This window comes from Moorena bouillonii PNG, assembly GCF_001942495.1.
GTDB classification, from domain to species: domain Bacteria; phylum Cyanobacteriota; class Cyanobacteriia; order Cyanobacteriales; family Coleofasciculaceae; genus Moorena; species Moorena bouillonii.
Genome location: NZ_MKZS01000001.1, coordinates 7,788,700 through 7,843,566 on the forward strand (window position 1 = coordinate 7,788,700; position 54,867 = coordinate 7,843,566).

The window sequence follows — 54,867 nt, forward strand, 5'->3', positions numbered from 1 at the left end:
GTTCTGTGGAGGTTTGTCGAATATTGTGTAAGATTTAACGACTAAACGTCAACTCTTACGAGCTTTCGACACTTGCCGGTGCAATTCCCAAAGATGGACCCTCTGCAGGGGTAACTATGGTAACAGCGATCGCATCCCTGTTGATGAATCAATCGGTACGCACGGATACTGCCATGACGGGAGAAATAAACCTCAGTGGTGAAGTACTCCCCATTGGTGGAGTGCGAGAAAAGGTGTTAGCAGCGCACCGGTCTGGCATCAAACGAGTGCTGTTACCGCAACAGAATCAGAAAGACCTAGTTGACGTGCCGGACGATGTGCGTAACCAAATGGAATTTATTTTATGCGATCGCATTGAACAAGTGTTGGAGAATGCCCTACTCCACCAACAGGAAGTCAAATCTCAGCAAGATTCAGAGGATGGTCATCACAAGATAACTAAACTGTTTCAGATGTTTAGTAATTGAATTAAAGCGATCGCTTACTCCAAGTATCGAACGATTCACGGCTCTACAAGAACAAGTAGCGCGCGCAACAGGTTTCGACTAATGCTGCTGTGGAAAGATTAGACCGAATCTTGGATGATCTGATTCGAGGCCATGGAAAACCAGAAAAGCGATCAGGTAAAAGGTAATTTTGTCAACCCCCTAGCAATTAGATATCTACTCCTATTTATTACCTACCTAGAAACAAATAGAGATTGCTGGTTGAGGTGGAGTCTAGGCTATGGGGTTTAGGGAAATTCAAGGGCGATTTCATATTTCTTTACAAACTGTTACGGATTAAGTCAATCGCCCCCAAAAAAATGTGGAGTATAGGCTGTGGGGTTTAGGGGAATTCAAGGGCTATTTCATATTTCTTTACAAACTCTACCGAATGTAAGTGAATCGTCCCCAAAAAATTTAGATAATATTAAATTTAATAGCTAGGGATTGGTAGATAAAGTAAACTACAGCTATTCAAAGACTATGGTGCCACTATCTTACTAGATGATTGACGAACATTACTCACTACAAGTTACCATTTACAATTCTAACCAATGCTTGGCTTTGAGTTGGTCAAAGATGCTCCGACAACTCTCAAAGCACTTAACTAATTAAATTATCAATTAAATTATCAAAAGTAAACCCTCAACAGTAATAAATCAACCATGGATAATCGTTGCATGATTCCCGTAGTTAGGTCTCCCAAAGACTACCAAGCTTATCGTATTAGTCCCCAGGATAAAAATCGCTTAGCCATTGTCTTCGATCCAGACAGTGCTAATGCTTCAATAACATTTTGTGTAGAGATTTTTGAGCCAGGAGGAAAGACTCCGCTCCATTATCATAAAATTGGAGTAGAAATGTTCTATATCCTCAAGGGTCAAGGATTAGCCAGCTGTGATGGCAAAATCGTTACGCTGAGGACTGGAGATACGTTATTAGTTCCGCCTACAGGAATTCATGAAATTAGAAATACTGGCACTGAGCGTTTGTATACCCTGTGCTGGATGGTGCCTAATGAGGACTTTGCTGAACTAGTTCGCAGTGGTACACCGGTTGAATTCGATGAAGAGGATATGAGAGTGCTTGGGCGTCAAGATGTGTTGGTAGCTTGTTGAAGAATTTATGTTGAATAACTAAATAGCTGGATATCTGGGACTGTTCATCACTTTCTATTTAATAAAATCCCAGAGTAAATCCCAAACCTGTTAAATCCAGCAATAACAGGACTTACGCAAAACTCGACTCTAAACTCACTTATAGTGTAGGCTTCGTTAATAAAGCACCTTACTACTACAAGTAGAGTTACTGCGTAAGTCCTGTTGATGAAAAAAAGCTTTTACCTAGGAGTTAGTATTTTTACCCTATGCTGGCTCCTTTCATGTTTTCCAGCATTACTCCCTGAAAATTTACCACCAACTGCTGTGATAATGCTAGGAGCAACGCTTCTCATGGCAGTTTTTTGGATTGCTGAAACTATCCCGATTGCCGCCACCTCGATAATTCCCTTGGGTTTATTTCCCTTTTTAGGAATTGTTTCTGCTGAAGAGGTTGCTTCCGCCTATGCTTCTGATGTAGTATTGTTATTGATGGCAGTTTTTTTTATTGCTAAAGCGGTTGAAAAATATAACCTACATCAGCGGATTGCTTTCCACATTATTAGCGTTGTTGGTACCCAACCAAGCAGATTAATTTTGGGGTTTATGCTAGCAACAGCAGTATTGTCGATGTGGATATCGAATACAGCTATCACCTTGATGATGCTGCCAATAGCTATCTCTATTATCGAACAAACGGCTCTTGCTAATCCCAATATTGATGTAGGTAAAAATCTGGGAACTTCCCTAATGCTTGGAATTGCCTACGCTGCTAATATTGGTGGGATTGGAACCCCGATCGGGACTCCACCTAACCTGATATTTCTGGCACAATTAAAAGAAAACTTTCCAGACAATACCGCCATTACGTTTTTTCAATGGATGATGGTGGGAGTGCCAGCTGTTTTGATATTTATATTGTTAACTTGGATCTATTTAACTAAAATAATAGTCAAGCTTGATAATAACAGTTTATCCTCAGACTATTTTAATATTTCAGACAAAGAAGTCCAGAAACTGGAGAAAATGTCTCAGGGAGAAAAATACGTTGCTATTTTATTTGGGTTAATGGCATTGTTGTGGATTTTTCGGGCAGATATCACCATCGGTTCCTTTACATTAACGGGTTGGGCAACCTATCTGGGCGTGGCTAACTTTGTTCATGATACCAGTGTGGCTGCCCTAATTGCTGTGATCATGTTTATAGTTCCTGTAAAAACAGAGACGGGGGATAAAATTAACCTCCTAGACTGGGAAACCGCTGTCAAAATTCCTTGGGGAATATTGCTGCTATTTGGTGGTGGAATTGCAATTTCTAAAGGGTTTGCTGCGTCAGGGTTGTCTCAATTCCTAGGGTATAATTTACAAATTGGATTGCAGGGACTTTCAACGGTTTTGATGGTGGTTTGCATCTGTGTATTTATGACCTTTTTGACAGAAGTGACCTCGAATACAGCAACCACAGCTCTGATTATGCCTATTTTAGCTACTGCTGCACCGATTATAAATGTATCACCTGCTTTGTTGATGTGGCCCGCAGCAATTTCTGCTTCCTTCTCGTTTATGCTGCCAGTCGCAACTGCTCCAAATGCAATTGTTTACTCTCAGGAATATTTCCCAATTTATACCATGGCTAAGGTAGGATTAGTGTTAAATATAGTAGGGGTAATTATAGTAAGTTTGTTGATGAATTTTGTAGCTATCCCCATGTTGGGATGACTATAAGTTACAGGTAGCAGGTTGGAAGGTTGAAGGTTAAACAAGAAACGGCATCAATGGTAACACGGGATGGAGTAAGGCTGGATGCGGATATCTACCGTCCCGATAGCGCCGGTGAGTGTCCGGTGTTGCTGATGCGGCAACCCTATGGCAGAGCGATCGCATCTACGGTAGTCTATGCTCATCCCACTTGGTATGCTGCCCAGGGTTACATTGTAGTGATTCAAGATGTCAGGGGGAGGGGCACTTCAGACGGTAAGTTTGATTTGTTTGCCCATGAAGTGGAAGATGGCTTTGATAGTGTTAACTGGGCAGCAAGTTTACCCGGTAGCACTGGGGATGTGGGCATGTACGGCTTTTCCTATCAGGGGATGACTCAACTGTACGCTGCTGCAAGCTATCCCAAGGCTCTGAAAACGATCTGTCCAGCCATGATTGGCTATGATTTATATAGCGATTGGGCCTATGAGGGAGGGGCATTTTGTTTACAAGCTAATCTGGGTTGGGCGATACAATTAGCAACAGAAACGGCACGATTGCGCTCAGATGAGCAAGCCTATCAACTGCTGTATGCAGCATCTCGGAATTTACCCCTGTATGACCCAATTCCTGCTCGCCCTCAAATCCTCCAAGACTTAGCACCAGACTCCTTTTATCACGACTGGTTAGACCATCCTCACCCAGATGAATACTGGGAAAAACTATCTCCCAAGGGAATGATGCAGGATGTAGACATGCCCATGTTACACATTGGGGGATGGTTTGACCCATTTTTGCGAGGGACACTTCATTTATATAAGGATATGGCATCTCATGGCAGTTCGCCTCAGCATCTGATCATTGGACCTTGGGCGCATCTGCCTTGGGGGCGTAAAGTGGGAGCAGTGGATTATGGTCTCCAGGCGAATAGTCCCGTTGATGCCTTGCAAGTGCGTTGGTTTGACCAGTTCCTCAAGGGAATTGATACCAAGGTGCTTGAGCAACCGCCTGTTTGTCTATTTGAGATGGGAACTAATCGGTGGCGTTATTTTGATAGTTGGCCTGATGGCAATCAGAAATCTTATTATCTGGTAACTTCCGGTTTAGCCAGTGTCAGGGAAGATTCTGGAAAATTAGTCCCAGAAGAGTCTCAAGAAATGCAACAGCCATCGGAGACAGAGGGAGTATCCCAAAGCCAGCATACCTGTGATGTATCCTGTGATCTATTAGTTCATGACCCTTGGCGTCCAGTTCCAGCAATGGGGGGTCATGCAGGGATGCCAGTCGGTTCATGCGATCGCACTGCCATAGATTGTCGCACAGATGTTTTAACCTACACCTCTGAACCCTTAGCAGAAGATTTACATATAGTAGGGGATGTGGTGTTTGAGGTGTTTTGCACCGCTGATACTCCCAGTTTTGATATCTGTGCAGTGTTGTCGGAAGTCCATCCTGATGGCAGGGTAACCCATGTCACTCAGGGATATAGACGGGTCAATCCTGGGGACAATACTACTAATCCGTTGCGGATTAGATTCCAGGCAACTTGTGTGCGTATTGCCCAAGGAAATCAATTGCGCTTGAGCTTAAGTGGGGCTTGTTTTCCCGCTTATCCAGTGAATTCCGGCACCGGGGCTTTCCCTAGTGAAAGTCGATTGATGGATGCTCAGATTATTACTTTGATGGTGAGTTGTGGAGGGGATGATCCAACTCGTGTTTTATTACCTATTTTTAGGTCTGACCAACAATGAGCGCCATTATAAATAAGCGCTATAGCTGACAAGTCTGCAAAGCAGCAACTAACTGCTGGAAATGATCCAGTGTATGAGTTGCCATAACTGAGATCCGAATTCGACTGGTAGGCACTGTCGGAGGACGAATAGCAGGGGCGAAGATACCAGCTGCTTTCAAGGTTTCGCCAACAGTAAGAGCCTCAGTAGCACTATTTATGGAAATGCACAGGATAGGCGACTCAGAAGGCAAACAGTTGAGATTAGGCAACTGCTGAGTAATTAACTGTTTGAGAGTCTCTACATTATTCCTCAGTTGAGCGCACCGTTCTGGTTCTTGTTGGACAATTTGGATTGCTGCCAATGCTGCTGCTGTATCTGCTGGAGATAAGGCAGTAGTGTAAATCCAGCTAGGAGAACGATTTCGGAGGAAATCAATTAAAACCGCTGAACCCGCAACATACCCTCCCAAACTCCCCAAAGCTTTACTGAGGGTGCCAACTTGAATAATCGTTTCTCCAGTACAGCCAAAATGTTCCACACATCCAGCCCCTGTAGCGCCCAAAACTCCCGTAGCATGGGCTTCATCCACCAGAAGCATACAATTAAATTGGTTTGCCAACCCTAATAGATCAGGCAAGGGGCATAAATCACCATCCATGCTAAAGACGCTATCAGTAACAATTAAGCAGCGGCGGTACTGTTGTCGGTATTCAATCAGTTGACCCTGCAAAGAAGCCATATTGCAGTGCTCATAATCGATTACCTGGGCACCGCTCAAAATTGCCCCATTTTTGAGGCTGGAGTGGTTGTACTGATCCCCTAGGATTAAATCCCGTTTCCCTACTAACGCCGCAATCGTGCCTATATTCGCTAAATACCCAGAGCTATAGACTATCGCATCTTCAGTTTGTTTGAGAGATGCGATCGCATTTTCCAATTGTCTATGCAGTTCCCGGTGTCCAGTGAGTAATCTCGAACCAGTGCTACCAGTACCATAGTCCTTAGTAGCACTAACTGCGGCTGCAATTAAGGGAGGTGAGCCCGCCAGTCCGAGATAGTCATTACTAGCAAAGTTAATCACCTCTCGCCCATCCAGTTGCACCACAGCACCAGGCATACTTTGTACAGTTTGTACAGAACGATACCAACTGGCTTTCTCAATCGTGGCCAGGGATGGCTTTAGCCAAGCATAAGGGTCAGTAGGCATTATTTGTGCTAATCATCTTTTTTCGCCTTCACCCCAACTAACTCTGGATTACCATCCAAAGAACCGTATAGGATATTTCCCCTCTTGTTGTCTTGTTTATAGAAAACTAGTCGTTGCTCCAGTCGTTGCAGCTGCCGTTGAGCTGCTTGTGGATTCTTCGAGTAATACTTCTTCAAGTCAATCTTGAAGTGGCGATTAATCTCTGACCATGGGATGTCCCAAAGTTGGTCACCACAAAGTACCTCTAATTCCCATCCTTCAATATCAGTATCTTTGATATCTAGCTCAACTTCCCTTGGTTCAACCTCAATCAGCTTGCACTTCTCCATTTTGTTAGGGGAGCAGCTACTGAGTAATGTTACTCCCACACTGAGCAACAAGACAATGATAAACAGTTTTTGATTAAAAAAAGATTTTTGGTAATTTTTCACGTCTGGTACTAAACTAATCACGATCCTAATGGTATTGACTCATTTATCCCCAATTAAATTATAGATTGCAGTTGGTGATGAATTGCCAGAACTGTTAACTATCCATCCCTATCAAAAGGTAGTTGACACAATAATATTTTTTTGCTACGAAATAGTCTAAATTCACCAGGTAGAGTAGCTACGTAAGTCCTGAAAATGAACCATGTTTGAATTCTGGATTCGTCAATTACCAGATTGTATATCAAACTAGATATAGAAAACTAGTCAGTATAAAAAATTAGATAGTTCATTCAATTGAGTGATAATGAGAGTAGCAACGAGATCCAAAAAACTAGGGATAGGAAGTAACAACTGACCAATCACCTGACCAATCACAAGGAAACATTCCTTCAAAATTACTCTTTATGAATCATGAGCAAGATAAAACTACCGTTAGCACCGCCAATCTTAGGAATTACATTAGCAATTGTCAGCTTTAGTAGCAGTATTGCCTTGCCACGTATTTCAACAGCTAATACTAACAATTCTCGGTTGGATTCAGCTCAACGTTCCCCAACAGCAGAAGTGGCTCACAACCACCGAGAGCAAGAGCTAAGGACTTCAAGAACTTCACAGCCATTACCCATCAGTCTAGCTTGGATGCCACCAGATGTACCGGAACGAGGCGTACCCGGTAAACGAAAAGCAGCGGCAAGCCGTGGGCCTCGATGTCCAAAAGTCAAGCAACCCTTGACTGCCTTGGTCCCTGCTAGCCCCAGCATGGCCAGTGAGGGTCAAATTCCATTGACCGTAGGTCACGCTACGCGAACAGAATCGGTTTTCGGCTTAACCGTTGTTTCTCATCCCACCTTCTGGTTTTATGTTCCCTATGCCCTGACACCGGACTTGCCTTTGGAGTTTGTGCTACAAGATGAAAACTATAACGAAATCTACTGGACTAAATTTGTTGCCTCATCGTCCTCACCAAATGTAGTAGGGATCGAACTTCCATCAACAGTCGCCTCCCTTGAGGTTGGTAAACAGTATCGTTGGTACTTTGTGGTGAAATGTGAGCCACTGGGGTCTCCTGTAGTGACAGGCTGGGTAAAACGGATGTCACTCAACCCATCCCTCAAAAATCAGTTAGACCAAGCGACATTAGAACAGAAAGCGATTATCTATGCCAGATCAGGGATGTGGTATGATAGCCTAAATGCTCTAGCTAAGCTACGTCAGCAAAATTCTAACAATGACCTGGTGATGAAGGATTGGGTGAAATTATTGCAGTCTGTTGACTTAGATGCGATCGCGCTTGCACCCCTTCTGGAATTTTAAGATCAAGTCCGTCTAATTCCATTACCAGCACTCGAGTGGGTCATTTACCGTTATTGGTCATTGGTCGAGCCTGCTGTGTATTTTAAGGATGCAAGCATCCAAGCCTTATTTCAGTTCCGGATGAGTTGTACTCTCTTGAGAAACACCCATGTGATTAATAGTAGCGAGTAGCTGGTAAAGACGGCTAACATCTCGTCGATTGAAGTAGAAAACCAGACGGGGAAGTTCAGCAGTTTCATCAGGTAGTTCTTCTGGTAAAACCTGACTTTTCTCAATCCGTCCCTGAACCAAGATATCGCTAAAATCCTGATTTAGCTGTTCAACCTCAGGATCTGACAACTCAGATTTGAGGCGAATGACGAATTGATCTCTGACATAGCGGCTAGAGTGATAAACCCGGTAAAACCGATTAATTGTTTCGTAAGCCACATCTAAGTTATCTGTGATGGTATAGAGACTGGAATCCTCTGGACTGATCAAACCCCGTTGCATGAGGTGCTTTTGAATATAAGCATCCCAATCTTTCCAGTAGGTGCCACCAGGTTTATCAATCAGTACTAAAGGAGTTGGTTCTAATCGTCCTGTTTGACAAAGGGTTAAAGACTCAAAGGCTTCATCCTGAGTACCAAAGCCACCAGGAAATAAGGTAAGCGCATCAGTTTCCTTGATAAAAAATAGCTTGCGAGTGAAAAAATACTTGAACTCAATCAGCTTGGGATCCCCTGCAATAAACGAATTTGCGTCGTTTTCAAACGGTAGTTGAATATTCAGACCAAACGAATGCTTAGAGCCAGCACCTTTGTTTCCTGCCTCCATAATGCCAGGACCAGCACCAGTCATTACCATAAATCCCTGCTGGGTTAAATGATGAGCAAATTCAGCTGCCAGCTGATATTCAGGAGTATTTGGAGCAAGGCGCGATGAACCGAAAATGGTAACTTTCCGGACATGACGATAGGGATAAAAAACTTGAAATGCCCGCTCCATATCTTCTAGAGAAGCGGTGATTATTTTCCAATCTAGACGGTCAATTTCTTCCCCAGTTAGTCGCACTAGCACTGCAAGAGACCGTTTGATCAATTTACGATTTTCCAGATTAGGTAGCTGGTCAATCAGTGTTGCTAAATCGTTTGACAGTGACTTGAAGCCATCCGCAGAAGGAGATAGAGTCATATCGTATCCAGTTGACTACTTATCATTAAAGGTTTTTCATCAATTGAAAATTGAAAATTAAAAATTGTCAATAGTCAAGGAGCCATTAACAATTAACAATTAACAATTAACGATTTCCCTGAATACGAAGTGATTAAGCGGACTCAATATTATTCCACAGACTTATCACGAACGCCTTTAAAAATCCGAGAGAGTTCGCTTTTTTCATCGACGGGAATACGAGTGGGAGAACCACTGATAATTCGTTCGTAATTGCGGAAGGAATCCTTAATTTCTGGTCCATCCTTACTAATAGTGTACTCTCTGATCCCTGTATCATGCCAAGAGCCACGCATCTTAAACACATTGATAGCACGGGACATTTCACCACGAATTTCCACATACTGTAACATTATAATTGTGTCAGTAATTGTGGAAATATGGGAATCGGTAATGGAGTCAGAGCCCAGAAATTTATCGGTGGTATTGGTAAAAAAGCCAGTTATTTCTTCTTGCTTGGCATAGCCCGTCACACCAATCACAAACTGCCGAAAGGCATTGTTGCTGACTCCCCGTGCTAAAGCAGAAAGAGAGTCGATGGCAATCCGAGAGGGCTTAAATTCAGCAATTTCTGTTTTAATCCGTTGTAAGTGGTCTTCTAAGCCCGCTGATTCTGGATAAGAACAAAGAATTTTTAATAAACCCTTTTGTTCCATTTCCTCAAAATTAATGCCCCAAGACGATGCATTACGAGATAGCTGAGCCCGAGATTCTTCATAAGCAAACAGGATGGCGCGATCACCTTGTATGCAAGCATTTTCGATAAACTTGCTCACTAACAAGGTTTTGCCAGTACCTGTGGCACCCGTTGCCAGGATAATGGAATCCTTGAAGAAACCACCACCACACATCACATCAAGAGTTTTGATTCCGGAAGACACTCTGGCCATGGAAGACCGTTGAGTCAGTCGCATTGCTCCTAAGGGGAAGATGTTGATCCCTTGATCGGTAATAGTAAAGGGGTATTCTCCTTTCATATGGGTGGTACCCCGCAGCTTGAGAATTTCTATAGTGCGGCGTCGGCGTTCCCCTTCCAGGACATTACGGACAATGACCACATTATCTGAGACAAACTCTTCCACCCCGAATCTAGCTACTGGTCCATACTCTTCAACTCGCTCTGTGGTCATAATGGTGGTTACACCAATGTTTTTCAGGCGTGCCACTAGGCGAAAAATTTCTCGCCGTACCACCGAAGCAGCATCGTACTGCTGAAAGATGGCAGTGATTGAGTCAATGGAAACTCGCTTGGCTTTGTATTTGTGAATGGCGTACTGAATACGCTCGATCAGAGCAGACAGGTCGAAGTTGCCGACAATGTCCTGTCCTTCTGGATCCGGGGAAGCATCCAGAATAAATAGCTTGCCTTCATTAACTAGTTTATTTAGCTCCCAACCAAAGCTCGATGCATTTTTGGTGATATCTGTGGGTGATTCTTCAAATGTAACAAACACACCAGCTTCATCAAAATTGCTAATGCCGTTGTAAAGAAATTGAACGGCTAATAGAGTTTTTCCCGTGCCAGACGTTCCACTGACCAGGGTGGTTCTACCAGATGGTAAACCGCCATGAGAGATCTCATCGAATCCTTCGATCATTGTCCGTATTTTCTGGACACCGACCGTTGTTACTGAGTTTTGATATTGTTCATTTTGATTCAATTGATTCATATTGGTCGTAAGTAAATGTTCTTAATCAAAAAAAAAAGTTTAGTTTAATGGTGTTGCTGACTTGCTAAATTTTCACGCTTTAATCTAAAATGGTATAATCTATTTAGAAATCCAAATCTCCTTCACGGAGTTCTTCATAGAGCAAATCTAAGCCGATCAAGACTTTTTCCCGATCCGAGAGGTCCCCAATGATTTTTCGCACAGGAGGCGGTAAAACTTTTGCCAAGGTTGGTGTTGCCAAAATTTTATCTTCCTCAGCTAGTTGGGGGCTCTTAAGAACATCAATTACTTTGAGAGCGTAAACCCCTTGGAATTCCTGTTCGAGAATAGTTTTCAGTGTTCTCAAAGCCCTGACGGAGTTGGGGGTGTTCCCAGCTACATAAAGCTTGAGAACATAGGTTTTTTTATAGGAACTCATAGGCTCGTAAGTTTAGGAGAAGATGGGTTAAAGGTCAATACAAGGGATCAAGGAACTCAAGGAAACGGTTTTTTAGGAGAGCCTCCCATCAAGCTTACTACTCAATGTTGATCCGATTCTGCTGATCTTACAGTTCTCTGGGGATGGAACGGCGATACATTTCACCTAAGTGAGCAATCACGTCGATTAACGTCAGGCGATAGTCAAGCAGTATATCCTCTCTACGGCCTTCCAGCTGCAACTGTTTGGAAAATTCATCCATCAGTTCCATATGAATTTCTACAATCTTAGATATAGAAATATCCGCAAAAAACACTTGTTCTACAAAATGATCAATGTCTTGGTTTAGGGTATCTCCCGGTGCAAAGTACTGTAGAACAATTTGACGATACTCTGATCTTAAGTGTTCTAACAGCTCATCCCTGTCGTTGAGAGATAGATTACGAAAAAAAAGCCGAGGATTTCTCTTGTAGTACACACCAAGGTATCCAAGTCTTTCCCTGAGCTTTTCAGCTAACCGATGCTGCTGCTTACTCAAGAAACTGTAATTAGCTACTGCGAGGGTAGGATAAACCGGGTCAGATGACCTGGGTAAGTTACAGGCGGGAGCCAGGGACAAAAACCCGGTGATCGCCTTTTGGATGAAATCGCCAATTTCAGGTAATTGGTGAATACTAAGTTCGACTTCTGCCGGATGGAACAGATAAGCCCTGGATCTGGTGGTGAATTTATGGGTCGTCTGGTTAGAGCCGAGCTGTTGATTTCTGTCAACCCTAGGGGGAATTTCTGGGGAGTCCGACCGCAAAAATACTGCAGGTAAGGTGGTTCCTTGCAGGTACAAGTACTGGATCACCTGGGGAAGTGTGTCGGTATCCTGCAATACCAAACAATCAAGATCCTGTTTATGTTGCTCAACCACCTCGAAAAACTCAGATTCTGAGCTAGTAGAGTGTACAATATATTGCTCGCTACCCAAAACCTGAGAAAGGGATTGAGCTAGGGCATCAGAACTGATCAGCGTACATATGGTTAGTTGGGAAAGCAACACAACAGGTCCCGAATATCAAACTGGTTACTCTTACTATATAAGAGTGCTTAAACCAGTAAGATTTTAACATTTTTTTTAACAATGGGCTTAATATAAATTAAATTAAATTGAAACAGTCTGATAATTGAAATTAATTTTGATTTCGCGCCTCACTATATCCCCAGTGTTGAGCAGTATATTGAAAAGTACTTGCTCTTCAAGCATTAGGGGATCGTCTAGTCCTGTTGGGCTTGAGTTAATTCCTTTGTTGCTACTTTAGGAGGATGTGTTGCTACTGTAGCGCTCAACCGCTGTTGAAGCTAGATTGGTTATGCCCATGCCTACTCCCAGTATCCAAAAATTTGCCCAGCTAGTTCCTGTTTGTCAAAGGACCTCTGAGTTGGCTACTCTGCTAGATATTTTTAATGGTTCAAGGCATGACTCGATTGTGGTAGTCAGCGAACACCAATATCCTGTGGGAGTAGTGAAGCTAAGGCAGATCATGCCTCACCTGCTCTCCTTAGCTAAGGTATGTAGCTCAGGAACAACAATGACAACTGGTTTTCTTCACAAACCACTATCTTGGGTAGAGCCAAACATCATTGAACCCATAACCATCCTACCAGGTAAGCTGAGTCTAAACCAATTCTGGTACTACCTACAAGACAATGGAAGTAGGGAGGGGGGGTTAGGGGAGTTGGGCAGCAACTGGGATAGAGAATTTAACCAATTCCCGATCCGAGATCAGGAACAGTGGGCATTAGTAGATGGGGACCAGAAATTTATCGGACTCCTTAACAGTTGGCTGCTGTTAAAATCATTAGCATCCACATTCACCCAACAACGTTCTGAATCGATAGTAAAGCGTACTCAACCCAAGGGACTGAACCCTAATCCCCTCAGGACTCACCACCCAGACTATCGATTAACAGCCAAGAGTTCTTGGGTCAATTCCCTAGGATTATCATCTCGAATCAACTCAGGACTGAAAACTCAGGAGGAAGCCGTCACTAAAACTCCCCACTTCAAGGGCATTAAGCCATTAGTCCAACTGTTAGAACAACTGCCATTACCCCTAAGCATACAAACCTCGACGGGAAAAGTTTTAGCCGAGAATCTGACCTGGCGTGAGCAGATTGAGAAATCCTCCGAAGGGAATCTGGCACATGCTAGCACCACAGGAAATAAAAATACTACCTCTGCCCAGAAAAACCCTGGAGCTAGGGAAAAGATACCCTACCGTTCTTCTTACAATCGTCTGTTATCTAATGATGTACCGAGGGCAGTCAGTAAGGAAGGTTTGAACCAATCGATGGAACAGTCAATGGACTCGATAGACTTCAACTCGGGTCAGCCTGATACCCAGAAGTCCCCAACCTTCCATCACAAATCTGCTCCGACCTCTCCAGGACAATGGCCATTATCTGTGGGGAATGTTTGTGACCAGGGAGACAAAACCTCTCAACAAGCTGCTGTTGGGCAATACTGTGCTCTTGATACTCCCTATCAAGCAGCAACAACTATTCATGAGCGCGTGCTACTGTTTTCACAACCAGTGAAGAAAACCGGGGCAAACCATACCCGGTGCCGGGAAACCGCTGCACCAACTGACTTAACTCTTTCAAACAGCCAGGAGCAGGTATTCTCGTTTGTTAAAATTCCTCTGTCACCTTCTGTCGCTGCCCTTTGGGAGGGAGGACTAGAAACTGGCAGTGAGCCTAAGGTCGCTTTTGACTATTCGAGATCTCCAATCTCTAGGTCTGAGTCACCCAACTCTCAAGTATACCTAGTCTTGGCTCAAGATACCACAGAGCAACGACTTTTTGCCCAAGAACTGGCAGCAAAAAATGCTGATTTAGTGCAACTCAACCGACTCAAAGATGAGTTTTTAGCTTGTATTAGCCATGAACTGAAAACACCGATAACTGCGATTTTGGGTTTGTCAACTTTGTTGAAAGACCAAGCCCTAGGGGAACTCAATCAACGTCAATCCCGTTATGCGCAGTTAATTTATCAGAGTGGCCGTAAGCTAATGACCGTGGTCAACGATATTCTCGATTTGACCCGTATGGAGACTGGTCAACTGAAACTTACCCTCGAACCGGTGCCAATTCGGACTGTATGCGATCGCGCTTATGACCAAGCTCGCTCTGAGATAGACTCAAAACACTCGGAGGACAACAATCGAGATTATCCGACAAAATTCACCCTAGAGATTGAAGCAAGTTTAGAGATGCTGATTGCTGACGAGTTGCGTTTACGGCAAATGTTGGCCCATCTGTTTTCTAATGCCCTTAAGTTTACCGATGGCAGTGGTGAAATTGGTCTGAAGGTCAATTGGTGGCAAGGTTGGATTGCTTTCACGGTCTGGGACACTGGCATTGGTATTCCTGCCGATAAACAGCACTTGATCTTTCAGAAATTTCAACAGCTGGAAAAGCCTCTGACTCGTAGCTTTGAGGGGACTGGTCTGGGATTAGTTTTAACACAACATCTAGCTCACTTGCATGGTGGAGATGTCTCGTTTATTTCCAAGGCAGGGGTCGGTAGTCAGTTTACCCTACTCTTCCCCCCCTGTCCTCCCCACGCTTCATCTGATCAATTGGACAATTGGGATGAGCAACTATCAGAGATTGCCCCTACGGCAACGTCTCACCCCCCATCTTCGACGCCCAACCGTTTAGTGTTAATTGTGGAAGCTGTACCTCTTTACCTGGAAGGATTGACGGAACAGCTCAAGAGTTTAGGCTATTGGGTAGTGGTTGCCCGCTCTGGTACAGAAGCCATCGAAAAAGCCCGCCGTTTACAACCCTATGCTATCTTACTCAATCCCCTACTACCAAAACTTTCTGGTTGGGATGTCCTAACACTGCTAAAGTCGGATGCCCAAACTAATCACATCCCGGTTTTGGTCACAGCCACCCAGGCTGAAAAACAGCAGGCAACCCACAACAAAGCTGATGGTTTCTTAAGTTTGCCGGTACAAGAGGAAGCATTACGAGAAAACCTTTCTCGCCTGGCTAAAGACGAGAGTAATACCAGTAGTGTGCTAACGATTCTCTATCTCAATCCTGGTGATGGGCGAAAAGGCTATTATGTAGATTCCTACCAGAACTCTGACTCGTCTGCACTGACTGATGAGTTAACTTCACTATTGAGTCTAGAACACTTAGACCTGAATTATCGGGTACTCGAAGCCGATGATTTCGATCAAGCTGAGTTATTGAGTCGGGTTTGGAATCCAGATGTGATTGTATTAAATGGTGCTCGACTGATCAACCCTTTAATATACTTGAATCAGTTTTCATCATATCCTTCCTTGAGTACTTTACCACTAGTAACCCTGGATCACCAAACTACAGAAGCCGCTAATCAAGTAACTGGTCTTTCAGTCTATCCCTGTTTAGCACCAAATAATCAACAAAAGATGGCTGCCATACTGCAAGTCATTCAAGTGGCCGCTGGAATCAGTTGCAAGCCTACCATTTTAGTGATGGACACGGGGGAGCAGAGAACAAAGTTTAGGGGTAATCCGTTACAGGTTAACAGGTTGAAAGTTGAATCGTCTCACTTATCCTACGGATTTTCTCTAGGAGGAAAATCATCAACATCTTGGCTACAGGCACTGATTCAATACTTACAAACTGCTGGTTATTCCAGCTTACTCGCCTGTTCTTGGGCAGAAGTATACCGTCAAATTCAGGGAAAAAGTGTGGACTTGCTGCTGATTCGATTAACAGATCTCACTAATCCTTTAGAACATTCCCAAGGATTGATAACTCTTGCTCAATTACCAGAGCGACCACCAATTCTGGTTTTGGATCATCGATTAGACGCTAAGCAGCATGATCCAGTAATCAAGAGTAGTAACAGTAGTAACTCCAATTCTCAGTTGGAGTTGCTGGTTAAGAAAATTGCTACTCAGATTGTACACTGGCATTCTCAGTCAATGACCCAGTTATTAAAGCAGATTAAGCAGGTCATGAACCAAACCCTTTAAAGGGGTGCCATGCAAGTCGGTCATATTCTCTGACACCGTGATTATCCATCCAGTCTTCGAGACACTTGTTGCGAACAAAGCCAGCCGTGGGGATCATCTAGTCAATGATGGCAAACTGTTTTGTTAACCTCCCTCTTTTGCCTTCAAGTACAAACAAGAGCAATTCCTAACTATCTGATCAGGAGAGTTTACCATAAGGATGCCCTGGGCCCAATGTGTTGGTTGCTCGCAATTCATCCCACCGCAAATCAAGGATTATGGCGTGAGCCTTCTTTCGAAATTCAAGCTAATATGGAGAAGACAGCTCCTATCCACCCAAAGTTATTTTGATTTCTATCACGTTTTCCTTAGCATTTATAGTCAATAATAGTTAATATTTGTTGCTAATTAATAGCTTAAGGGTTAATTACTTTTAAGAAAACTAATTCAATTTTTGTAAAAGCAAATTAAAAATAATAAAAATCAAAATTGCAACGGCAAACCAAAAAACTATAAACGGTTGAAAAAAGGATGATTAAATAGTAATAATTTTTCCAAAAATAAGTGCCAACAATAGTATGGCTTATGGTTAATGAATGGAGCGAGCGCTTGATCATCTGAGTTGCTCGAAAGTATTTACTTTAATTTAAATAGTTTTAAAGAGTAAGTAAGAGTAAGTAAGTTTTTTAAAGGAGGTAGACCATGAAACGTCTTGTGGTATGTTGTGATGGCACATGGCAAGAGTTATCAAGTACTTACCCAAGCAATGTGGTTAAGATTTCTCAGGCAGTTAAACCATTGGGTAGTGACGGAGTTTCACAAATCGTATTCTACGATGAGGGAATTGGCACAGAAGACTCTCTCAAGAGCAAGCTTTTCGGTGGGGCTTTTGGCAAAGGGATTGATACCAATATCCAGGATGCTTATCGCTTTCTTTGCCTGAACTACGCCCCTGGTGACGAAATCTACCTGTTCGGTTTCAGTCGTGGGGCTTACACCGTGCGCAGTCTCGCTGGAATGATTTATAACTCAGGCTTGCTATCTCGGATTGAGATCGATAAAGCTCCGGAAGCCTACGAAATGTACCGCTCTCGGGATATCAAGCCTAATCACCAACAAATGGTAGCATTCCGCGAAAAATACGGAGAAAGTGTCCCCATTACCTTGCTTGGCTGCTGGGACACCGTTGGTTCCCTTGGTATCCCTAATTTATCTCCCTTTTTGCGGTTTGACAAAAGGGTTAACAAGAGGTATAGATTCCACGATACCTCTTTGAGTCCGATTATTGAGCATGGGTTGCACGCTGTATCCATTGATGAGCAGCGCAAAGTCTTTGACGTCACGCCAATGGACAAAAGCCACCTTTCCCAAACCCAGGTTGTTCGTGAAGTATGGTTTCCAGGGGTTCACGGCTCCGTCGGTGGTGGCTCCCAGGAGCAGAGCGGCTTGTCCGACGGCGCACTGCAGTGGATGATCGAGTCAATCGGCAAGATCGGTCTTGGTCTTGAGTTTGACCCAAGCGCAATTCCCACTGGTATCAACCTTGACTATGAAATTGATTTCAACAATGATCTGGGTCTATTCAAGTTCACAGGGCGCAAGCTACGGGAGATTTCTGATAACTTTGATGACCTTCATGAGAGTGTAATAGAACGCTGGATGAGGCGGCCCGATTATCGACCGAGCAATCTGGCTCAAAAGCACGGCTCCAGACTAAATCAACTATTAGAACAGAAGCAACAGAAGTAGAATAATGATGTCAATTTTGGTTGACTAGTCAACAGCTAATAATTAGTAATTTGTTATTTGAATAAAATTGTGAAGTATGAAGTATGAAGTATGAAAAATAAATTTTCAATTTTTAATTTTAGAGTTATCAACAAAAACTTGTTTTGAAACCCGAATCAGTTTATAGGGACCAAGACTAGCTAAGGTAGTATATTGCTCAGGTTTTAGCTTGGCTTTCTTTAGCCTTTTATTCCTAGCTAACATCAAAACTGAGGGAGGTGAAGGCTGAGTCACTGCTATTTCTTTCATGTAATTTCGTGCTTTTTTACCTTTGCTCATGTAGGTGACGGGTTGCTGGGTGTAAAAAACTACACTGGGTTTTTTGAAACCAATCATAATCAATTCTTCTGACGATTGCTTTTCTTGAACAGCAATGGCAGATAATTGCCGTAGGGGTAATTGACGCACTTGATCCACTAATAAGAAAGTCGGGGTCAACACGACAATAAGAAAGGCTAAAAATCCCACTAGGTTGACTATCCATAGCCCAAACAACCAACGTCGCCACAGCAACAGTGCTGCTAGAATAGCAGTTAAACTCCAAATAATACCTCCCCTCACCATTAAGCCGGATTCTTGCAACTGCTCCGGTAAGTTGGGTGCTGCTGGTCCACTACCGATATATTCCGGAGCCAAGAAAATAGCAGTGGCAAGGGCAATTAACAACAAGAGGTTAAATAGGCTACTGAGTAGCATGGATGGGGAAAGGGGCAGAGGGCTAGACCAGGAAAGGTTACTAGTATGGGTGAGTTGGTCACTCCACAATAAAGCCAAAAGAATGGCGGCAGCTGGAATTAGGGGTAGAACATAGCTGGGTAGTTTAGTGGCAGCAATGGTAAAAAAGCCGAAAATCCCTACAAACCAGAACAGAGCAAATAAACCCAAATGAGTAGAACGGGGTGAGTTACGCCACCGCACCCGCCGCCAAAATTTTAGTCGTGCGATCGCAAAGGGTAAGTAGCTCGACCAAGGGGCAAAAGCTACCAGTACTACTGGAAAATAAAAATACCAAGGCCCAGCGTGGCGGTTAACGGTGCGAGTAAAGCGTTGAATATTGTGATATCCAAAAAACGAGTCGATATAGGCTTGCCCATTGGCTAGGGTTACTAATAGATACCAAGGTAGTGTCAGAGCCAAAATAATCAAAATGCCTCTAAATAAGCACATTTCCTGCAATACTTCCCTGCCATTGCCCAGGTAAAGCAGAAAACCACCAATAATTAGTGTGGGTAGAACGATACCGACTGGTCCTTTGGTAAGGATAGCTAGAGCAATGAGCACATAACAGGCTAGGTACCAACGGCAAGGGTATTTGTGAGGGGGTGAGGGGCTTTTAGCAACAGTTGTTTCGCTGTTTCCGAGCTCCTGTGCTCCTGTGCTCCTCTGGTTTCGATGGGCATACCCTAGAAAAAAGGTTAGTAATGCACCCCCTACACAGCCGCTGAGTAGCATATCTGAGACACCAGTTCTTGCCCAGATAATGGTTTGAAGATTCACTGCCATCAGGGTGGAACCAATCCAGGCACAGATCCACAACTGCCGCTGGAGATAGGAAGGGTTGATTTGGCTATCCCTGTGCTGAGTAGAATCTAGATCAGGGGTAAAGCCAGCAGGACGGGAAATCCCATAATATCGTAGGGTGTAAAAGCCTAATCCAGTTAATGCGATCGCACTCAGGGCTGACGGCAGTCTTACTGCCCATTCATTCACCCCAATCAACCGGTAACCAATTGCCATCAACCAGTAGATTAGGGGTGGTTTATCAAAGCGAGTCTCACCATTGAAATAAGGGGTAATCCAGTCACCTGTAACCGTCATCTGGCGAGCGGCCTCAGCAAACAAGGGTTCAGTTTCATCTACTAAACCGATGTTGCCCAAATTCCACAAAAAAGCTAGCCAGCTGATCAGGAGTAACCACAGAATAGAAAGTGTCCATAGGGTGGTGGGATGCTGTTGCCAAGATTGCCACCAATTTTTAAACCTATTAGTTAATTTAAACTTCATCAATGGGCTAGGGGGTGATTGAGGTCTAGCAGGCTATCATGAGTCCAAAAGGGATAGCATGGTCTACAGGTGTGTTATTCTTGTTTAAATGAGTGTAGTAGATGCAGAATACCCGTCTTAATAATTTAGTTGATTTTTTATCGACGCGGCTGGGGCTATGGTTTGCTAATCCCTGGCGACGCCTGTCCATGATCCTGATTAGCTTTCTGTGTGGCTTCTTGGTAGGACAAGGCCTGTGTACTACAGCAGGAACTGGCCAGGAATTGATACTATCTGGGATGTTGATTATTTTTACAGAACCACTTAGCTGGTTGATTTATAGCGGTAAATTTCCAAAAGGTAAATCAAATCAAACCGTTGACCGGGTTTCATGGTTGGCCGATCTAGTCAATTGTTTTAAAATTGGTGTGGTATACAGTATGTATTTAGAAGCGTTCAAGCTTGGCTCTTGAAATAGTAATCAGTTATTAATCAGTTAGTAATCAGTTTGTAATCACTATCACTGCTGAATCCTTAGAAGGGAGATGTCCCATGCAACTACTGACTGAGAAACGATAAATGAGAAGAGATACCAAGAGCGTTGGTCCAATTCTAGAGCAGTGGGTATCAGGACAAAAACCAAATCCCCTTGAATGTCAGCAACTGTTGGCTGAGGAACTGGCTGATCACCAAAAGGCAAAGGCGTTTGGCATCACAGAGGATAATGGTGAACAGGTAATCCAAGCGCGATCGCATTTGTTTGAGATAGTCTACCCAGATATTCTCGCTCTACCGTATTTTGAAACTACTCCTGAAACACAGCAAAAGACTCTCTTATGCCTCTGGAACCTCTGGCTTCCTTTAGCCATGGCGTTGGTATCCTATCGTAAACAGTTGGGACGTCCTTTGATTCAAGGCATATTAGGAGGGCAGGGCACTGGGAAAACGACTCTAGCCGCAGTCTTAAGTGTGATTCTCCACAAGCTAGGCGAACGCACTCTCAGCCTGTCTATCGATGACCTCTACAAAACCTACAAGGAGCGACAACAGCTTCAAGAACAAGACCGCAGGCTGATCTGGCGTGGTCCCCCTGGAACTCATGATGTTGAGCTGGGTTTACAGCTATTAGACCAATTACGATCCCCTTCCTCTACCCCAGAAATCCTCGTGCCTCGGTTTGATAAGTCAGCTTTTGGGGGGGCTGGAGACCGAATCACTCCAGAGGTGGTCGAAAGTATTGATATTGTATTGTTTGAAGGGTGGTTTGTTGGGGTTCGACCCATTGAGCCAGAGGTGTTTGATGGCTCCCTTCCAGAACCGATTCAGACCCTGGAAGACCGAGAGTTTGCTCGGGATATGAATCAGCAACTGAGGCTTTATGTACCCCTCTGGGAACGATTAGACCGATTGATGGTACTCTACCCTACTGACTATCGCCTCAGTCAGCAATGGCGACTACAGGCAGAGAAACAGATGATTGCTCAGGGTAAGTCAGGGATGGGAGATAGACAAATTAGAGATTTTGTTAACTATTTTTGGAAAGCTCTCCATCCAGAATTATTCATTACACCCCTGACTAGAAGCCCAAATCTAGTAGACTTGGTGGTTGAAATTAATTATGACCACACACCTGGTGTGATTTATTCACCAGGGGATGCTGGTTAGCATGGATCCAACAAGCGGGTGATCGGACTCGAACCGACGACGTCCAGCTTGGGAAGCTGACATTCTACCACTGAATTACACCCGCAATCCTTTAACTAATATTTAACTATTATTTAACTATCATTGGTATTGTAGCACTTCTTAATTGGGTCAGGTACTTGACCCAATTAAGAAGTGCTAAATGAAGTCCCCTTAAATACCTATCATAAAGAAGATTGAGAGGGAGATGGGGCAGATTTTTATTAAGGTTAATTACCTCGACAGGATCTCCTCGGGGCTTTCAGCTTAGCTAGCTTTTTGGTAAGCTGTATACAAATATAAGCGTTCCCCATTGCTGCTGATATAGCGCCCAAGGATTACCCAGTTTAGATCTGAGAGTTTAGATCTGAGGCGTTAACCCTAAGCGACCGATACAAAAGGTTAAACTACCAAAAATTGAATTCTACCAAACTAGTAAAACTAAGCCAGTGTCATGGGAATACTGGAATAAGTCTTAGCATTTAAGTCAATCAAAAATCATGTTTAACACCACTGAAATTCTAATTAACGCCTTTGTTATAAGACTCCGGGAAGGCTACCGCCGAACTTACGGGGGACTCAACCCTGACAACGAAGATATAATTGCTTGGGCTGGCAGCATGGCGATGGAAAATATTGCCAACAGTGATGCGCTCTATCACGATGTGGAACACTCCATTCTAGTTACCCTCGTCGGACAGGAGATTTTGCGAGGCAAACATATCCGTGAAGGTGGTGTAACTCCTGATAAGTGGTTACACTTTATCATTTCTTTGGCATGTCATGATATTGGCTATGTTAAAGGAGTATGTCGCCAAGACCGAGAAAATGAACGACTCTACGCTACTGGTCAAAATGGGGAGATGGTTCATTTACCCCAAGGGTCTACCGATGCTGCTCTGACTCCTTATCATGTCGATCGGGCAAAATTATTTATTGATGAGCGCTTTGGTGGTCACAACCTGATTGATGCCGAGTTTATCAAGCGCAACATTGAACTGACTCGTTTCCCTGTGCCGAAGCAAGGGGATCATCAAGATACAGGTAACTATCCTGGATTGATTCGCGCCTCTGACTTGATTGGTCAACTGAGTGACCCACGCTATCTCAAAAAAACTACTGCTTTGTTCTATGAGTTTGAAGAAACTGGATTTAACAAAGCCATTGGATACCGCCATCCTGGAGATCTGCGGGAAGGCTACTCTAAGTTTTACTGGAATGGGGTATATCCTTATATTCAGGATGCCTTACGTTACCTATCCTTAACTCAGGAAGGTAAACAAATTACGGCTAATCTCTTCTCCAATGTGTTTGTGGTTGAACACTCAGAAAATCATAATGGAATGGTGAAAATGACACAAAAAATTAATGTATAGCAGTTACCAATGGTGTGAGGTACTTAGGGAATAGGGTTTTAGGGAACAGGGAATAGGGAATAGGGAATGGGAAATAGGGAATAGGGTTTTAGGGAATAGGGTTTTAGGGAACAGGGAATAGGGAATGGGAAAACGGGAATAGGGAAAAAATCATGTGTACCTCATTACTCTGAAAAATGCTATATAACCAGAAGCTATTAAAGGTAAAGGCTTCCCGGTGAACGGTGTTGGGTCAAGGGTGTTGGCTCAAGGATGGTTGCACCAGATTTCGATACCATCTTATTAGTATGGGGTATGGGCTTGCACATAGCTAATGCACGGACGCCCATACTAATATCCATGCTTTTAAGACCTATACTAAGTAAACGCGAGGTGCTTTTCGCCCTTTCGGAGTCAGAATCCTATGAACTGGTGGCAAAAACTTACCAAGAACCCTCTCGCCCGTTTTGGGGCATTGCTACTATTGACGTTTTATCTAATTGTCATTGCAGCAGATGTTGTTGCTCCCTATGATCCTTATGTGTCTCAGCCAGATGGTTCCCTGCTACCACCTACCAAGATCTACTGGCGTAACCAGCAAACCAAACAGTTTATTGGTCCCCATGTCTATCCCACAACCCAAGGACCAACGGATTTAGAGACAGGCGATCGCAAACTAAATGTAGACTGGCAGAAGCCGTCGCCAGTTGGTCTATTTGTTCCAGGTCGGGAGTATAAGTTGTTTGGAGCGATTCCCTTCAACCGTCACCTGTTCGGTACGGTGGGTGAGGGTAAGATTAATCTATTAGGTACCGATGAGCAAGCTCGTGATCAGTTTAGTCGCTTGGTGTATGGGGGTCGGATTAGTCTTAGTATTGGTCTAGTGGGAATTGCAATCTCCTTTCCCCTTGGTCTAATCATTGGGGGAATTTCCGGCTATTTCGGCGGTTGGGTAGATGGGATCATCATGCGTCTGGTAGAAGTTTTGATGACTATTCCTGGTATTTACCTACTCGTCGCCTTAGCTGCTGTGCTACCACCTGGTCTAACTAGTGCCCAACGGTTTTTGTTAATTGTTTTGATTACCTCGTTTATTAGCTGGTCTGGCTTAGCACGAGTGATTCGAGGACAGGTGTTATCGATTAAGGAGCGGGAATTTGTCCAAGCTGCCAAAACTATGGGAGCCAATCCCTTTTATATAATTGTACGGCACGTTCTGCCCCAGACAGCTTCCTATGTGATTATATCAGCAACCTTGGCAGTTCCTGGTTTCATTGTGGCCGAGTCGGTACTGAGTTTAATTGGGTTGGGAATTCAGCAACCGGACCCGTCCTGGGGAAATTTGTTGTCTTTGGCAACCAATGCCTCAATCATCGTGCTACAGCCTTGGTTGATTTGGCCCCCAGCACTGCTGATTATTCTGACGGTGTTGGCATTTAATTTACTTGGGGATGGGTTGCGGGATGCTCTCGATCCCAGAAGTTTACAGCGCTAGCTATTGAAATACTCAAGGGGATGGGTCGAGTCTGGAAAAATCCTTTTTTTCTGGGTTCAATCATCAGCCTTGCTCCCCTTGAGCGATAACCCTTACCACAATAGTCCGAAGGCAATATTTATTATGTCTGTGAATAACTATTACACCCTTGGTCGTTCTGGATTGCGCGTCAGTCGCCTAGCTCTTGGAACAATGACTTTTGGCACTGAGTGGGGCTGGGGAGCAGACCGTACAACCGCCAAAACCCTATTTGATGATTATGTTGAAGCAGGTGGTAACTTTATTGATACCGCCGACCTTTATACCAATGGGACGAGTGAAACTTGGTTAGGAGAGTTTATTGCTGAGCGTAATTTGCGGGACTTGATGGTGATTGCTACCAAATTTTCCTACAACGGAGAACCTGGCAATCCTAATGCTGGGGGCAATGGACGTAAAAATATTATGCGTGCAGTGGAAGGGTCGCTCAAGCGTTTAAATACTGACTATATTGATCTCTATATATTACATACCTGGGATAGAATTACGAGCGCTGCAGAGGTGATGCGTACCCTAGATGATCTAGTTCGCTCTGGTAAGGTGCGTTATATTGGTCTTTCTGATGTTCCTGCTTGGTATGCTTCTCGTGCGCAAACTATTGCGGAGTTAAGAGGGTATGAAACGTTATCCACGCTGCAATTAGAATATTCCCTGGTAGAACGGAATATTGAAAATGAGTTTGTCCCTTTTGGTACAGAACACGGTATGGGAATTATGGTGTGGAGTCCCCTTGCTAGTGGTTTACTCAGTGGTAAATATCGCCCTAGTGAAGATGGTGGCATGGGTGAAGGTCGCTTAGAAGCGATGAAAGAGTCAATTAATCCAGCTTTTCAAAAGTTTAGCGATCGCAATTGGAAAATTGTGGCAGAGTTAGAAGCTGTAGCAACAGAGGTAGGACGCAGTATGGCTCAAGTAGCAGTAAATTGGGCGGCTAACCGACCTGGTATTGCTTCGGTGATTATTGGTGCGACTAAACCCCATCAGCTTCAGGATAATCTACAGGCATTAGATTTTACCCTGAGCGAGGAGCATTTAATGCGTCTTAATCAGGTAAGTACTCCAGAATTAAAATTTCCCTATACTTTCTTTGGTTCAGAAATGCAAGCCATGCTTCATGGTGGGGTAACCGTGGGTGATAAACCTAAAAACTACTATCCCGTAATTGAGACTAGCGGTGGGGGTGCGGGTGTTGATAGTGATGCTGAATAAATGGTAGTGATAAATAGGTAGTGACCCCAAATTATTGGGGTCTTAAATAAGTAACTTTTTATAGCAATGGAAGTATAGTTTAGGACATACTATTCTAGTGTAAAGGGAGCAGGGAGCAGGGAGCAGGGAGTAGGGAGCAAGTAAAAGAAATATCTCCTAAGCTTTGCTTCGACTGCTATAGTAAAATTGAGATTTTAAAAAACATACAAAAATTAGTTTTTTATAAATAAAATGCTTAGGGTTTGATTAGGCAATCAATACATGTTTATAACTACAGGTTTGGCAACGATAAATACTGTAAAAAATACCTAGTTTCGATAAAAAAAATATTTTTTGTTTCTTTATAATCATCGACAATTCCTTGTCTGTTTCTTTACAGTCCATGTGGCAAGACAGTAGCAGTTAGAAGAGACATACAGACTGGGGACATGAAAGCATTATCAGTGGCAAGTGTTACGGCACCATCTAATCTACCCAAGGAGTCACCTCCTCAAGAGTATCGGAGTGAGTATCCCTTCCGGACACTACTTTATCTCTACCGCCAAGACCTAGGTAAAATCGGACTGTCGATGGCGGTGTATGTGATCAAACACAGTCCGGAATGGATCAGACCATTGGTGATTGCTAATGTAATTGATATTATTGCCAACCCAAGCACTCACCCACTGTCGGAGTTATGGATTAATGGGGCTATCCTAGGGATTTCTGTAGTGCAAAATATCCCCACCCATTACTTACACATCCGGTTTATGAGTCTCGCGACTCGCAACATGGAGTCGAATCTGCGCTCAGTAATCACCCAGCAGCTGCAACTGCTTTCGATTGGGTTCTACAAAAATAACAGCAAGGGAGCACTACAAACCAAACTCTTGCGGGATGTGGAACAAATTCAAGGGTTGGCGACAACCCTGTTCCAGTTTGTCCCTTCTGCTGTGCTAACTATCTTAGTAGCAATTGTCGCTACTGCTATTCGTGCTCCTTGGTTCCTGCTGTTCTTCCTGGGAACTGTCCCAGCGGCTGTGATTTTGATCTCGGTACTCAGAGGACCGATTCGCGATCGCAATTCTGCTTTCCGACAACAACTAGAAGAAATGGCAGCTAGCTTAATCGAGATGATTCAGCTAATCCCAGTCACACGAGCTCATGGTGCTCAACAGACTGAGATAGAAAGGATTGATGGCAAGTTAGTGACGGTCAAACAGGCAGCGGTGCGACTTGACTCGATTAACGCCATCACCGATTCCTCTTCTTGGGTAACCCTACGGTTATTCAGTCTGGTTTGCTTGATCACCTCAGCCTGGTTAGTCTATACCAAGCAATGGTCAATCACAGTGGGGGATGTGGTGTTACTGACCGGCTATTTTGATTCCCTGACTAACTCGATAGTGCAAATTTTAGCTGTATTGCCACAGATTGGCAAAGGTTTTGAATCCATTCGCTCAGTGGGTGAAATTATCGAGTGTCCTGACCTAGAGCGCAATCCTGGTAAGATAGCTCTGCAACAGGTGCGTGGTGAATTCACCTTTGAGTCCCTTAGTTATAAGTATCCCGATACGGAACAGTTTGCCATTCAAGACTTTTGTCTACAGGTCAATCCTGGGGAAACCATTGCCATCGTCGGACCATCCGGAGCCGGAAAATCTACCTTATTAAGTCTGATTATTGGTTTTATGGCTCCCACGACCGGAAGAGTTTTACTAGATGGTACAGATATGAGTAGCCTCGACCTACAGACCTATCGGAAATTCCTGTCAGTGGTTTCCCAGGAGACTATCTTATTTGAAGGTACGGTGCGAGAGAATATTGTGTACGGCAGTAAACAATTGGATGAAGAGCAGTTAATCAAGGCGATTCAGGATGCCAATGCTTTAGAATTTATTCAGGAATTGCCCTCGGGACTTGATACTCTAATTGGGGAAAATGGGGCAAAACTTTCTGGTGGTCAACGGCAACGATTAGCGATTGCTCGTGCTTTAATTCGTAATCCACGGGTGTTAGTTCTCGATGAAGCAACATCGTCTCTAGATACTGCTTCGGAAGCTTTGATTCAGGACGCTTTGGAACACTTGATGGAAAACCGCACAACGTTTGTGGTAGCTCATCGCCTGTCAACGATTCGGAAAGCTGACCGGATTGTAGTTATGGAACGAGGGCATATTGTAGAAGTTGGCAATCACGCTCAACTGCTGGCGAAACATGGAACCTATACACAATTACATTCATTACAGATCTAGCAGTTATCAATGGGGTGAGGTACTTTCATTATGGGTTTTAGGGAACAGGGAACAGCGGATCTGGGAACAGGAAAAAAAACCTGTGTATCTCATAGCTATGAGAAATGCTATATCACTCAGGCAAATCACCAAACTGTTCTCGATAACGAGCTAACAATGACTCCATTTGAGATAATTGCTCCTGAGCTTGTTCCTTTTGCTGACATTCTTGTTCGGCTCGTTGCTTTTCGAGTTCGGCTGCTTCAGTAGGGGTAGGAACTAGTTGTCCTTCTGCGGTAAACCAACGTAATTTTGAGTCATAAATTCCCAAATATAGTGCCAACTGTTGACTCCACAACCAACCTTCTTGATTAGGCTCAAGTTCGAGATAACAACCATCTACCAAGTGGAAGCCCTTCAATTCCAGGGTGTTGGGGTCAAACCAGAAATAGTCGGGAGTACGGAATGTATCCTGGTAGATTTGTTTCTTTAATCCTCGGTCCGTATCTGCCGTGGTAGGGGAAATAATTTCTACAATCACATTCGGATACTTTCCCTCTTCTTGCCACACTACCCAACTGTTCCGAGGTTTGCGCTCAGTTTGCAGCACCACAAAAAAGTCAGGCCCACGAAATTCTTCAGACTTACGTTGTCGAGGACTGTAATAAATAGTCAGATTTCCCGAGACATAGAAATCATCACGCTCATCCCACAACCACTCTAGGCATTGGATGAGTAGGGTCATTTGTAGTCGATGTAGATCAGTTTCCAAAGGTGGTTCGTCACTGAGTAAATCCCTAGGGGGGAATATAACATCTTCCGGTACAGTTGTTGCAATTTCTGTTGGATTTTTTAATTCTTGAGTCAAAGACATCGCGGCTAGGGTCTAATAAGTAGGTGGTACTTATTAGTCTAGATTATCATCATTATATCCAGTCAAGTAATATCTGAACAAAGTTGAAAAATTATCAATCTCTGACTCTTAACCATTAGGCGTTGCTTAATAATGGAGCAACGCCAACCATTATTAAGCTAATAAATGATTACAGCGTTTTTATTCACTATCAGCTACACCTGTTTCCTTTGCTATAGCTGATAGCTGAATGCTTATAATTTAGCATTAGCTTTTTTTTTTATCCTAAAATTACTCCCGGAAAAAAAAATTTAGAAAAACCCTTGACAATTATAACTATAATCATTACAATAATCATTGTAAGCGAAATTTAGTTTTTTACTCATGTCTACAGACTTTATTCCGAATCACGACAATAATCTAAAAAAACAACGTATTAAGTACATTAAGGGCTCTCCTGAAGCAGTAATTAAGACTATTTACGGCCTTTCTGCACTGGGGTATGGGTCGGTTTCCGACTGGAGCCCTTTGCAAGCAACCGGCATTCCGGGGCAAGTAATTAGTTTTGCAACCAAGTATCAAACTTGGCGTTAATAGGTTAAATTTATGGGGGGGTTTCCCCCCTGGTATGGTCCGGTAGGATCACATCCGGATTGATTCGGAAACTGATAGACATGACATAACGTTTACAGCATTGATATAGCCGTGGATAGTATTTCTACGGCTATTTTTTTTGTAAGCATTTAGCTATCAGCTATCAGCTATCAGCTATCAGCTAATGCGCTACGCGAACAGCTATCGGCTTACAGCAAATTTTGCCCCCCTAGCCCCCCAAATTTGGGGGGAAATTGAGTTAAAGTCCCCCGCCCCCCTAACCCCCCAATTTTGGGGGGAATTAGCGGATGCTTCGCTTTTTGATAGTCGGGGATTTAGGGGGCTTGCAGCTAAAGGTAGTGAGGTCAATTCATCTGAAAACGGCTGTATGATTGGGGCTACACCTATGGTGGGCAGTGCCTAGTAACGGGTTTTGTCAGCTGATCTGTATTAAGCACTGCCCACCCTACATCAACTAAAATCAATTAAATTGATCGTAATGACCACCTATTGCAAAAATATAAACATAGTTATCATCAAATTTGTAAATAAGGCGATCTTTTTGAGAAATTCTTCTTGACCACAACCCCGATAAATTATGTTTTAACGGTTCAGGTTTTCCCATTCCTTTAGCGGGATCGTATCTCAGCATTTCTTTGATGATTTTACAAAGGGTTTGATGGAGTTTTTTGTCTTTTTTACGAAGTTCTTCGTAAATCTCCCAAGTTTTGCCCTCAAATACTAAGTATCTCATCTAGTTCTTCCTGATTGGGAGAGTAGCCTTTATTTTGGGTATGGGTAGCTTGAGAACGGTTAATCTGTTCCATTAAATGGCTATTTTGTAATACATACAATGTTTCTTGTTGTTGTTCCCAATCTTCGGCACTAATAATAATAAAGTCTCCCTGATTGGGATCGGTGATTTTGAGGGGAGTATGTTGATTAATGACTTGTTTAATAAAGTCTTGAATGTTAGTCTTAAATTGCTTGATAGGAATAGAGTTCACGGTTTTTTCCTCATTTATACTTAAGTATAGCAGGTTAATATTTCCTTGAGTTGCTTGTAAGCATTTATCTCAAGTCCGGTTGAATACCGATAATAAAAGTGTATCGAAGGCAGCTTTGCTGAAGTAAAAGAATAAGGTTTCAAGGGAATGGTGCGATGCGCTACGCGCAGCCAAAGGCGATTGACCGTAGGTCACGCTTGGCCTACGGCCTCAGCTTCCGCTAAAAGCGATCGCGTTTAGGGGTTCCAAACGAGCATCGCAACGGTGGCACGGCAGCAAGGTTATGAGTAGAGGGTATGTGCTCACTATGATGTAAACCTAGGAGTTTTTTTCTTATCAAAGAAAATTAGGATTTTTTTTATATTATCAAATAAAAATTGTGCTCTTTTTACTCTATTGCATTTTGCCTCTTGCCTGCATGACTTTTACCGCAACAAGTCTATTGACATTCCAGATACAAACACTATAGTAGTTTATAGTAATAAGCGAGGCAGCATTTACCTTAAAATAAAATGAATTGTGATAATTTTTGTTTCCTACTCCCAATTGCCTTTCCTATATATATCGTTTTTCATAACTATGAGGTGCATAGGTGCGCTTTCCGTTGGTGACTTAAATTTGCAAACAGAAAGCGCACCTTTACAAATATGAAATGCATCCCACTATTAACGGTTGACATGACCACACATAAAAAAACGATAAACCCACAACAACCCAGTAGTAAAACTCAAGGTGTAACACAATTATCAACTAGACCAAAAACAAGGTCTGGTAAGGTTATTAATGAACTCCTTATCAACATATGGGAGCCCTTGGATCAGCTTGGAAAAGCTTTAATAGGTAACCTCTGGCGAGATGTCTATTTAACAATTCAGGATGCGATTGGTTTTGGTATCCTATACGTTATTTTCGGCTGGATATTTCATTGGATAACTAAAGAAAATTTTACAAGCTTTGATCAATGTTGGAATACCTGGAGCGTTTGGGAAGTAAACCGCTACTTCTGCCTTGTTGTTGTTTTGCTCAAGGGGTGACAAGAAAGCTGTAAACTAGAGAGAATAGGGGTTTAAGCCAGCCCAAGACTTACAAAAATCAGGGGGCGTTCGTGACCCCCCCACAATCATATATGTTTCCTCAATTCTACCAGACTGTCTTCGAGACTCATCTGACTCCTTGCCAATATCTGACTCTACAATTGCTAATTTTGCTATTGCAAAGTCATCGTAATGTCCGTTTATCTTGCTTAGCCAACCTGTTCCCACAACCGATAAAATATGAAAGTCGTGTTCGGAATATTCAGAGGTTTTTGAATTTACCTCAGTTAAGTGCTAAGCTCTTATGGTTTCCTATTATCAAGCAAATTTTAAAACAAGAGTTTCGTCCTCATATCTCTAATCGAAAACAGATAAGACGAAGGAAAAAGCTGAAGCTCATGCATCAAGGATATCTGCTATTAATCCTCGATAGAACTCAATGGCAAGACCGGAATTTAATGGTGTTAAGCTTAGCTTGGGGTCATCATGCAATTCCTGTATATTGGCAACTTTTACCAAAACGAGGGAACAGCAGTTTGCCAGAGCAAAAAAAAGTTATAACTCCGGTCTTAAGGCTATTGCGTTCTTATCCTGTACTCCTATTAGGAGACCGAGAATTTCATAGTGTCCAACTGGCTAAGTGGCTGGNCCCCCCCACAATCATATATGTTTCCTCAATTCTACCAGACTGTCTTCGAGACTCATCTGACTCCTTGCCAATATCTGACTCTACAATTGCTAATTTTGCTATTGCAAAGTCATCGTAATGTCCGTTTATCTTGCTTAGCCAACCTGTTCCCACAACCGATAAAATATGAAAGTCGTGTTCGGAATATTCAGAGGTTTTTGAATTTACCTCAGTTAAGTGCTAAGCTCTTATGGTTTCCTATTATCAAGCAAATTTTAAAACAAGAGTTTCGTCCTCATATCTCTAATCGAAAACAGATAAGACGAAGGAAAAAGCTGAAGCTCATGCATCAAGGATATCTGCTATTAATCCTCGATAGAACTCAATGGCAATACCGGAATTTAATGGTGTTAAGCTTAGCTTGGGGTCATCATGCAATTCCTGTATATTGGCAACTTTTACCAAAACGAGGGAACAGCAGTTTGCCAGAGCAAAAAAAAGTTATAACTCCGGTCTTAAGGCTATTGCGTTCTTATCCTGTACTCCTATTAGGAGACCGAGAATTTCATAGTGTCCAACTGGCTAAGTGGCTGGAGGAGAGGAATGTAGACTTTGCTTTACGTCAGAAAAAGGGCACTTGTATTCAAGATGATGATGCTGTTTATCGACCCCTCAAAGATTTAGGAATTCAACCGGGATTTTCTCGATTTTACTCAAATATTTCTTGCACAAAAGCCCATCAGTTGGGAAACTTTAATCTAGGGGCTTATTGGAAACGTCAATATCGGAGTCGAGCAAGTAAAGAACCTTGGTATATTCTCACAAGTCTTGATAGTCTTCCACGGACTTTATCCTGCTATCAGGCTCGATGGGGTATTGAAACTATGTTTCGAGATTTAAAAACTGGAGGTTATAATCTCGAAAATACAAAGGTTAGTGAGCGTCGCTTAAAAGCCATTATTTTGCTCATTTCCATCGCTTATACTTTGGCAACTTTACTTGGAGTTGCTTTAAAAAATCTGGGAGTGAGTGAGTATATTTGTCGTCCCACCGAATCAGAACGTTCAACGGAGCGACATAGTTTTTTTTGGATGGGATTGCACGGTCCCGATTGGATTCAATCTCTCAAAATTTGGTCGGATTTAGCCAAATCTCTGATGAGTCTCAAACCTCACAAATCTCTCTATTTCAAGCGGGGACTTAACGCTAAGTCCCTTATCCAGAGTGCTTTGTAGCCTTGTTGTCACCCCTTGAGGTTGTTTTGTTAGCTTTTAGCTCCTGTATTACCTTATGTGGTCGAATCCTCAAACGCTTATTAAAAGATATGATTAATCTATGACGCTATAACTAAGTTAGTGAATATGTCTACAGTTAAACGCGAAGAAATTAGTCTCTACCAAGAAGCCAAAGCTAGTTTAAGTTCCCTGTTTTGGCAAACAGCCCAAGTCTTTACTAGTTTACTAGTAATCTTCTTGTTTGCTGGTGGCAGCCCCCCCGGTTGGTTAGTCACCACCAGCTTTGTCGTCGGTACTGTATTTGTTTTTTGGAAAGAAAACAAGCGAACTAAGGATGGATCAGGTGAACATAAACAAATAAATAATAACGAGCAGAAACCAAACAAATCTATGGTTCCCACTTATGAGAGTTACAAGCAAAGGAAAGCTAATGAAGTTCTGAGACGATCCATGGCAGAGAAAGAAACTACTATAGATGACCAGAGTGGTGCTCAGTTTAACATTAATGCTAACTATGTCGAACAAACTGATTCTGTTAGTAGTGAGCAAAGCTATGCTAAGCAAACTAATATGGATAGAGAATCGAAAATACAGAAATGGCAAAACTATTTGAATTTTGCATTAATTATCATCATTGCTACAGCACCATTATTTGTATTTGGAGGGTATAAAATACGAGAATTTATTGTAGCAAATTTTCCGACCTTAGTAGGATTTAATTCAGAAAATTACCTGAATATACAAGTCGAAGCTCTCCAAGATAAACTGAAAGAATTGGAAATAGAAAATAATAAACTAGAGAAAAAGAATCAAGAACTGATTGCTGCAATAAATAGTACACCTCCTGTTGCTAATTTGGCAGTAATTGAACGAAATTCGACAGATAATAACCCTAAAAATAATCAATTATCATACGAAATAGTTGAATACAAAGGTATTATCTATCAATTTAAAAGTTGCCAAAAATCTCCCAATATAAATTTAATTACTCAATCGATAAGTTGTGCTATATTAATTACAACTACCAAAGAAAACGTTCAGTTATCTTTGTATTATAACAGTTCTTATGGAAGAAGTAGACTATTGGAGCAAGGGAAAGAATATGTAGCTACAAAAGTTGAATTTGGTACATTCAGTAATAATCGGAATGGTGTTGTAAAAAATCGTTTAATTAAAGATGTACCGATAGAAGCCATTATTACTTTTGATGGAGTTCCACTAGAAGTTAACCAGATAGATATGCTGCAATTCAGATCTTATTTGAATAGTTCTTATTATACTGGTTATATCAATACTGAGTTACGGGATTTGTCGGTTATTACGGAAAACTAGAAGCTATCTAATTTACAAATAGGTTATAGCGGTTTTCAATTAGGTGAGGTACAAATTTTAGGGTTTTAGGGAACAGTGGCGTAGGGTGTGTTAGGGACGGGCTCCCCTTGATTTTCTCCCTGTTGATATCGGTTGAGATAGCCCGGCCCGTAACGCACCACCGGGTCAAACTAGAGATCCTTCCCCCTTGCCTCAGCGCAACCCTGTAAATAATTGATCTGTAGATAACTTAAGGTTAGGAAAAAGGGAAGATTTGAGACAATCCCCTCTACGGAACATTACTTTCTGATATTGATCATTCACCATACAGCAGACCGTTACCGTCGGTTGTTTGGGGCTACCAATAAAATATTTTCCGCCAATACCGAGATAATCGACAATCCAGTATTCTGGAATTCCCAAAGCTTCGTAATCTTCATACTTACGAGCATAATCATTCTGCCAGTTTGTACTAACGACTTCAACTACAAGTTTTACTGTAGTACCCAGAGTTATCACTGGTTCCCTTGCCCAAAGTGGTTCGTTGATTAGTTCTCCTTCATCAAGCACAACCAGATCTGGTCTGAAAGCGTTGAAGGTTCCCAAGGGCTGAATTAAGCAGCGGTGTGGAATAAAATAAGGTACATCTAAACCATCTATTTCTACGTTCAACTTTCGGCTAATCAACGCCACGACTTGCTCGTGGGGGCCAGTTGGTTCCATCTCAATTAGCTCTCCATCAATGAGTTCGTAGCGTTCATCGTCTCCATACTGAGCAATAAATTCTTCTGGACTGATACCGGTTTTGGTTGCTGATAGAATCATAGGGAACAGGGAACAGGGAACAGGGAACAGGGAACAGGGAAGAGATAAGAGGCAATAGTGCTTAGCCTATTGTAGGGTGCGCTCAAAGTAATCAACATCTGCTGCTTCAACCGATTGATTATAAGAGGTTGTCTGATAAGTCTCATTTGCTACATATAAGCCCCCGTGGGTCCCCCAATTTTGGGGGACTTTTACCAGCAAATAGATTCTTGTTCCCCCCAGAATTGGGGGGCTAGGGGGGCAAAATTCAGTATCAAAAAACTTTTCATATATCCTCTAAGGAAGGCACCACCCAAACCCCTTGATTTTTACACTTGTTACCCTAATATTTTATCTTTTATTGTGAGTTAAAATAACTTGATCGGACTCATAATCCGATCGCCCGTAGGTTAAGAGAGTCAAAAATGATGCAAACAAGTCACTTCAATCAAATTTTAGAAATGATTGACGCTCTTTCTTTAGAGGAACAGAACGATTTAATGAATATTGTTAGACATAGACAAATTGAACAAAGAAGAGAAGAAATCGCTGTTAATATTACTAAAGCTCACCAAGACTATCAACAAGGTAAGGTTTTTCGGGGTACAGTTGATGATGTGATCGCTGAATTAAACGTTTATCGCAGTTATGAGGTACGGTCATTAACCTCAAAGTCCCCCTTATTAAGGGGGATTTAGGGGGATCAATTTGTACCTTATGGGATATATAATTTCTATATAATCCTATACTACGTACTCATAAACTCAAAGGTAAATTATCAGGTGCTTGGGCTTGTTCGGTTGAATATGATTGTCGTCTTATTTTCAACTTTGAACAAAATCCAGACACCTTAGAAGAAGAAATAATTTTAATTGATATTGGCACTCACGATGAAGTTTATTAGTGGTGCGTTACGGAGCGGGCTGTTGCAAAACTAGCGCTTGGGTTTAACATGAGGACAAGCCCGCCCCTAACGCACCCTACGCACGACTCTCCCTCCTCATACCCTGTTCCCTGTTCCCTGTTCCCTGTTCCCTGTTCCCTGTTCCCTGTTCCCTATTACCTACTATTTATAAGTGTTCAACCGAACATGATATGACCAATTAACTTAATTGAGCCACTACCTGATTTGCTAATAAGGTTTCATTGGTAAGTAAATCATCAACAGTAACTCTCAAGTAACGTTCAGCATCAACTTGAAACTGGAGTTTAATGCGATCGCTTCCGGGATTGCCCAGGGGGGTTAAGTTAGCCACACTTCTTGCCCCATCCCTGTCATTGAGGGGTTGCACAGCAGATTGACCCTGGCCTAACTGACGAGTAATCAAGCGATCGCCTTCAAAATAAATCTCTGTGCCACCAGTTTGGGAGCCTAACTCTCCTAAAATTAGCTCTATACTCGGTTGATTCTCTACCGAAGCTCCTAAGAATAGTTCTACTGGCTCACTCATGGGGTAAGGCTGTCCTTCTCTAATGATTGAGTGCCAGTTGTGACGCTTTAACCGTCTATCCCAATAGCGAATTCCGTAGCTATGGTAGAGGAAATCTTGGACTTCGATACCTTGGCTGAGCTGAAGTGCGCCAGTTGCGATCGCTTCAAAGGGTTTTTGGCAACGAACCTTGCTTGAATCGAAATACTGGTTTACCCATGCCTGAACTGCTGGGATCTTCACCGTGCCACCCACTAACAAGACACCATCTATATCTGGTACTTCTATACCGCTACGTCTTGCTTGTTGCAGCACTTCGGTCATCTTATTATCAAGGGTATCAAAAAACTCGTGTTCTTTGAGAATAGTTTCAAAGGTCTCCCGGTCTAGTTTTAGTTCGTAACTCTCAAAGGTTTCATCATTAAAATAGACTTCTGTAGCTTCAGACTGCTCAGACAGTTGAATTTTCAGGCGTTCTGCTAGTCGAGTAGTCAAAGGCGATCGCATTAACCCTTGAGTTTCCACAAAATAATCCACCAGCCAGTTATCAATATCTGTCCCACCCAAGTTTTGTCCCACTTTCGCCAGCACACGGGCAATTTTCACCTTCTGGCTAGACCCTTCACCAAAGGACTTTTGCCCCCACTTAAGAATAAACCCGAGGGGTTTTTTATTCCCTTGAGCCTCCTGATTCAGCTGCACCAGAGATAAATCCAGGGTGCCACCACCAAAGTCTATGACTAGCAGAGTATCCCCTTCCGCAATACCATAGCCCAAGGCAGCCGCTGTCGGTTCATCCAGCATCCTCACCTGTTCCACTGGCAAGGATTGGCAGATTCCACTAAGCCAATGGCGGTAAGCTTCAAAGCTATCCACAGGCACAGTCAGAATCACCGATTCAATCGCAGAATCCCCCGCCTCTGACTGGAGGGCTGATAAGTTTTCAATAATTTGGTTGAGGAACCATTCCCCAACTTGTTCAAAGGTGATCCCGATGCCATCCAGTTCTGGCAGAAATCCCTGAACCTCAGCACCAATTCCCCGTTTGAAGCTGCGGAAGAATCGAGGGTCACTGGTAAGGTCCAATCCGCGATCGCGTACTGCCTGTCCAACAATCACCTTACCCTGAGCAGCATCTTCCACATACACCAAACTGGGAATTAAGGGAGGATTTTGACTAAGTTGCAGAGCAAGTCCTGGTAACGTGATCGTTTCTGGCGTTTCCGTGACTGGGTTCCAGCGAGTGATTACCGTATTGCTCGTGCCAAAGTCAATAGCGTAGGACGTAGTACTGGTGCTAGGCATTTAATGTTTATTGAACTGATCTTATTGATATTCTTTATTATTAAATATCAGTTTATGGCCGAACTACTCAATAGCCAGGACACCTGTACCCAGGAAGACAGTTTAGCAATCCGTATCGGAATTGTGATAATTTTTGATGCCATCTTCCCGATTCCCGATTCCCGATTCCCGACTCCCGATTCCCGATTCCCGACTCCCTTTAGACCTCCAACTCTTGCCTAAAGCTTAGCCATGCTGCCATAGCCTCTGGATTAGATGCTACTCCTTTTTGCATCAAAATCACACCATCTTTAAAACCAATGATGCCATACTCGTTAGTCTTGGTGACCCGGTCAATCATGTTAACTAAGGAGCGCAACCGCTGACCATCATGCTTAAAGGCAATTTGATAGCGTTGTAACCGCCATAAATCTGCGATCGCATAATCCACCTTCACCACCTCGCCATTATCATTGCGCAACTGTAAATCCCCTAAGCGGATGATTTCCCGACGTCCTGACAGATGAGGGACTAGATAGGTAGTAGCTGAGACACTAGCATTTGCAGGAATCTGAGCCAGTAATGACCGGATCGACCCCACACGAGACCACTGTTGGGTTAAGGGCACATACACGAAGGGTTGGTAAGAATCAGGAAGCAGGAAATAAAAGGTTCGATTTGGGCTAGAGGTAATAGTCAACACTACCGCAAGGGTTAGACAAAAAATCCAAAAGCGCCGAAACTTAGACCTAGCAGAGATCACAGCTTCACTAAATTGGGGATGAGCTGACCACCAAAGTATCGCGCCATAAAATAGCCCAGGTACTACGGTCATCGCATAGCGGATATTAATAGCAAGCACTGATTGACCTTTACCCAACAGGAGTTTTAGCAAGGGAAATGCTGCGATAGACCAAGACGCCGGAGCAATAGCTGGTATAAATGCTAACGGTAACCATTGACCTAATAAATACTGAATGGTACCAAAAAAGGGAGTAAACAGTTCTACTAGTAAACGCCAGGGATTGGTCAGCATACCCTTAATAATCTCCAGAGTAGACGCCTCATCCCCATCAGCGTACTGACCAAAACGCTCAATCATGAACCGTTGAGAAATATCTTCCGAAAATATAGGCATAATTAGATTGGTCAAGACAAGTATGTAACCGAAACTGAGGGTACAAACTGCCAGACCAATGCGAGGATAGCGCCGACTGACAATTAAATAGAATCCCACACCAAACAAACCTATCCCGGAATCTTCCCGTACAGCTAAAATCAAAATTGCCAGCAACCAAAACAGCCACCACCAGCGTTTTTCCATAGCTAGCAGTAGCCCAAACACAAACAGGGGAATTTGGCAGATGTCATGGAAGTTGGCTAAGGTCGGACCAAGAATAGCATTAGCACAGTAAAAGCTAACCGTAATCATTGCTGCTAACATCGGTTGCAGATACTGTCTGGCCAGGATATACAAAACTACACCAGCAGCTGTTACCAAGGTTACCTGCAAAACCGTTAGAGTCGCGGGAAATGGAAACAAAGCATATAACGGTAACCAAAGTAACAGCGCGGGAGTAAAATGTTGCCCTAATCGGTGGTAATAGACATTTGGAACTTCCCCATTATGAACTACATTAGTAGACAGCTGGGATGAAAGAGTACTCTGAAAGACACGACCGTGACTGCCATTCCAGAAGACTTGATTAAAAATTCCTTGATCGTAGGAAGAATAAAAAGTATAGTGTCGATGTAGAGTAAAAATTAAGGTGAATAAAAAAAATGCGATCGCCGCAGTAATAACAAGTTTTAAACCAGGTTTTTTTGTCATTTGTCCTTTGTCATTTGTCCTTGGTATTAAGCTCCATACATAAAGTTTCGCTTTTTGAAAACTACTCTTGTTTTAAACACACCCGAACTAAATCCCTACAAAGGTAATTGCTAATTGCTACTACTCCCGAGCCCTTGCCAATCAGCACTTATCACGTCACACGTCTGACATCTGACTTCCCCATTACTTACTAGGGGAATTTTAATCGTAAATGTTGTCCCAACGCCCAATTGACTAGTCAGTTCAATCTCTCCCTGATGCTGTTCCACACAGCGTTTCACAATCGATAATCCCAGACCAGTCCCTTGAATTGTTCCCACATTTTTTGCTCGATAAAAAGACTCGAAAATTTTATTTTGGTCTGCTTCAGCAATTCCAATTCCTTTATCCTGGATCCGGAACACAACCAACTGCTGTTTCAGATCACAGGTTAGGTTAAAGGTCACGATTTCATGAGAAGGAGAATACTTTAGAGCATTAGTAAGCAGATTAGTTATAATGTAATGTATGAGTTTATCATCCATACAGACTTCTGTATAGGCCCCGTCAGAGGTAAAAACAATCCGGTTGCGGCTGGCTTCATCTAGGCATAGTTCTGCAATTAAATCCTGGCAGAATTGCTCTAAGTTCATCGGAGTTGGAATAAATTCTAGCCGACCTACTTCAGCTTGACCGATTAGCAACACCTCTTCCATCAACTCAGTCATGCGCTCTACTGAAATAGTAATTCGTTTTAGATAACGCTGCTTTTGCTCCTGAGTGGCCAGATTACCATAGCGCTTAAGTAATTCAGCGGCAGTTAGGATCACACTGAGGGGATTACGGAATTCGTGGCAAACGGTGGAGACGAACTGGGAGCGGAAATCTTGGATTTCTTGCTCTTTTTCCAACACCTGCTCTAACATTTCTGTCTGAGGATCCTCGCTGATATCCCAAAACGCCAGCACTACTCCATTCACGTTTCCCAGTTGGTCTTTTAGGGGTGAAGCACTATTACCAACGGCAATTCGACCACCATCCTTTGTAATCAAAGCGTTATGCTCGCCCAGATAGACAACTTGTCCGGTCTTGATTACTTTATCTAGGGGATACTTGACTAGATTACCAGTCAGATCATTAACAATTGGCAACACTGAGGTCAGATCTCGCCCCCATACCTCGGATTGGTTCCAGCCAGTCAAAGCTTCAGCGGAAGCATTCATAAAAGTAATGATACCTTGGGTCGTGGTAGCAATAACTGCATCATCGATAGAGTTTAAAATGGATGCCAACTGAGCTTGGCTGCTCTGCAACGACTGCTCCATCTGGTATTGCTGGAGAGCCATCTCAATAGCAACCCGCAAGTCTCTCTCGTTAAACGGTTTGGTCACATAGCCAAAGGGTTGGGTAACCTTAGCCCGTTGCAAGGTATCTTCATCGGCATAGGCAGTCAAATAGACGATAGGAATATGTAAATGTTCACGGATTTGCCTAGCAGCAGTAATACCATCCATCTTGCCTTTTAGGAAAATGTCCATCAGTACTAAGTCAGGCTTAGTTTGAGCGGCTTTGGTAATGGCTTGAGAGCCAGATGAAGCGGTAGCTGATACCATATACCCCAATTGCTTAAGCTGGCTAGCAATTGTCTTAGCAACAATAACTTCGTCTTCTACAACTAACACCCTGGTAACCACTATTGTTGTCCTATTGCTTATACAATTGTTGCTGTTGAGAATACTATTCTGAAAGCTGTGCCCTCGCTATGGCCCTGAAACATACTCCCGTCTAATTGCTCTGTTGCCAGGTCATAAACTAACGATAATCCTAAAGACTGGGTATTACGCCAATCTAACTCTTCTGGTAAACCAACCCCATTATCTCGGACAATCAATGCAACGTCATCCTCCCCGCTACGGTGCAATTCAATGTGAATCTCACCAGAGCGTCCATTGGGAAACCCGTACTTCAGGGAATTGGATACCAGTTCATTGATGATTAGACCGCAAGGAATTGCCTGATCAATACTGAGGGGAATCGGTTCAATACTGGTGTGCAACTGAATCCTATCGCTAGTGACTTGATAAGCTACCAGTAAGTTTATGGCTAGGTTCTGGATATAATCGACTACATCCAGGTTGCCTATCACTGAGGCACCATAAAGTTTCTTATGAATTAGAGCCATGGCTTCAAGGCGATGGCGAGCTTCTGACAGATGTATTCGGGTTTCGGGTTGATCTACTGCCATAGATTGCAAATGTAGCAAGCTAGAAACAATTTGTAAGTTGTTTTTGACCCGATGGTGAATTTCTTGGAGTAGCACCTCTTTCTCAACTAGGGTAGCTTTGAGGTTTTCCTCAACCTGTTTGAGCTGTGTGATGTCGATGGCTATGTTATAGATCCGAATTGGAGTGTTATTAGCATCTGTTAGAAGGTGAGCGCGATGGCGAATCCAACTCACAGCTCCATCCGGTCGCAAAATTCTGTAGTCAATATCTTTGGCACCAGTTGACAGCAGGGTTTGGTGTGCCAGTTGATAGGTTTCGACATCCTCTGGGTGAACCACTGATTCCCACAGGCGTAAGTTCCCCAAGAACTCAGTGATACTGCGACCATAGACTTGCTCAGTAGCACTGTTAAGATAAAGCAGTTTGTCAATGGAAGGATCAAAAGACCATACCACTGCTTCTAGGAAAGCCAGAATACTCTCAAGGCGTTCTTGACTCAACTGCCAGGCATGTTGATTTTCCCCCAATTCCTCTTCAAACTGCTGATTTACAGCAACTTCCTGCTGCCATCGCTGATTAGCTGCCACTAATTCCCCTTCTTTTTGAGTCAACTTTTGCTGTAAGTCTTCCACCTTAGTCACGATAGCAGAGAGGATTGCTGCCATGGTGTGGGGGGTCACCACAGGTACTACTTGACCTTGTTCATCCACTAGAGGTAGGTGACGAATCTGGTGTTGACGTAATCGAGACTCTACCAAAAAAATGTCTGGTGTCGGTATGATCGCCAAGGTAATTAACTCAAGAGTCATCACATCAGCAATGGAAACAGCTGAGTGTACCATTCCAGCTGATGCTACTTGGACCACATCCCGTTCTGTAAAAATTCCTACCAATTTCTGGTGCTGTACTACCAGCACATAGCTCCTTCCGGTTTGATTCATCCTAGCGATCGCTTCCGTTACTGGAATATCGGGAGCAATGGTTAAAGGCTGCTGGTCGCAAGGAAAATTTACAATGGAAAATTGACCAGAAATGCCATTTTTCAGGTAATCTTTAGCTTCCATATAACCCTTGAAGCGCCAAATTATTGGATACTTTTAGGGAGTCGAAAGACAACAATCAACAAAATCCAGTAGCAATTCAAAGAGACGGTATGCATCTCAGTGAAATTACTCATCCAAATCAGTTGCACGGTCTATCGATTCGTCAACTAGAGGAAATTGCCCGTCAAATTCGCGAGAAACATCTCCAAACCATAGCTACTAGTGGTGGTCACTTAGGCCCAGGCTTGGGAGTGGTAGAATTAACCCTAGCTCTGTATCAAACACTTGACCTTGACTATGATAAGGTAGTCTGGGACGTTGGACACCAAGCTTATCCCCACAAAATGCTCACGGGGCGCTATAACCGATTCCATACCCTACGGCAGAAAGATGGTATTGCTGGTTATCTAAAGCGCTGCGAGAATAAGTTTGATCACTTTGGAGCTGGTCATGCTTCCACCAGTATTTCTTCTGCTTTGGGTATGGCGATCGCCCGAGACCGCAGAGGGGAAAACTTCAAAGTGGCAGCAGTTATTGGTGATGGTGCTCTGACCGGTGGCATGGCCTTGGAAGCCATCAATCATGCCGGACACTTACCCCATACTAAACTCCTGGTGGTGCTCAATGACAATGAGATGTCCATCTCTCCCAATGTGGGGGCTATTCCCCGTTACCTCAACAAAGTGCGGCTTTCTGAGCCGATGCAGTTTATTACTGACAATTTAGAGGAACAGTTCAAAAATCTCCCCTTTGTCGGTGAGTCTTTATCCCCAGACTTGCAACGGCTCAAGGAAGGCATGAAGCGTTTAGCCGTACCTAAGGTCGGAGCTGTCTTTGAAGAACTGGGCTTTACCTACATCGGACCGGTAGATGGTCACAATCTAGAGGAGTTAATTTCCACCTTTACCAACGCACACAAGCTAGATGGACCAGTGCTGGTGCATGTGGCAACTACGAAAGGCAAGGGGTATGCGATCGCAGAAGCAGACAAAGTGGGTTACCATGCCCAAAGTCCCTTCAACCTAGCTACCGGTAAAGCGCTTCCCGCTAAAAAACCCAAACCCCCGGGCTATTCCAAAGTGTTTGCCCACACCCTGGTCACACTAGCTCAGAATAATCCCAAAATCATTGGCATCACGGCAGCTATGGCTACCGGCACAGGGTTGAATAAATTGCAAGAAAAACTCCCTAACCAATACATTGATGTAGGGATTGCGGAACAACATGCCGTTACCCTAGCGGCTGGCCTAGCCTGTGAAGGAATGCGACCGGTTGCAGCTATTTACTCCACCTTCTTACAACGGGCTTACGACCAAATTATTCACGACGTTTGTATCCAAAACCTACCGGTCTTTTTCTGCCTCGACCGTGCAGGAATTGTGGGTGCAGATGGCCCTACTCACCAAGGGATGTATGATATCGCCTATTTGCGATGCATTCCCAATATGGTAATTATGGCTCCCAAAGACGAAGCTGAACTGCAACGTATGGTAGTTACAGGAGTCAACCACACCGATGGTCCGATTGCCATGCGCTATCCTCGGGGTAGTGGTTATGGCGTTCCCCTGATGGAAGATGGTTGGGAAGCACTACCCATTGGTAAAGGAGAACTCTTGCGTAATGGTGACGACCTGTTAATGGTAGGGTACGGCAGTATGGTTTACACCGCCATGCAAACCGCTGAAATTCTTAGCGAGCATGGTATTGAAGCAACAGTGATTAATGCTCGTTTTGTCAAGCCCCTAGATACAGAATTAATCTTCCCCTTGGCTCAGAAAATTGGTCGTGTAGTTACCCTAGAAGAAGGGTGCTTAATCGGTGGCTTTGGTTCAGCGGTGGCAGAAGCACTGATGGATAATGATATATTAGTTCCCCTCAAGCGCTTTGGTGTACCGGATAAATTAGTGGATCATGCCAAGCCCGATGAATCAAAAGCTGATTTGGGGCTGACTGGCTCTCAAATTGCTGAACAGATCAGGGAAGCTTTCTTTACTAGACAGCCATCTGCTATTAGTTAGTTTATCAATGTTAACAGTTGACGGTTGACGGTTAACGGTTAACCGTCAACTGTTAACAAAATAGGAAATAACAATTAATAAATAACAATTAACAATATACCGAAGTTAGATGAATTCATCCATATACCAAGTGTATCCCGTTATTTGGGAAAACGACCGAGTTTTCCTTATTGACCAAAACCGCTTACCCGGCCAATATTCCATGGTAGAAATCAGCCGCTGTGAAGATATGGTTGAGGCGATTAAAACTATGATTGTTCGGGGAGCGCCAGCAATTGGAATCGCAGCGGCTTATGGCATTTACCTTGGTGCAAGAGAGATTAAAACTAAAGAACGCAAGGCTTTCCTCGAACAGCTTGAAGTTGTAGCCCAGCAGTTGCGGCAAACTCGTCCTACAGCGGTTAATTTGTTTTGGGCAATCATGCGGATGCTTAAAAATGCCTATGAAACGATCGGGACAGTAGAAGAGATTAAAGCTTCCTTACTTGAAACAGCTAAACAAATTCAGCTGGAGGATTTACAAACCTGTCAAGCCATAGGCGATCGCGGATTAGAGGTATTACCGACAACCCCCGACAAACTGTGTCTTCTGACCCATTGTAATGCAGGAGCCTTGGCAACCGCTGGGTATGGTACTTCCTTGGGAGTGGTGCGTTCGGCGTGGCGGGATGGGCGATTAGCCAGATTATATGCTGGCGAAACCCGCCCCCGCTTGCAAGGTGCTAGGTTAACGACCTGGGAATGCGTCGAAGAAGGTATTCCCGTTACTTTAATTACCGATAGCATGGCCGCCCATTGTATGAAACAAGGGCTAATTGATGCGGTTGTAGTGGGAGCTGATCGAATTGCTGCCAATGGAGATACGGCTAACAAAATTGGTACCTATAGTTTAGCCCTGATTGCTCAAGCTCATCAGATACCCTTCTTTGTTGCTGCTCCGATCTCAACCATTGATTTTCAGCTATCTACAGGCGTTGAGATTCCCATTGAAGAACGTCACCCCTCAGAAATTTATCAGATTGGGGAAACAGTGATTTGTCCTCCTAAAGTGGAATTTTATAACCCAGCTTTTGATGTGACTCCGGCGGAGTTAATTACTGCCATTATTACTGAAAAAGGTGCACTTTCCCCCAGTGAGCTGTCACAACTTAACATTAAGCAATCAGTGTGACATCTATCTTGGTTTTAGGGAATAGGGAGTAAGGAGTAGGGAGTGGCACCGCATGAAAATTGAATGTACCTCATAAGGAGCAAGAAACGCTATAACTGACCCAACTATACTTGAGTCAGTTTTTTAGTTCAGCAACCTCTAAAGGATAAACTTCAATAGCTATGTCTGTTTAGATTATGTCTGTTTAGATCATGTCTGTTTAGAACAAAGCCCTGCAGCTGTATAACAGTCAACCGTTAACCGTCAGTGGTCAATAGTCAACAAAACATGATCAAGTAGAATATGCACATAAAATATCGACTAGCTAAGAGGAAATCGTGAACGGAAAACTTTCCACCCAACGCTTAATTGTGTGCGGCTTAAGTGTAGCTATCCCGTTATTCTACGCAGAGGTAGCCACCGCCGCCGCTGATCTAACCAATACTAGTGTCAGTAACTGGAAAGAAATTCGGTATGAAAGCTTTCTGCCAAGGCTTGAAACACCAGAATTGTCCCCTCTCGAAGAAGTCAATCAGTATCTGCGGCAAGAGGAAGATTTTTTTAATAATACCCCTCGTTTAGTGATTAAACTAAATGAGCGTCGTCTTTATGTTTATCGAGGAGATAAACTCGAAGCCAGTTATCCAGTTGCCATCGGTCAGCCTGGTTGGGAAACCCCTACAGGCAATTTCCAAGTGACACAGATGGTTCAAAATCCAGTTTGGCAGCATCCTATCACTGGTGAAGTTGTTGCTCCAGGACCAGAAAACCCTCTTGGTCCAAGGTGGATGGCATTTTGGAGTGATGGAACAAACTACATCGGCTTCCATGGTACCAATGATGAGGAACTGGTGGGACAAGCAGTGTCTCACGGTTGCATCCGGATGCGTAATGATGATGTCAAAGCTTTGTATAACAGAGTGGCTTTGGGAACATCTGTAACAGTACAGGAATAGTTATTGTTAACAACTCCCCGGGCGTGAGCAATCCTCGCGCCGGGGATTTAAGTATTAAGATCCTGGCAAGTCAAATAGTACCGAAGTCATATAGTTCTCTGCCCATTCAACACCAAACGCTTTTTCAAGCACCCGCCGGGTTTTGTCATTCTGCCGCTGCTTGCTGCAATAATAGTGTTGACTAGCAATAATTTCTGCTTGCTTTTCTCTAGAGACCGGTAGGGCATTAGCAGCATGGGCACAGTGAATCTGTAATAAATCATCCACCCATGTTAAGAACTGTGCTTCTTCTTCTGGACCATTGGGACGCACAAAAATGCAAAATTCTGAAAAAATGTCTGCCCAAGGTGGTAAGTCACGGGGCTGTTTAAACTCAGGTTTTGGTAGGGTCTCTAAAGAACAGTGATAGGCTTCGGGTAAGGTACGTTTAGGATGGAGTGGAGACAGGTCTGCGATCGCAGCACTGATTTGTCCTCTAGCTGCCACCACATCACAGCCAAACATGGGCAAAGCATAGTCTGGACGAGGAAACATTACACAGTGTAAAATATCCAACATCTCACCTACTTTTGCCAATTCCAGGTGCATTTTCCGAAACTGAGGTGTCTGATAGCAATGATTTTCGATAGTCAGTTTCTCTCCCTCAAGCCGTCCTTGTACGTAGCCTAACTCGGCTGGTAAATGATAAGGAGAAAGGTCTAAGTAGCGCCGCCAGTTCGATTCAATACAGTCCGCCAGCTTAGCGCACAGAGGGTTTTGTTGGGTTCTTAGGGATGGCGTGGAAGTGGTTGACATTCCTTAACACTTAAAGGCTATGGGTAACATTGAGGCAACAGGCTTGCAGACCAAAGGGTTGGATGGGTTCTCCCCCCATTATTTCCCTTCACAAGAGGGCTAGGAAAAAGACAAAAGCTATGGAAGACTTGAAGTATCAACCATTGCATTGATTGTAACCATTGCTAATGGTATATTTTTATACTTTATCTTTCCTCCTTCATCCTTCCACCTCTATCTTCTCACCTTATCGGTGACCATCAATTGGAGCAAGACATCCTAAGTATGGACTTCGGATAAGCTTAGGATATCAGCTTGCCATGGTCAATCCTGTAACGCTACACAAAACTTTGTTACTCCTGGGATTGGATCTACGATATTGTTTGCGTTCGCGTAGCGTAGCCCGAAGGGCTACGCTACGCGAACGCATCGAATTCCTTCCTTGTACCCTGGACTAGGGATGCATTGCTGAATCTTTGGATGAATAGGAGTGGGGTGGGCATCCTGCCCGCCCGAAAATGAATACTTTGAGTGGGCTACCGAGATTGACCTAGGTTGATTGTGCGCCAGATAAAACCGTAAAGTAGATTAGCTAGGAAATTTTTTTGTTTGGCCGTGAAGTAGGGTAGGCTAAGTGCTAGAAAGAAGTTCAAGGTTAATTAAAAGTTAAAAGCAGTTTAGAGGAAATTGGTATGTTTGGTTTAGGATGGCCGGAAGTAATGATTATTGGTGTTGTAGCAGTTGTTATTTTTGGACCAAAGAAGATTCCTGAAATTGGCAGCGCCCTAGGGAAAACCCTCAGAGGCTTCAAAGACGAGATGAATAATCCGACATCAGACGCTGAGGAGTCACAAACTGAGCAGAAAAATTCATAATTAACCAAACTTTCAGGGGGTAATTCATCCCACACTGACTTTACGGTTCAGACCTGGTTATCGCAGGTGGTGGAAGCTATAACAATGCCTGCAATAAGCGCGTTTCTCATAGTAACGAGGTACAAACGAGGTACACAGGATTTTTTCCCGACTCCCGATTCCCGACTCCCGATTCCCGATTCCCGATTCCCCACTCCCTAGTCTTTTCATCCTTCGTTGTCCGCGATTGCATCTAACTGCTGCCAGTCATTGATAATAATTTTGCCTCCCCGCTTGTAGGTAACTACTGAATTGATCGAATTTATCTTTTTGAACAAACGCACGCATTCTTCATAGGTTATACCTATACTGCGAGCAATTTGATAGTAAGGAAGGTTCACATTTAAAGACTCTCCCTGAGCAACAGACTGAGTTCCATAGCGAGTGGCATAGTATTGCAGCAGACGCACCAGTCGTACAATTGCCCTTTCAGAAATTAGTCCATGTACGGTGTTATGAATTTGTTGCAGGCGTTGGTTAAAGACTTCCAGGATTCGCAACGCCACTTCTGGACTATGGCGAATCGTCTCTAACAGCGCCTCTCGTTCTATGGTTAGCACTTGCGAGTCCACCTGACAAATAACTGTTGCGGGAGCAATACCATTACCAAAAATTGCCGGAGCCGCAAAAATATCCCCCTCAGGGATGATGCGCAAAAGGCTTTCTTTACCACTCGTCCCGGTTTTTTTAATTTGCAGAGTTCCCTTGATTAAGGCATAGAGTTGGCAGGGCAGGCGATCGCCCTCGTAGATCACAATCTCATCCCGCAAATAAGTCCGTACATTGCTATAAGGTTGAATATTCTCTAGCGCTGAGGTTTCTAGGTCTTTCAGCACCCAGACTTGAGCTAATTGTTCTATGGATGAGACCATGCCTAGTAGTCCTTTGAGTGTTTATGAGAAACGCTATAGCAATTCTCTATCCCATGAGGTACAAAGGGATCCCCCTAAATCCCCCTTACAAAGGGGGACTTTGAGATTCATAAGCGTACCTCATAAATGCTATTAACGCTATATGATCAACAATTTTAGGGATCCGTGTAGGAATTGTGAGAATTTTTGTTCCCTACTCCCTACTCCCTACTCCCTACTCCCTACTCCCTACTCCCTACTCCCTTTGCTTTTTCTTCGTTTATGAGCTAGCTCAAGGACAGCCCTAACTTTTTCTGTCACAGTAAAAGTAACAACGAGTTCAGGGATATTTACCAATCTTAGAACTTCCTACCTAAAATTGTGATGAGGAAAGGATTATGGGTAATGCGATCGCTACAGCAAAAACATCGTTTAGCACTTCCCTACAAAAATTAGTTGACTATCCAGAGACAGGGATAATTAGCAAAGTTTTGCTCAAGGATAACAATTGCCAATACACCCTATTTTGTTTGGCAAAAGGTACAGCAATTGACGAGCATACTTCACCTCGTAATGTCGCCATCACGGTAATTGAAGGGAAAGGAATTCTGAGCTTAGACCAGAAAGAGATTACCTTAGAACCAGGAGTCTTTATCTTTATACCTGCTAAAGCACCTCATAGGTTACAAGCCCAAGAGAATCTGAAATTTGTGCTAACCCTTTCGGAAAAGCCTAAACCGGTAAATCAGGTTAGTCAAGAAACTATAGATATCATCAAGTCCACAGCTCCCCTGCTCAAAAAGCATGGTAAGCAAATTACTACTCGGATGTATGAAATCATGTTTCACAACCATCCAGAGGTAAAAGCACAGTTTGATATGTCAGCTCAAGCCAATGGTTCTCAACCAGCTAAGTTAGCGACAGCAGTCTATAGTTATGCTACCAAAATTGATAATATGGAGGCTTTAAAATCAATGGTTGAGGTGATTGCTCATCGTCATGTAAAAACCCATGTTAAACCAGAACAATATCCCATTGTGGGAGAGAGTTTACTACAAGCGATGAAGGATGTGTTGCATGAAGCGGCGACAGAGGAAGTGATAGCAGCTTGGACAGAAGCTTATCAGATATTAGCTGATATTTTTATTAACCGAGAACATCAAATCTATCAATCATTATAGCAATCTGGGAGTCGGGAGTCGGGAGTCGGGAGTCGGGAGTCGGGAGTCGGGAGTCGGGAGTCGGGAATATGAGAACCGCTATATTTCTGTTAGTCTAAATTCCCGGCAGTCAAAACTTGGCTCAACGGTTAAGATCAGCTCAGGAAACGTAGGTGATGTTAACCGTTGATTTCCAGTTGCCGTGGAACGGGCATCTTGCCTGTTCCTTAGATTGTCGGGCAGGCAGGATGCCCACCCCACTCCTATTCATGGGAAGATTCAGCAATTGCCTTGCATTCAGCTATCAGCCGTTGGCCAAGGCTGACGGCTGACGGCTGACGGCTGACGGCTGACGGCTTACGATAAATGATCGGAGTTGAAAATTTCTAAAAATATTACGATATATTTCATTGTTTAAAATCCCGAAAAATGTTACGATAGATTTCATTTTTCGGGATTTGCTCTCTTTCTTTGTTTTTCATGTTAGTGTTATTTTGGTGGCAGTTAGAAGTATAGAAAAGGTATTGCCCTATTCCATAGTCTTCTTGTCAAGATTATCCTCCAATTATTAGGCGGGATAGATACTTCCTATGTTGGATCATGTTCTCTCGTTTCTTAAGGAACAACTCAACAGCTACATCCGAGTAAAAACCGGGGGTCAGGCTTTTGAGGTCTTATTTCTTCAGGATCGCAACGGCAAAGAAGTTTCCTTAGAAGAGAATGCGATTACTACCTTATTAGTTAACTTAGAAGAAGACTATACCTTTCGTTCTGGTGCCGCCTATGAAAGGATGCCTAATCAGGGGGGTAACCAGCAAAATAACCCTAATCTTTACCTCAATTTATACGTTCTCTATGCTGCTAATTTTACTAATTACCGGCAATCTTTAAAGTTTTTATCCCTAATTATCAAATACTTTCAAAGTCATCGATTATTTGATTGTCGTAACTCTCCAACCCTCAATCCTGAGATCCAAAAATTGACCATAGAACTGGTTAATTTGCCTTTTACTGAACAAAGAGAGGTTTGGTCTGGTTTAGGCATGTATTATATGCCTTCAGTAATTTATAAAGTCAGAATGGTTGTCTTTGCCGATGGGGATACGGTGGAAATTGGTTCTGATGTAAAAGAGAAGGAAGTTAGTAGTTCAAGAATCTAGTATCGCCGCCAAACTAAAACCCAAGGGTCATCTAGATTATGCTTTATAAGCCACTCTTTGAATTAAGTATTATTCACGACTATTATCGGGATGAAGTCTGCCCGGACTTAAGTGTTGAACCAACACCTGAATGTCGTAGGGTACTTAGGGGTCATCGTCTGATTGTTAAGAATAAAGTTAACGGACTAGTGGTCATTGCCCCAGTAGATTCAGAACAGAAACCCTGGGTATATCTTGCTGATAATTTGCGATTTACTTTTATATTGAAAATAAAAAATCAAGATTTTATAGATTTCACAGATATTGACTGGAAACCCGTTGATAATGTTAGTTATCATTTTAGTAATGAAAATAATAATTAAAATAAAGCGTCAGATTTAGATATAATTCATACTCAATGGTGTTACATAAAAGTGCCCAGGGTACAAACTATTTTTGGCATTGTGGATATTTATAATAACTCCTCCATGCCTAAAGATTTGAATGAGGTGAGTGACTATAAAATAACCTTTCAAGCCAAAAAACAACCGTGGTACTATTACCTGGTAACGGATCAGTTAACTAATGGCGATGAATTCTTGATTGAAGATAAAGATACAATTAGGGAACCAAAAATTAAGTTTACTAGATCTACGAGGGCCGAAGCCGAAAATACAGATCCAATATTTTCGGCTCTTAACCAACAATTTCCTGAATTTCAAAAATATCTCTTTAAATCTGACTCAGAAATTGCTTGTCAGGAAGCTGGGATAAAAAATATTCAACTTTTAAAAAAGAAAAAGAGTGAACTTGGCGAGCCCACTGAGCCCACTGTGTGGATTGACCATTTACCTAATCCCCCTAATCATAACGGAATTAAAGTCATAAACGCCCTGAAATACCTGTAAAACTTTAAGACTAAGGATTGAACCATGGTAACGTATAAAACTCCCAATGTTTATGTCGAGGAAATTTCTACATTTCCCCCCTCAGTCGCTGAGGTATCTACAGCGATTCCAGCTTTTATCGGTTACACAGAGAAAGTTGGAATAGGCGGCCACTTAAAGAATAAACCCACTCGAATTAGTTCACTGCTTGACTATGAAACTTTGTTTGGCAAAGCTCAAGCAAGTAAATTTGTAGTAACAGCAAACGGAGATGGTATTGCTAGCATTAAACCTCCTGAATTCAAGTATTTAATGTATTATGCCTTGCGGATGTATTTTGATAACGGTGGGGGCAGTTGTTACATTGTTTCGGTGGGTACATATGGCACTCCAGAAACCAATACAGAAACCAATACAGAAACCAATACAGAAACCAATACAGCAACCAATACAGCAACTCTGAAGAATAAGAGTGATTTTGAAAAAGGTTTAAAAGCTTTAGAAAAAGAAGATGAACCAACCTTAATCCTGCTTACTGATGCGGTAACTTTAGGTGATACCGATTATTACGGACTTTGTCAACAAGCTTTAGAGCAATGCAAAAAATTAAAAGATAGGTTTGCTATCTTGGACGTATTACCAAATACAACAAGCACTGAGCAAGCAGGTAAGGATTTTAGAGATAAGCTCAAAGTGAGCGAGGTAGATTATTTAAAATATGGCGCAGCTTATTATCCCTACCTCCAAACATCACTCAACTACTATTACACCGACGATTCTGTAACTATCAAAGGAGGTGGAGGAAGCACTAATACAGGAGGAACCACTAATACAGGAGGAAGCACTGACTCAACGCTGACTGACATCAAAACCGACAACACCGATCTCTACAACCAAATTTTGACTGAACTAGCTAAACAGCGAGTCGTATTACCTCCAAGTGCAGCCGTAGCAGGGGTATATGCCAGAGTAGATCGGGACAGGGGAGTTTGGAAAGCACCTGCTAATGTCAGCTTGGCATCGGTACTTGCGCCTACGGAAAAAATTACCAACGAGGAACAGGAAAATCTTAACGTTGATCCCACCGCCGGTAAATCCATCAATGCTATTCGTAGCTTTACCGGAAAAGGAACTTTAATTTGGGGTGCAAGAACCTTAGCGGGTAATGACAATGAATGGCGCTATATCCCTGTGCGCAGACTGTTCAATCTGATTGAAGAGTCTATTCAGAAAGCCACTGCATTTGTGGTCTTTGAGTCTAACAACACCATCACCTGGCTGAAAGTGAAGTCCCTAATTGAAAGTTATCTAGAGGGATTATGGCGACAAGGTGCCCTGGCTGGTAGCACTCCTGAACAAGCTTTCTTTGTTAATATCGGACTGGGTAAAAGCATGACAGCACAGGACATTTTAGAAGGACGGATGATTGTGGAAATTGGTCTGGCAGCAGTTCGTCCAGCTGAGTTCATTATCCTGAAATTCTCCCATAAATTACAGGAAGCATAGGGGGAATTCAAAATTCAAAATTCAAAATTCAAAATTGTAAGCATTCAGCGGTCAGTGGTCAGCGGTCAGTGGTCAGTGGTCAGTGGTCAGCGGTCAGCGGTCAGTGGTCAGCTTATTTTATTCAAAAGCACCTCAAGTAGCGATGCAGCGCGGTCATGGGGGAAACCACGGCAGTCGCTCATGGGGGGGACCCCCAAGACCGCGCTGCCTTCCCAAGA

46 protein-coding genes, 1 tRNA gene and 3 pseudogenes are annotated in these 54,867 nt (G+C 43.1%); 30 read left to right on the top strand and 20 right to left on the bottom strand.

What is annotated here, in order from left to right; translation table 11 throughout:
* Nucleotides 1-74: 74 nt before the first annotated feature.
* From BJP37_RS31755 to BJP37_RS31770, 4 genes and pseudogenes are all read left to right on the top strand, one after another.
* A pseudogene (locus BJP37_RS31755) lies at nt 75-467 on the top strand (S16 family serine protease); the annotation flags it as partial.
* A 683-nt stretch (nt 468-1,150) separates the two neighbouring features.
* On the top strand, nt 1,151-1,603 hold the full coding sequence (locus BJP37_RS31760; RefSeq protein WP_198954243.1) for a cupin domain-containing protein: 453 nt from the start codon (nt 1,151-1,153) through the stop codon (nt 1,601-1,603).
* Nucleotides 1,604-1,810: 207 nt separating this feature from the next.
* Nucleotides 1,811-3,301, top strand: a complete 1,491-nt coding sequence (locus BJP37_RS31765; protein ID WP_075904962.1) for an SLC13 family permease — start codon at nt 1,811-1,813, stop codon at nt 3,299-3,301.
* Between the two features lie 56 nt (nt 3,302-3,357).
* Nucleotides 3,358-5,031 (top strand): CocE/NonD family hydrolase, encoded by a 1,674-nt coding sequence (locus BJP37_RS31770; RefSeq protein WP_075904964.1) that lies wholly within the window; start codon nt 3,358-3,360, stop codon nt 5,029-5,031.
* Between the two features lie 19 nt (nt 5,032-5,050).
* Here BJP37_RS31770 and bioF read toward each other — a convergent pair whose 3' ends face one another.
* Nucleotides 5,051-6,220 (bottom strand): 8-amino-7-oxononanoate synthase, encoded by a 1,170-nt coding sequence (gene bioF, locus BJP37_RS31775; protein ID WP_075904966.1) that lies wholly within the window; start codon nt 6,218-6,220, stop codon nt 5,051-5,053.
* 8 nt (nt 6,221-6,228) lie between these two features.
* Complete coding sequence (locus tag BJP37_RS31780; RefSeq protein WP_075904968.1) at nt 6,229-6,672, bottom strand: hypothetical protein; 444 nt, start codon at nt 6,670-6,672, stop codon at nt 6,229-6,231.
* Between the two features lie 390 nt (nt 6,673-7,062).
* Here BJP37_RS31780 and BJP37_RS31785 point away from each other — a divergent pair, with 390 nt between their 5' ends.
* Nucleotides 7,063-7,965 carry a DUF928 domain-containing protein gene (locus BJP37_RS31785; RefSeq protein ID WP_075904970.1) on the top strand — a complete coding sequence of 301 codons (903 nt, stop codon included), beginning with the start codon at nt 7,063-7,065 and terminating at the stop codon, nt 7,963-7,965.
* Nucleotides 7,966-8,070: 105 nt separating this feature from the next.
* Here the strand turns inward: BJP37_RS31785 and BJP37_RS31790 are convergent, their stop codons facing one another.
* From BJP37_RS31790 to BJP37_RS31805, 4 genes are all read right to left on the bottom strand, one after another.
* On the bottom strand, nt 8,071-9,138 hold the full coding sequence (locus BJP37_RS31790; protein ID WP_075904972.1) for an LOG family protein: 1,068 nt from the start codon (nt 9,136-9,138) through the stop codon (nt 8,071-8,073).
* 149 nt (nt 9,139-9,287) lie between these two features.
* Nucleotides 9,288-10,847, bottom strand: a complete 1,560-nt coding sequence (gene kaiC, locus BJP37_RS31795; RefSeq protein WP_143727893.1) for a circadian clock protein KaiC — start codon at nt 10,845-10,847, stop codon at nt 9,288-9,290.
* Nucleotides 10,848-10,950: 103 nt separating this feature from the next.
* Complete coding sequence (kaiB, locus tag BJP37_RS31800; RefSeq protein WP_008182352.1) at nt 10,951-11,265, bottom strand: circadian clock protein KaiB; 315 nt, start codon at nt 11,263-11,265, stop codon at nt 10,951-10,953.
* 127 nt (nt 11,266-11,392) lie between these two features.
* Complete coding sequence (locus BJP37_RS31805; RefSeq protein ID WP_081431403.1) at nt 11,393-12,313, bottom strand: circadian clock protein KaiA; 921 nt, start codon at nt 12,311-12,313, stop codon at nt 11,393-11,395.
* 316 nt (nt 12,314-12,629) lie between these two features.
* Between BJP37_RS31805 and BJP37_RS31810 the strand changes: the two genes are divergently transcribed.
* Both BJP37_RS31810 and BJP37_RS31815 read left to right on the top strand, forming a co-directional pair.
* Complete coding sequence (locus BJP37_RS31810; RefSeq protein WP_158069853.1) at nt 12,630-16,292, top strand: ATP-binding response regulator; 3,663 nt, start codon at nt 12,630-12,632, stop codon at nt 16,290-16,292.
* 681 nt (nt 16,293-16,973) lie between these two features.
* Entirely contained in the window at nt 16,974-18,020 is a 1,047-nt protein-coding gene (locus BJP37_RS31815; RefSeq protein ID WP_075904976.1) for a T6SS phospholipase effector Tle1-like catalytic domain-containing protein, read from the top strand.
* Between the two features lie 105 nt (nt 18,021-18,125).
* On the opposite strand, the gene BJP37_RS31820 is transcribed toward BJP37_RS31815, so the two are convergent.
* Nucleotides 18,126-20,063, bottom strand: a complete 1,938-nt coding sequence (locus BJP37_RS31820; protein WP_075904978.1) for an ArnT family glycosyltransferase — start codon at nt 20,061-20,063, stop codon at nt 18,126-18,128.
* A gap of 101 nt (nt 20,064-20,164) precedes the next feature.
* Here BJP37_RS31820 and BJP37_RS31825 point away from each other — a divergent pair, with 101 nt between their 5' ends.
* Together BJP37_RS31825 and BJP37_RS31830 are read left to right on the top strand one after the other, a co-directional pair.
* The gene (locus BJP37_RS31825) at nt 20,165-20,515 is read left to right on the top strand and encodes a DUF565 domain-containing protein (RefSeq protein ID WP_075904980.1); all 351 of its coding nucleotides are present in this window, start codon (nt 20,165-20,167) and stop codon (nt 20,513-20,515) included.
* A 106-nt stretch (nt 20,516-20,621) separates the two neighbouring features.
* Nucleotides 20,622-21,707, top strand: coding sequence for a glycerate kinase (locus BJP37_RS31830; protein ID WP_075904982.1), 1,086 nt, complete (start codon nt 20,622-20,624; stop codon nt 21,705-21,707).
* A gap of 13 nt (nt 21,708-21,720) precedes the next feature.
* Here BJP37_RS31830 and BJP37_RS31835 read toward each other — a convergent pair.
* Nucleotides 21,721-21,792 (bottom strand) — tRNA-Gly (locus tag BJP37_RS31835).
* Nucleotides 21,793-22,225: 433 nt separating this feature from the next.
* On the opposite strand from BJP37_RS31835, the gene BJP37_RS31840 reads away from it, so the two are divergent.
* The 4 genes from BJP37_RS31840 to BJP37_RS31855 all read left to right on the top strand — a co-directional run bounded on the left by BJP37_RS31840 (nt 22,226) and on the right by BJP37_RS31855 (nt 28,057).
* Entirely contained in the window at nt 22,226-23,101 is an 876-nt protein-coding gene (locus tag BJP37_RS31840; protein ID WP_075904984.1) for an Npun_R2479 family HD domain-containing metalloprotein, read from the top strand.
* Between the two features lie 403 nt (nt 23,102-23,504).
* Entirely contained in the window at nt 23,505-24,575 is a 1,071-nt protein-coding gene (locus BJP37_RS31845; protein ID WP_070396027.1) for an ABC transporter permease, read from the top strand.
* Between the two features lie 123 nt (nt 24,576-24,698).
* Nucleotides 24,699-25,823, top strand: coding sequence for an aldo/keto reductase (locus tag BJP37_RS31850; RefSeq protein WP_075904986.1), 1,125 nt, complete (start codon nt 24,699-24,701; stop codon nt 25,821-25,823).
* A gap of 428 nt (nt 25,824-26,251) precedes the next feature.
* Complete coding sequence (locus BJP37_RS31855) at nt 26,252-28,057, top strand: ABC transporter ATP-binding protein (protein WP_081431404.1); 1,806 nt, start codon at nt 26,252-26,254, stop codon at nt 28,055-28,057.
* A 112-nt stretch (nt 28,058-28,169) separates the two neighbouring features.
* Here BJP37_RS31855 and BJP37_RS31860 read toward each other — a convergent pair whose 3' ends face one another.
* Nucleotides 28,170-28,910: a Uma2 family endonuclease gene (locus BJP37_RS31860; protein ID WP_075904989.1), complete on the bottom strand. Its 741-nt coding sequence runs from the start codon at nt 28,908-28,910 to the stop codon at nt 28,170-28,172.
* Between the two features lie 363 nt (nt 28,911-29,273).
* On the opposite strand from BJP37_RS31860, the gene BJP37_RS31865 reads away from it, so the two are divergent.
* The gene (locus BJP37_RS31865; RefSeq protein ID WP_075904992.1) at nt 29,274-29,483 is read left to right on the top strand and encodes a hypothetical protein; all 210 of its coding nucleotides are present in this window, start codon (nt 29,274-29,276) and stop codon (nt 29,481-29,483) included.
* A 481-nt stretch (nt 29,484-29,964) separates the two neighbouring features.
* On the opposite strand, the gene BJP37_RS31875 is transcribed toward BJP37_RS31865, so the two are convergent.
* Complete coding sequence (locus tag BJP37_RS31875; RefSeq protein ID WP_075904996.1) at nt 29,965-30,237, bottom strand: Txe/YoeB family addiction module toxin; 273 nt, start codon at nt 30,235-30,237, stop codon at nt 29,965-29,967.
* On the bottom strand, nt 30,218-30,490 hold the full coding sequence (locus BJP37_RS31880; RefSeq protein WP_075904997.1) for a type II toxin-antitoxin system Phd/YefM family antitoxin: 273 nt from the start codon (nt 30,488-30,490) through the stop codon (nt 30,218-30,220). The genes BJP37_RS31875 and BJP37_RS31880 overlap by 20 nt, the downstream gene beginning before the upstream one ends.
* 677 nt (nt 30,491-31,167) lie before the next feature.
* On the opposite strand from BJP37_RS31880, the gene BJP37_RS31885 reads away from it, so the two are divergent.
* From BJP37_RS31885 to BJP37_RS31895, 4 genes and pseudogenes are all read left to right on the top strand, one after another.
* Nucleotides 31,168-31,524: a hypothetical protein gene (locus BJP37_RS31885; RefSeq protein WP_143727894.1), complete on the top strand. Its 357-nt coding sequence runs from the start codon at nt 31,168-31,170 to the stop codon at nt 31,522-31,524.
* Between the two features lie 92 nt (nt 31,525-31,616).
* Nucleotides 31,617-32,171 (top strand): annotated as a pseudogene (locus tag BJP37_RS43025) (transposase family protein); the annotation flags it as partial.
* 19 nt (nt 32,172-32,190) lie between these two features.
* A complete protein-coding gene (locus BJP37_RS31890; protein WP_075905001.1) occupies nt 32,191-33,387 on the top strand; it encodes an IS4 family transposase in 1,197 nt (398 codons plus the stop codon).
* A 126-nt stretch (nt 33,388-33,513) separates the two neighbouring features.
* Nucleotides 33,514-34,719, top strand: a complete 1,206-nt coding sequence (locus tag BJP37_RS31895; protein ID WP_075905003.1) for a hypothetical protein — start codon at nt 33,514-33,516, stop codon at nt 34,717-34,719.
* Between the two features lie 192 nt (nt 34,720-34,911).
* Here the strand turns inward: BJP37_RS31895 and BJP37_RS31900 are convergent, their stop codons facing one another.
* A complete protein-coding gene (locus tag BJP37_RS31900; protein WP_075905005.1) occupies nt 34,912-35,523 on the bottom strand; it encodes a Uma2 family endonuclease in 612 nt (203 codons plus the stop codon).
* On the bottom strand, nt 35,520-35,669 hold the full coding sequence (locus BJP37_RS40425) for a hypothetical protein (RefSeq protein WP_158069855.1): 150 nt from the start codon (nt 35,667-35,669) through the stop codon (nt 35,520-35,522). Before BJP37_RS40425 ends, BJP37_RS31900 begins: the two co-directional genes overlap by 4 nt.
* Nucleotides 35,670-35,927: 258 nt before the next feature.
* On the opposite strand from BJP37_RS40425, the gene BJP37_RS31910 reads away from it, so the two are divergent.
* Entirely contained in the window at nt 35,928-36,200 is a 273-nt protein-coding gene (locus BJP37_RS31910; protein WP_198954368.1) for a hypothetical protein, read from the top strand.
* A 38-nt stretch (nt 36,201-36,238) separates the two neighbouring features.
* Nucleotides 36,239-36,406, top strand: a pseudogene (locus BJP37_RS31915) (type II toxin-antitoxin system RelE/ParE family toxin); the annotation flags it as partial.
* Between the two features lie 199 nt (nt 36,407-36,605).
* Here BJP37_RS31915 and BJP37_RS31920 read toward each other — a convergent pair.
* A complete protein-coding gene (locus BJP37_RS31920) occupies nt 36,606-38,237 on the bottom strand; it encodes an Hsp70 family protein (RefSeq protein ID WP_075905007.1) in 1,632 nt (543 codons plus the stop codon).
* 54 nt (nt 38,238-38,291) lie between these two features.
* Between BJP37_RS31920 and BJP37_RS40435 the strand changes: the two genes are divergently transcribed.
* Nucleotides 38,292-38,459 carry a hypothetical protein gene (locus tag BJP37_RS40435; RefSeq protein WP_198954244.1) on the top strand — a complete coding sequence of 56 codons (168 nt, stop codon included), beginning with the start codon at nt 38,292-38,294 and terminating at the stop codon, nt 38,457-38,459.
* Here BJP37_RS40435 and BJP37_RS31930 read toward each other — a convergent pair.
* From BJP37_RS31930 to BJP37_RS31940, 3 genes are all read right to left on the bottom strand, one after another.
* Nucleotides 38,437-40,047, bottom strand: coding sequence for a DUF2079 domain-containing protein (locus BJP37_RS31930; RefSeq protein WP_075905011.1), 1,611 nt, complete (start codon nt 40,045-40,047; stop codon nt 38,437-38,439). The genes BJP37_RS40435 and BJP37_RS31930 overlap by 23 nt on opposite strands.
* A gap of 110 nt (nt 40,048-40,157) precedes the next feature.
* A complete protein-coding gene (locus BJP37_RS31935) occupies nt 40,158-41,720 on the bottom strand; it encodes an ATP-binding protein (RefSeq protein ID WP_075905013.1) in 1,563 nt (520 codons plus the stop codon).
* Between the two features lie 17 nt (nt 41,721-41,737).
* Nucleotides 41,738-43,315 (bottom strand): sensor histidine kinase, encoded by a 1,578-nt coding sequence (locus BJP37_RS31940; protein ID WP_075905015.1) that lies wholly within the window; start codon nt 43,313-43,315, stop codon nt 41,738-41,740.
* A gap of 89 nt (nt 43,316-43,404) precedes the next feature.
* Here BJP37_RS31940 and dxs point away from each other — a divergent pair, with 89 nt between their 5' ends.
* From dxs to BJP37_RS31955, 3 genes are all read left to right on the top strand, one after another.
* Nucleotides 43,405-45,312: a 1-deoxy-D-xylulose-5-phosphate synthase gene (gene dxs, locus BJP37_RS31945; protein ID WP_075905017.1), complete on the top strand. Its 1,908-nt coding sequence runs from the start codon at nt 43,405-43,407 to the stop codon at nt 45,310-45,312.
* 109 nt (nt 45,313-45,421) lie between these two features.
* Complete coding sequence (gene mtnA, locus BJP37_RS31950; RefSeq protein ID WP_075905019.1) at nt 45,422-46,483, top strand: S-methyl-5-thioribose-1-phosphate isomerase; 1,062 nt, start codon at nt 45,422-45,424, stop codon at nt 46,481-46,483.
* Nucleotides 46,484-46,800: 317 nt separating this feature from the next.
* The gene (locus BJP37_RS31955; protein WP_081431405.1) at nt 46,801-47,418 is read left to right on the top strand and encodes a L,D-transpeptidase; all 618 of its coding nucleotides are present in this window, start codon (nt 46,801-46,803) and stop codon (nt 47,416-47,418) included.
* 54 nt (nt 47,419-47,472) lie between these two features.
* Here BJP37_RS31955 and BJP37_RS31960 read toward each other — a convergent pair whose 3' ends face one another.
* Nucleotides 47,473-48,213, bottom strand: a complete 741-nt coding sequence (locus tag BJP37_RS31960; RefSeq protein WP_075905024.1) for a phycocyanobilin:ferredoxin oxidoreductase — start codon at nt 48,211-48,213, stop codon at nt 47,473-47,475.
* Between the two features lie 671 nt (nt 48,214-48,884).
* Between BJP37_RS31960 and BJP37_RS31965 the strand changes: the two genes are divergently transcribed.
* Nucleotides 48,885-49,067, top strand: a complete 183-nt coding sequence (locus tag BJP37_RS31965) for a Sec-independent protein translocase subunit TatA/TatB (protein WP_075905026.1) — start codon at nt 48,885-48,887, stop codon at nt 49,065-49,067.
* Nucleotides 49,068-49,273: 206 nt separating this feature from the next.
* Here the strand turns inward: BJP37_RS31965 and BJP37_RS31970 are convergent, their stop codons facing one another.
* Entirely contained in the window at nt 49,274-49,978 is a 705-nt protein-coding gene (locus tag BJP37_RS31970; RefSeq protein ID WP_075905028.1) for a Crp/Fnr family transcriptional regulator, read from the bottom strand.
* 377 nt (nt 49,979-50,355) lie between these two features.
* Between BJP37_RS31970 and BJP37_RS44465 the strand changes: the two genes are divergently transcribed.
* Nucleotides 50,356-51,138: a globin domain-containing protein gene (locus tag BJP37_RS44465; protein WP_075905030.1), complete on the top strand. Its 783-nt coding sequence runs from the start codon at nt 50,356-50,358 to the stop codon at nt 51,136-51,138.
* 283 nt (nt 51,139-51,421) lie between these two features.
* On the opposite strand, the gene BJP37_RS40440 is transcribed toward BJP37_RS44465, so the two are convergent.
* Nucleotides 51,422-51,565: a hypothetical protein gene (locus BJP37_RS40440; RefSeq protein ID WP_158069857.1), complete on the bottom strand. Its 144-nt coding sequence runs from the start codon at nt 51,563-51,565 to the stop codon at nt 51,422-51,424.
* Between the two features lie 142 nt (nt 51,566-51,707).
* Here BJP37_RS40440 and BJP37_RS31980 point away from each other — a divergent pair, with 142 nt between their 5' ends.
* The 4 genes from BJP37_RS31980 (at nt 51,708) to BJP37_RS31995 (ending at nt 54,649) form a co-directional block, all read left to right on the top strand.
* A complete protein-coding gene (locus BJP37_RS31980; RefSeq protein ID WP_075905032.1) occupies nt 51,708-52,277 on the top strand; it encodes a Pvc16 family protein in 570 nt (189 codons plus the stop codon).
* Nucleotides 52,278-52,315: 38 nt separating this feature from the next.
* On the top strand, nt 52,316-52,639 hold the full coding sequence (locus BJP37_RS31985) for a hypothetical protein (protein ID WP_075905034.1): 324 nt from the start codon (nt 52,316-52,318) through the stop codon (nt 52,637-52,639).
* Nucleotides 52,640-52,720: 81 nt separating this feature from the next.
* Nucleotides 52,721-53,164 carry a hypothetical protein gene (locus BJP37_RS31990; protein ID WP_143727896.1) on the top strand — a complete coding sequence of 148 codons (444 nt, stop codon included), beginning with the start codon at nt 52,721-52,723 and terminating at the stop codon, nt 53,162-53,164.
* A 24-nt stretch (nt 53,165-53,188) separates the two neighbouring features.
* Nucleotides 53,189-54,649 (top strand): phage tail sheath family protein, encoded by a 1,461-nt coding sequence (locus BJP37_RS31995; RefSeq protein WP_075905038.1) that lies wholly within the window; start codon nt 53,189-53,191, stop codon nt 54,647-54,649.
* Nucleotides 54,650-54,867 lie beyond the last annotated feature (218 nt).

Coding starts and splice junctions, on each gene's coding strand:
- BJP37_RS31760 (WP_198954243.1), top strand. CDS start 1,151: ATGGATAATCGTTGCATGATTCCCGTAGTTAGGTCTCCCAAAGACTAC.
- BJP37_RS31765 (WP_075904962.1), top strand. CDS start 1,811: ATGAAAAAAAGCTTTTACCTAGGAGTTAGTATTTTTACCCTATGCTGG.
- BJP37_RS31770 (WP_075904964.1), top strand. CDS start 3,358: ATGGTAACACGGGATGGAGTAAGGCTGGATGCGGATATCTACCGTCCC.
- bioF (WP_075904966.1), bottom strand. CDS start 6,220: ATGCCTACTGACCCTTATGCTTGGCTAAAGCCATCCCTGGCCACGATT.
- BJP37_RS31785 (WP_075904970.1), top strand. CDS start 7,063: ATGAGCAAGATAAAACTACCGTTAGCACCGCCAATCTTAGGAATTACA.
- BJP37_RS31790 (WP_075904972.1), bottom strand. CDS start 9,138: ATGACTCTATCTCCTTCTGCGGATGGCTTCAAGTCACTGTCAAACGAT.
- kaiC (WP_143727893.1), bottom strand. CDS start 10,847: ATGAATCAATTGAATCAAAATGAACAATATCAAAACTCAGTAACAACG.
- kaiB (WP_008182352.1), bottom strand. CDS start 11,265: ATGAGTTCCTATAAAAAAACCTATGTTCTCAAGCTTTATGTAGCTGGG.
- BJP37_RS31810 (WP_158069853.1), top strand. CDS start 12,630: ATGCCTACTCCCAGTATCCAAAAATTTGCCCAGCTAGTTCCTGTTTGT.
- BJP37_RS31815 (WP_075904976.1), top strand. CDS start 16,974: ATGAAACGTCTTGTGGTATGTTGTGATGGCACATGGCAAGAGTTATCA.
- BJP37_RS31820 (WP_075904978.1), bottom strand. CDS start 20,063: ATGAAGTTTAAATTAACTAATAGGTTTAAAAATTGGTGGCAATCTTGG.
- BJP37_RS31825 (WP_075904980.1), top strand. CDS start 20,165: ATGCAGAATACCCGTCTTAATAATTTAGTTGATTTTTTATCGACGCGG.
- BJP37_RS31830 (WP_075904982.1), top strand. CDS start 20,622: ATGAGAAGAGATACCAAGAGCGTTGGTCCAATTCTAGAGCAGTGGGTA.
- BJP37_RS31840 (WP_075904984.1), top strand. CDS start 22,226: ATGTTTAACACCACTGAAATTCTAATTAACGCCTTTGTTATAAGACTC.
- BJP37_RS31845 (WP_070396027.1), top strand. CDS start 23,505: ATGAACTGGTGGCAAAAACTTACCAAGAACCCTCTCGCCCGTTTTGGG.
- BJP37_RS31850 (WP_075904986.1), top strand. CDS start 24,699: ATGTCTGTGAATAACTATTACACCCTTGGTCGTTCTGGATTGCGCGTC.
- BJP37_RS31855 (WP_081431404.1), top strand. CDS start 26,252: ATGAAAGCATTATCAGTGGCAAGTGTTACGGCACCATCTAATCTACCC.
- BJP37_RS31860 (WP_075904989.1), bottom strand. CDS start 28,910: ATGTCTTTGACTCAAGAATTAAAAAATCCAACAGAAATTGCAACAACT.
- BJP37_RS31865 (WP_075904992.1), top strand. CDS start 29,274: ATGTCTACAGACTTTATTCCGAATCACGACAATAATCTAAAAAAACAA.
- BJP37_RS31875 (WP_075904996.1), bottom strand. CDS start 30,237: ATGAGATACTTAGTATTTGAGGGCAAAACTTGGGAGATTTACGAAGAA.
- BJP37_RS31885 (WP_143727894.1), top strand. CDS start 31,168: ATGACCACACATAAAAAAACGATAAACCCACAACAACCCAGTAGTAAA.
- BJP37_RS31890 (WP_075905001.1), top strand. CDS start 32,191: ATGTTTCCTCAATTCTACCAGACTGTCTTCGAGACTCATCTGACTCCT.
- BJP37_RS31895 (WP_075905003.1), top strand. CDS start 33,514: ATGTCTACAGTTAAACGCGAAGAAATTAGTCTCTACCAAGAAGCCAAA.
- BJP37_RS31900 (WP_075905005.1), bottom strand. CDS start 35,523: ATGATTCTATCAGCAACCAAAACCGGTATCAGTCCAGAAGAATTTATT.
- BJP37_RS40425 (WP_158069855.1), bottom strand. CDS start 35,669: ATGAGACTTATCAGACAACCTCTTATAATCAATCGGTTGAAGCAGCAG.
- BJP37_RS31910 (WP_198954368.1), top strand. CDS start 35,928: ATGATGCAAACAAGTCACTTCAATCAAATTTTAGAAATGATTGACGCT.
- BJP37_RS31920 (WP_075905007.1), bottom strand. CDS start 38,237: ATGCCTAGCACCAGTACTACGTCCTACGCTATTGACTTTGGCACGAGC.
- BJP37_RS40435 (WP_198954244.1), top strand. CDS start 38,292: ATGGCCGAACTACTCAATAGCCAGGACACCTGTACCCAGGAAGACAGT.
- BJP37_RS31930 (WP_075905011.1), bottom strand. CDS start 40,047: ATGACAAAAAAACCTGGTTTAAAACTTGTTATTACTGCGGCGATCGCA.
- BJP37_RS31940 (WP_075905015.1), bottom strand. CDS start 43,315: ATGGAAGCTAAAGATTACCTGAAAAATGGCATTTCTGGTCAATTTTCC.
- dxs (WP_075905017.1), top strand. CDS start 43,405: ATGCATCTCAGTGAAATTACTCATCCAAATCAGTTGCACGGTCTATCG.
- mtnA (WP_075905019.1), top strand. CDS start 45,422: ATGAATTCATCCATATACCAAGTGTATCCCGTTATTTGGGAAAACGAC.
- BJP37_RS31960 (WP_075905024.1), bottom strand. CDS start 48,213: ATGTCAACCACTTCCACGCCATCCCTAAGAACCCAACAAAACCCTCTG.
- BJP37_RS31965 (WP_075905026.1), top strand. CDS start 48,885: ATGTTTGGTTTAGGATGGCCGGAAGTAATGATTATTGGTGTTGTAGCA.
- BJP37_RS31970 (WP_075905028.1), bottom strand. CDS start 49,978: ATGGTCTCATCCATAGAACAATTAGCTCAAGTCTGGGTGCTGAAAGAC.
- BJP37_RS44465 (WP_075905030.1), top strand. CDS start 50,356: ATGGGTAATGCGATCGCTACAGCAAAAACATCGTTTAGCACTTCCCTA.
- BJP37_RS40440 (WP_158069857.1), bottom strand. CDS start 51,565: ATGAAATCTATCGTAACATTTTTCGGGATTTTAAACAATGAAATATAT.
- BJP37_RS31980 (WP_075905032.1), top strand. CDS start 51,708: ATGTTGGATCATGTTCTCTCGTTTCTTAAGGAACAACTCAACAGCTAC.
- BJP37_RS31985 (WP_075905034.1), top strand. CDS start 52,316: ATGCTTTATAAGCCACTCTTTGAATTAAGTATTATTCACGACTATTAT.
- BJP37_RS31995 (WP_075905038.1), top strand. CDS start 53,189: ATGGTAACGTATAAAACTCCCAATGTTTATGTCGAGGAAATTTCTACA.